Raw genomic sequence first — 55,700 nt, forward strand, 5'->3', positions numbered from 1 at the left:
ACCTCCGGCAGGAAGTCGGGCACCGAGAAGCCGGTGAACCCGGCCAGCTCGCCGGTGGCCCGGACCTCCACGGCGAACAGGCCGAAGCCCCTTGTCTCCCACCCGGCGTCCCAGGCCCGGACCTTGTCGCGCGTCTGCTGTTCATCGAGGACGCTGCCGTCACGGATCCACCGCATGACCTCGGGGTCGGCGTTGACGGCGGCCATGGGCTCGATGTCCTCCTCGCGCCAGCGGCGCAGGACCAAACGGGGAGTCTCCAGCGTGATCATCCGGTCATTCTGGATCAGGGACAGGCAGCCGCGCTCCCCTGCTCTCCGCGACGCGCTTGACCTCCCGCAGGGATGTGGCCAGCTGCCGGGCGAGGTAGTGCAGTTCCCGGTCCGTCAGGCGGTGTTCGGTGAGGAGTTCGGCCGCGTGGTCGATCAGCTCCCCCGCCATCCCGAGCTGCACGCTCTCGATCTGGTCCGCGAGCCGGGACACGTATCCCGTGCCGTCGCCCAGCACATAGCAGGGCTTGCCCCCGTCACCGGTCCAGGGCAGCAGACGCCCGTCCGCCGACGGGTCGTCGTACGTCCGGTCGTTCATGCGTAGGTCTCCACCAGGTCGAGATACGGGCGGACGAGCGGGCTGTCCTCCCCGCGCAGGGGTGCCTCGCCCCTGCGGTACGCCGTGGGAGCGCCGACGTACGGGCACGAGTACGGGGACACGTCCGTGTACGGCGGGGGCGTGACCGGCCTACGGCGCCGACGCGACGGCCTGACCAGCCGGGCCAGGAGACGAACCATGCCGACCTGCTTTCTCACCTGCGGTGACTGCGTTGTGTGCTGATTTCCTCACAGAGTGGGGTCGGATGTGGCTACGCTGCCAGGGGCTGGGGGTTGACATTGCGCCTGTCACCAAGGGAGTTGGCCGGATGAGCGTTGTCCGCAGGCCGAAGACGCCGCGCGAGAAGTACGGGGAGGAGCTGAGGCTGCGTCGCATCGCGGCCGGGCTCACCCAGGAGCAACTGAGCGAGATCGTGGTCTGTTCACCGACGCTGATCAGTCACTGGGAGGCGGGGAGGAGGCTTCCCAAGCCGGATGACGCCCGTCGGATCGACCAGGCGTTGGGGACGGACGGGTTTTTCGAGAGGTGGCTGGAGGATTTGGAGGGCCAGTACTTCGCCCCTCGCTTCGCTGCCGCCCGCGAGCTGGAGCAACACGCGTCGCTGATCCAGTTGTTCGCGCTGACGCTCGTTCCCGGGTTGCTTCAGACACCGAGTTACGCACGGGCCGTGTTCACGGCCTACCACCCCAACTACACAGACGAGGAGCTTGACAGGGAAGTTGTCATTCGAACGAGTCGTGCCGAAATTCTTGAGGGACCGTCAGCTCCTGTCATTTGGACGCTGCTCGACGAGGCCGTGCTTCGCCGCCCGGTGGGTGGCCCTCACACCATGGGGGAACAGCTGGACAAAATCGCCGACATGGCCGAGGCGCGGCGGATTCGGCTTCATGTCCTTCCGTACCGGGTCGGAGCGCACTCGCTCATGACGAGCCTGCTCACTTTGATGAGCTTCGATGATTCCGCTCCAGTGGCGTACGTCGACGCGTTCGAAACCGGGCGACTGATCGATGATCCGTCGGTGGTGAGTTCCTGTCAGACGTCTTACGCTCTGGCGCTGAGCGACGCGTTGTCGCAGCAGGAGTCACTGGCCCTCGTCAGAGCCGCAGCGAAGGAACACGTACATGGTCGGCAGTGAGCGCACCATCCCCGACTCGTCCGCCCTCACCGGCTGGTACAAGTCGAGCTACAGCGACGGCAGCCAATCGGAATGCCTCGAAGTCGCTCGCGGCCACGCTCACGTACCCGTCCGCGACAGCAAAGCCGTCACCGGCCCCGCCGTGCTCTTCTCCCTGAACGGCTGGACCGAGTTCGTAACCGCCGTCAAGAAGGGCCAGCTCCCACCCGCCCAGTAATGAGCGCACCGTTCCAAAACCCGCCCAGCGCGCCGGAGATACTTGTCGAGCGGCTGCGTGAAGCAGGCTATGCAGCAGCCGCGGTGAAAGAGGCCACCGGTGGCGTGGTCGCCGTCGCGGGGCTGGTCACCCTCCAGGACGGCACTCAGGTTTTCGCGAAGACCATACTGGGGCCGGATTCCGACGTGTTCGCAGTCGAGTCCGCCGGCTTGGCCGAGCTGCGCAGCCGTGGAGGGGTGAACACGCCGGACGTGTTGTGCGTCTCTCCCCGGCTGCTCGTGCTCGAAAGAATGCGGCCTCGCCGGGACGACGAGCGCTTCTGGGAACAGCTCGCGCACATGGTCGCGGCCCTGCACACGTCCACCGTCGGCGAGCGGTTCGGCTGGCACCGCGACGGCTGGCTGGGACGCATGCGTCAGGACAACACCCGGGAGACGGACGGCCACGCGTTCTTCGCGGAACGGCGCGTGCTGCGCTGGCTGCCGGAGCCACTGGTCGAGGCCGCGTTCGACCGTGAGGAGCGCCGGGCCCTGGAACGGCTTTGCGCGTCCCTGCCCGAGCTGATCCCGCCCCAGCCCCCCTGTCTGACCCATGGCGACCTGTGGCGGGAGAACATCGTCGCCACCGGCGACGGTGCCCCCGTGCTCATCGACCCCGCGGTGTCCTACACCTGGCCGGAGGTCGACCTCAGCATGCTGTGGTGCTCGCCGCGCCCGGCCGCCGCGGACCGCTTCTTCGCCGCGTATCGGGAGATCGCCGGGCTTCAGGACGGCTGGGAGGCGCGCATGCCGGTCCTGCACCTTCGGGAACTCCTGAGCACGATCGCGCATGGTGACGACGACTGGGGCGCCGCCGAAGCGGTCCGGGAGATCGTGAGACCGTTCCGGAAGGCCCGGTGAACCTGTACGGCCGGAGCGCTAGCGAGCCGTCGCGAGTACGTCCCGGAGTACGTCCGCGAGGGTGACCCGGGCCAGTTCCTGTCTCAGGGTCTGCTCGATGGCCTCGTAGATGCCCTGCATCGTCGGCTGGATGCCTCGGCCCACCACGCATTCCTGGTCCGGGGTGGTGCGGTGCATGGCGAACAGCGGGCCGGGTTCCACCGCCTCGTACACGTCGAGCAGGGTCATCGACTCCAGCTCGCGCGCCAGCGACCAGCCCGCGCCCACGCCCCGCCGGGACTCCACGAGCCCGGCCCTGCGCAGTTCGCCGAGCAGCCGCCTGATCACCACCGGGTTGGTGTTCGCGCTGGTCGCGATCTGCTCGGAGGTGGCGACCTCGTGGCCCTGGCGCTGATAGAGGCCGATCCAGGCCAGCGCGTGGGCGGCGATGGTCAGCCTGCTGTTGGCGCTCATGGGTCCCTCTCTCGGCCGTGACGCTTCATGCTACGACCACGCTGTCGTAACACCTATGGTTGCGACAAGCTGTCGTAACAAATAATGTTGCGACTGCCACGAGGCATCGATCAACGAGGTGAGAAGAATGAGCAAGCCACTCACGGGCAAGGTCGCCCTGGTCACCGGAGGGTCGCGCGGACTGGGGGCCGCGACCGTACGGCTGCTGGCCGAGCAGGGCGCCGACGTCGCCTTCACCTACGTCAGCTCCGAGGAGCGGGCTCGGGCCGTCGTGGACGAGGTGCTCGCCAAGGGGGTCAAGGCCGTCGCCTTCCAGGCCGACCAGGCGGACACGAGCCGGGCGCCGGCGCTGATCGACGACGTGGTCGCGCACTTCGGCGGCCTGGACATCCTCGTCAACAACGCGGCGATCTCGGTGGAGCAGGGCCGCACGGTGGACGACCCGGACGCCGACACCGCCGCGCTGGACCGGATGCACGCCACCAACTACCTCGGCGTGATCGCCGTCATCCGGGCCGCCTCCCGGGTGCTGCGCACGGGCGGCCGCGTCATCACGGTGAGTTCCGGCCTGGGCTCCCGGGTCGGCGCACCCGGCCTCGCCGACTACGCGGCGACCAAGGCCGGGATCGAGCGGTACACCATGGGCGTCGCACGCGACCTCGGGCCCCGGGACATCACGGCCAACGTCGTGGAGGCCGGACTGATGGAGGGCGGCATGCAGCCGCCGGACCCGGAGACCCTCAACGCACTGCTGAACTCGCTGTCCCTGCGACGCATGGGGCACCCCGACGAAATAGCCGCGGCGATCGCCTTCCTGGCGAGCCCCGCCGCGTCGTACGTCACGGGCGCGGTGCTGGACGCCCACGGCGGCTACAACGCCTGAACCTCAGCGGACCGGGCAGCAGCCGTCACCGTTCGGCTCGGCCCGGGCGCTCTTGCCGAGGGTGTCGGCGTCGCCCTTGACGACGTAGACCTCCCAGGGCTCCCGGCCGGGGCCGTGGACCCAGACCTTGTCCTGGAGGGCGTAGCAGCAGGAGGTGTCGTTCTCCTCGAACGCGGCCAGGCCGGCGTCCTTGAGGCGTCCGGCCGCCGCGGTGACCTGGCCGGCGGACTCGACCTCGACGCCGAGATGGTCCAGCCGGGTCTCCTGGCCGGGCTCACCCTCGATGAGGACGAGCTTGAGCGGGGGTTCGGCGATGGCGAAGTTGGCATAGCCCTCGCGCCGCTTGGCCGGTTCGGCGCCGAACAGCTTCGAGTAGAAGGCGATCGACGCCTCCAGGTCACTGACCCGCAGGGCGAGCTGAACTCGGGGCATGACAGTCTCCATCCGCTTGTATTGATGTCCGTCGATGCAACATTGCGCGCTGGATCGAAGACTGTCAACATAGACGTATGTCAAAGCAAGAGCTTGTGATGCTGGAGGGGACCGGCGGGGCCGACGCGTGCTGCCCGGGGCTGCTGACCGCCCCGCTGGACGAGGAACAGGCCGCCGACCTGGCGAGGGTCTTCAAGGCGCTCGGTGATCCGGTCCGGCTGCGGCTGCTGTCGATGATCGCCTCGAAGGCGGGCGGCGAGGTCTGCGTGTGCGACCTGACCCCGGCCTTCGACCTGTCGCAGCCGACCATCTCGCACCACCTCAAGCTGCTGCGGCAGGCCGGTCTGATCGACTGCGAGCGGCGCGGGACGTGGGTGTACTACTGGCTGCTGCCGGAGACGACCGACCGCCTCGCGGGCCTCCTGACCCGCCCCGCCGGCACCCCGCTGCCCGACCGCGGCGAGAGGGCGGGTGCCGGCTCGTGAGCACCGCCGCACCCGAGCGGAGCGTGGCCGGACGGCTGTCGTTCCTCGACCGCTACCTGGCCGTGTGGATCCTCGCCGCCATGGCCGTCGGCCTCGGCCTGGGCCGTCTGGTCCCGGGCCTCGGCGACGCGCTGGCCACCGTGACGGTGAGCGGGGTGTCCCTGCCGATCGCGCTCGGCCTGCTCGTGATGATGTACCCGGTGCTGGCCAAGGTCCGCTACGACCGGCTCGGCACCGTGACGCGGGACCGGCGCCTGCTGCTGCCTTCGCTGCTGCTGAACTGGGTCATCGGCCCGGCCCTCATGTTCGCGCTGGCCTGGCTGTTCCTGGCGGACCTGCCCGAGTACCGCACCGGGCTGATCATCGTCGGTCTCGCCCGCTGCATCGCCATGGTCGTCATCTGGAACGACCTGGCGTGCGGGCACCGGGAAGCGGCTGCCGTCCTGGTCGCGCTCAACTCCGTGTTCCAGGTGATCGCGTTCTCCGCGCTCGGCTGGTTCTACCTCCAGGTCCTGCCCGGCTGGCTCGGCCTGGAACGGACCGGACTCGACGTGAGCGTGTGGGAGATCGCCCGCAGCGTGCTGGTCTTCCTCGGCATCCCGCTCGCGGCCGGCTACCTGACCCGCCGCGTCGGCGAGAAGCTCAAGGGCCGTGCCTGGTACGAGGCGGAGCTGATCCCGCGCATCGGCCCGTTCGCCCTGTACGGCCTGCTGTTCACGATCGTCGTCCTCTTCGCCCTCCAGGGCGACGCCATCACCGGCCGGCCGCTCGACGTGGCCCGCATCGCGCTGCCGCTGCTGGTCTACTTCGCGCTCATGTGGGCGGGGTCCATGCTGCTGGGCAGGGCCGTCGGGCTCGACCACCCGCGGGCCACCACGCTCGCCTTCACCGCCGCGGGCAACAACTTCGAGCTGGCCATCGCCGTCGCCATCGCCACCTTCGGCGCCTCCTCGGGACAGGCCCTGGCCGGCGTCGTCGGACCGCTCATCGAAGTACCCGTACTGATCGGACTGGTCTACGTGGCCCTGTACGCGCGCCGCTACTTCACCGGCCCGGCCGCCCCCGCACCACTGGAAGAGCCCACCCATGCCTGACATGCCCGACACCCCGCGGCAGCCGTCCGTGCTGTTCGTCTGCGTCCACAACGCCGGACGCTCGCAGATGGCCGCCGCCTTCCTCACCCACCTCGCCGGTGACCGCGTACGGGTGCGCTCCGCGGGTTCCGCCCCGGCCGACACGGTCAACCCGGCCGTGGCCGAAGCGCTCGCCGAGGTCGGCATCGACATCTCCGCCGAGGTGCCCAAGGTGCTCACCGTGGAAGCCGTACAGGCTTCCGACGTCGTCATCACCATGGGCTGCGGCGACACCTGCCCCGTCTTCCCCGGCAAGCGCTACCTCGACTGGCGGCTCCCCGACCCGGCCGGCCAGGGCGTCGACGCCGTCCGTCCCATCCGCGACGAGATCGAGGAACGCGTCCGCGCCCTGATCGCCGAGATCGCACCGCCGGCCCGCGCGTGAACGGCACCCTGGACGTCACGCGTCCAGCAGTGCTTCGTCAGGTTCCGGGTCTGGTTCTGCTGGTCGGCAGAGGCCGGCCGCAGGGTGAGGAAAGTGCCTCTGCCGGGCTGCGGTCCGCCCGTCCGCCGAGTGCCGCGGGTGCAGCCGGTCAGCCGCGGTCCTTCGCCTGGCCGTTCTTCGCCAGCCGGGCGATCCGCGCGGCGGCCTGTCCGATCCTCGACGCCTCGACGCGCAGCGACTCGGTGTCGGAGGAGCCCCTCTCCAACCCGTCGGTGACGTCCGAGAGCAGTGCGGCGATGTCCTGGAGGAGGGTGGCCAGGTCCCCGAGCGCGCCGGGAACGTCTCCCTGTTCCAGGCGCTCCTCGGCACTGGCGTAGGGGTCGGCGGGCAGCAGGTCCCGGCGGACGGCCACGGCCGCCCGGGCGTCGGGGGTGCTGTCGAAGGGGATGCACACCGTCCCGAGCTCCAGGCCGGGCTCCATGGCGGCGTCCTCGGTCTCGACGGCCGAGGCCACCCCGACGATGCGTGGGGTGACGGTGAGGAGCTGCTGCTTCAGGCGTTCGTCCGGGTCCCAGCGGACGTGCTCGTCGAGCCAGAGGGGCAGCTCAGGAGGGAGTCGCGCGAGCAGGCTCGCGAGGGCGCCGACGCTGTCGAGCATCGGATGGGCCGCGACGGTGGCGGCCAGGCGCTGCTCTTCACCGGGGGCGGGCGTCTCGCGGGGGCCGGGAGCACGGTCGGTGGGGACCGGCCGGCGGTGGGTGTCGGACATGGGTGTTCCCTCGGATGGGCCGGGCCGGAGTGCGCCCGGCGTCGATGACACCCTAGAAGTGCTTCGTCGGGGCCCGGGCCGGGGTCTGGTCCTGCTGGTCGGCAGAGACCGGCCGCAGGGTGGGGAAGGCCGGGCGGCGGTGACGAGGTGACGTCGTGGTGCCGGCCGCGCCAGGTGCGGACCTTCGAAGTGGTCCGCAGCCTCACGCGCTTCCTCCGGGTGACCCGACGGCCGTCGCTCCGCTCCAGGGACCCAGCGTGTCGGTCATGCCTTTGACAGCCGTTCCGGAGCTTACTGATCGGTCGGGCACTCGTACTGCTGGTGCGGTCCCCAGTGGGTGTAGTCCTCCCCTGGTGTGAGGGTGAAGGCTCCGCACACGAGGACGGGTACGGGGTTCCCCCTGTCGAAGTGGCGGAGGATGATCACCGGCTTGTTCTGGGGATCGGCGTCACCGGGGACGTAGCGGAGTGCTCCGCTCGCTCCTACCCGGTTCATACCGTTGTAGAGGGTGTTCTGGACGAGTTCGCTGGTCACCGTCAGATCGCTGGTGGCCACGGTGGAAGCCGCCTTGGCCATGAGGGTGATCGCGTCCCGGCCCTGGGCGGCGTGGCCGTCGTTGCTCCACAGATCGTTCTTCCAGGCGGCCGCGTATGCCTCGCTGAATTCCCTCGCCGTCTGGGTGCGCCGCTTGTCGCCCACGGGCAGGGCGTGCGCGGTGTGGTAGAGCCGCAGTCTGTCACCGCCGGGGAATTCGCCGGCCAGGGCGGCGTTGGTCAGTTCGTTGCCGCCGAGTACGGTCAGGTGCCGGCTGCTGCAGCCGGTGCCCTGGTTGAACTCCTTGAGGAACGATCTGAAGTCCTCCGCGCGTGCCGCCCAGTACAGCAGGGTCCGGTCGCGCAACTGGGCGCACACGGCTGTGGCGACCTGGGAGATGTCGCCGGTGCTCAGGTCGGGGACCTGCGCCGGGACGGCGGACGCGTTCGTCTGGTAGTAGGCCACGTTGTAGGGGCGGGCGTGGGTGAGCTTCTCGAATTGCGCGCCGAATTGTTCGCCCAGCTCGTTGCTGTACAGGTCGCTGGGGTCCCGTACCACTACCGCGGCCCGCGCCGTGTGGCAGTCGTCGGAGTCGTCCCCGACGACCGCCCCGTACTTGGCGAAGGCGGCCTCCACGGCGGTCTCCCTGCTGTTGACCGGGGAGATGCGATGGACGAACCCGGAGTTGCGGCTGGGAAGCATGGCATTGGCGGTCGAGGTGCTGACGATCACCGGAATCCGCGCCGCGGTCAGCTCGGAGATCGCCTTCCTGCTCTCCGTCCGGCTTTCCGAGAACCCCACCACGCCGATGACGTCCCGGTCCTCGGCAGCCTTCCGGACGATCTGCCGCGCCACATCGGCCGCGTGCTCGAACCGCACGCCCGCGTCCAGCGCGTCGACCTTCAGCCAGACCCCGTGTTTCGGATCGCTCTGGGCAGTCCTGTTCGCCTCCCGCTGACCCAGGGCGATACCGCGAAGCTCCGGAAGTCCCGAGCCGAACCGGGTGTTGCCGCGACTCGCCCCCAGATAGACGACCGTACGCACGTGCCCGGCGGGCGCCTGCTCGTCGACCCACCGGTTCTCCTCGGTGATCATCCGGCGGGCCTGCGCGTACTCCTCGGGTGCGGCAGGGGACGCGGGGACCGGCGGTGCGGACGCCCCCGGGTTCTGGTTCCCGCCGAGACACGGCGTGGAGCTGTGTCCGCGGGAAGGGAGACCTGTCATCACCAGCCAGGCGGTCACAGCCAACGCGGCGGTCAGCGCCGTGAGCTCGACGGCAAGTTCGCCGCCGGCCCGGGCGACCGGCCGGAAATACGGCACCGGCAAGGGAGGCACCGGCGCTCCGGGCACGGGGAGCGCCTCCGACAGGCGTGCCGTCTGCCGCTCGGGCGTGCGCTGCGGCCTCCACTGCGCGGCGACATCGGCCAGGCTCTTCGCGCCATCGCCGACGCCCCGCGTGCCCGCCACCAGGACGACCGATGCGTAGGGAATCACCCCGCAGGCGTCCTCGTACGCCTTCAGGAAACGGTCGAAGACCTCCCGCTGACCGCTGTCGGCGGGAGGTGACAGCAGTACGACACACCGGGTCCTCCGGCGCCGGCGGTAGGGCCGCAGCCGCCCGGGACGGTTGGCGTGCCTCAGATCCGACAGCAGCGCGGCCCACAACGCCCGCTCCATCAGCTCGGCCTTCTCGCGGTCCTCGGCGTCGCGCAGGCGACGGCGCCAGGCGATGGCCGTGTCGAAGAACCGCCCGGCCTCCGGGTGCGCCTCCCTGCCCCGCGCGAAGGCCCACCAGGGAAACCTCTTCGCCTGGCGCAGCAGCCGCCGGTCGCGGCGGAGCGTCCACAGCCACCGGGGCAGGAAGTAGAACAGCGGTACGGGAAGCAGGATGAAGAGGAAGTCCCGCAGTCCCCGGCCGGCGCTGAGGTCCGGCTGCTGTCCCCCGGCCAGCCAGCGCAACGCCATGAAACCCTTGTGACGGTCACACAGCCTTTCGTACGCGTAGTCGCGGAGCCTGATCGCGGCTTCCCTGCCCCCGCCCTGGCCGGCGTCGTGATTCCAGTCGAGCAGGCTCTTCAGCAGCGCGACCTCGGGCAGCCGCAGCCGCCCGACGCCGTCCAGCTCCGCCCTTTCCAGTTGGTGGATCACCTCGTCGCACAGGGTCCGGTCCGGACCGGCGACGAGGTGGTCCGGCTCGATCAGCGCGTGCCGGGCGCCCCTGTGCGCGACGTCGGGACACACGTACGCCGCCAGCTCCCTGATGGCGACGGCCGCGGGGTCCGGATCACCGCCGGCGGCCCGGTCACCGCACAGCACCACCGCGGGTAACGCGCCCTGTCGCTCCATGCGGTGGGTTCGCCGGGGCTCCGGCCGCACTGCGGCCTTGAACGCCTCGACGAACGTCGTTCCCTCTTCAGGCATGGCCCACCAAGTCCCCCGGAAACCAATGGTGTTGGCGGACCATACTCCGTATACACCCCGCGCCCAATCCCCCGGAAGGGTCGTACGGGAGCGGACTTCGTCAGCTCACATGCGCGAGGAAACGCTCCGCCGTCTCCGCCAGCACCTCCCGTCCGTCCCTCGCCCACAACTCCTCGTTGAACAGCTCCACTTCGATGGGCCCGGTGTAACCGGCCGCCTCCACGTAGCCCTTCCATTCGCGCATGTCGATCGCCCCGTCGCCGATCTGGCCGCGGCCGTTGAGGACGCCCTCGGGGAGCGGGGTGGTCCAGTCGGCGAGCTGGAAGGTGTGGATGCGGCCCCCCGCGCCGGCGCGGGCGATCTGGGCGGGGGCCTGGTCGTCCCACCAGATGTGGTACGTGTCGACGGCCACCCCGACCTGGTCCGCCGGGAAGCGTTCGGCCAGGTCCAGGGCCTGGGTGAGGGTGGAGACCACGCAGCGGTCGGCCGCGTACATGGGGTGCAGGGGCTCGATGGCGAGGCGTACGCCGCGGTCGGCCGCGTACGGTGCCAGGACGGCGAGGGCGTCGGCGATGCGTTCGCGGGCGCCGTGCAGGTCCTTGCTGAACAGCGGGAGGCCGCCGGAGACGAGGACCAGGGTGTCCGTGCCGAGCGCGGCGGCCTCCTCGATGGCCGCGTGGTTGTCGCCCAGCGCCTCCATCCGCTCGACCGGTTCGGTCGCCGTGAGGAAGCCGCCCCGGCACAGCGTCGTCACCGTCAGGCCCGCGTCACGGACCAGCTTGGCGGCCGCCTCCACGCCGTACGCCTGGACCGGTTCCCGCCACAGGCCCACGTGGGTGATGCCCAACCGGACGCAGGCGTCGACCAGTTCGGGAAGGGACAGCTGCTTGACCGTCATCTGGTTGACGGAGAAGCGGGCGAGGTCGGGGTTCATCGGGTCACTCCGTACAGCGACAGCAGGGTCCTCATGCGTTCCTCGGCCAGTTTGGGGTCGGGGAACAGGCCCAGGGTGTCGGCGAGTTCGTAGGCGCGGGCCAGGTGCGTGAGGGAGCGGGCCGACTGGAGGCCGCCGACCATCGCGAAGTGGTCCTGGTGGCCCGCGAGCCAGGCGAGGAGGACCACTCCCGTCTTGTAGAAGCGGGTCGGTGGCCGGAACAGGTGGCGGGACAGCTCCACCGTGGGATCCAGCAGGGCGCGGAAGCCCTGGACGTCACCGGTGTCCAGGACCCGTACCGCCCGCGCCGCCAGCGGGCCGAGCGGGTCGAAGATGCCGAGCAGGGCGTGGCTGAAGCCCTGCTCGTCGCCCGCGATCAGCTCGGGGTAGTGGAAGTCGTCCCCGGTGTAGCAGCGCACGCCCTGCGGCAGGCGGCGCCGGAGGGCGACCTCGCGGCCGGCGTCCAGCAGGGAGATCTTCACGCCGTCGACCTTGTCCGGGTGGGCGGCGATGACCTCCAGGAAGGTGCCGGTGGCCGTGTCCAGGTCGGACGAGCCCCAGTAGCCCTCCAGGGCCGGGTCGAACATCGGGCCCAGCCAGTGCAGGATCACCGGCTCGGCGGCCTGGCGCAGCAGATGGCCGTAGATCTCCAGGTAGTCCTCGGGGCCGCGGGCGGCGGCGGCCAGGGCGCGGGAGGCCATGACGATGGCCTGGGCGCCCGCCTCCTCGACCACGGCGAGCTGCTCCTCGTAGGCCGCGCGGATCTCGGCGAGGTTGCCGGCGGGCAGCTGGTCGGTGCCGACGCCGCAGGCGATCCGGCCGCCCACGGCACGGGCCTCCGCCGCGCTGCGCCGGATCAGTTCGGCCGCGCCCGCCCAGTCCAGGCCCATGCCGCGCTGGGCGGTGTCCATCGCCTCGGCGACACCGAGCCCGTGGGACCACAGGTGGCGGCGGAAGGCGAGGGTGGCGTCCCAGTCGACGGCGGCGGGCGAGTCGGGCGTGACGTCGGCGAAGGGGTCGGCGACGACGTGGGCCGCCGAGAAGACCGTACGGGAGGTGAAGGGGGTGCCGGGCGTGAAGGCGAGCGGCTCGGTGCGGGGCTCGTAGGCGCGCAGGGTGCCGTCGGCGGCGGGGAGGTGGAGGGTCACAGCGAGATCTCCGGGACGTCGACGCGGCGGCCCTCGGCGGAGGACCTGAGGCCCAGTTCGGCGAGCTGGACACCGCGGGCGCCGGCCAGCAGGTCCCAGTGGTAGGGGGCGTCGGCGTAGACGTGCTTGAGGAACAGCTCCCACTGGGCCTTGAACCCGTTGTCGAACTCGGTGTTGTCGGGCACCTCCTGCCACTGGTCGCGGAAGACCTCGGTGGCGGGGATGTCCGGGTTCCACACCGGCTTCGGGGTGGCGCTGCGGTGCTGGACGCGGCAGCTGCGCAGACCGGCCACGGCCGACCCCTCCGTGCCGTCGACCTGGAACTCCACCAGTTCGTCACGGTGGACGCGCACGGCCCACGAGGAGTTGATCTGGGCGACGGCGCCGCCCTCCAGCTCGAAGATGCCGTACGCGGCGTCGTCGGCGGTGGCGTCGTAGGGCTTGCCCTGCTCGTCCCAGCGCTGCGGGATGTGCGTGGTGGCCAGCGCCTGGACGGACGTCACCCGGCCGAACAGCTCGTGCAGCACGTACTCCCAGTGCGGGAACATGTCGACGACGATGCCGCCGCCGTCCTGGGCGCGGTAGTTCCAGGAGGGACGCTGGGCGGGCTGCCAGTCGCCCTCGAAGACCCAGTAGCCGAACTCGCCGCGCACGGAGAGGATCCGGCCGAAGAAGCCGCCGTCGATGAGGCGCTTCAGCTTCAGCAGGCCCGGCAGGAAGATCTTGTCCTGGACGACACCGTGCTTGACGCCCTTGTCGTGGGCGAGGCGGGCCAGCCCGAGCGCGCCGTCCAGGCCGGTGGCGGTGGGCTTCTCGGTGTAGATGTGCTTGCCGGCCGCGATCGCCTTGGCGATGGCCTCCTCGCGGGCGGAGGTGACCTGTGCGTCGAAGTAGATGTCGACGGACGGGTCCGCGAGGACGGCGTCGAGGTCGGTGGAGACGTGGTCGAGGCCGTGCCGGCCGGCGATCTCCCGCAGGGCGTGCTCGCGGCGGCCGAGCAGGATCGGTTCGGGCCACAGCACGGTGCCGTCGCCGAGGTCGAGTCCGCCCTGCTCGCGCAGGGCGAGGATGGACCGGACGAGGTGCTGTCGGTAGCCCATGCGCCCGGTCACGCCGTTCATGGCGATTCGCACCGTCTTGCGTGTCACGTGAGTCCCTTTCGTGGGCCGGTGTAGCAAGCGCTTTCTACAAGGTGAGAAGCTAGCCTCTGGACGTGGTCTGTACAAGACCGCGGCCGGGTGGCCCCTGTACAAGACCGCGGCCGGGTGGTCTCCGTACAGGGCCGCTGCCCGGCCGAGTTGTTCGAGGGGGCGAACAAGCGGGGTGCCCGGGCCGTAAGGTCTGCTCGGAACCAGGACACCGACCTGGTTGTCTACGAGGGCGTACGACACGACGCGTGACCGGAGGACGACGAGATGACCGTGACCCTGGCGGACGTGGCGGCCCGCGCCCAGGTCTCCCCCGCGACGGTGTCGCGCGTACTGAACGGCAACTACCCGGTCGCCGCCGCCACCCGGGAGCGGGTGCTGCGGGCGGTCGACGAACTGGACTACGTCCTCAACGGCCCGGCCAGCGCGCTCGCCGCGGCCACCTCCGACCTGGTCGGCATCCTCGTCAACGACATCGCCGACCCCTTCTTCGGGATCATGGCGAGCGCGATCCAGGGCGAGATCGGCGGGCCGGGCGGGCGCGCCGGCGGGGAACGGCTGGCGGTCGTCTGCAACACCGGCGGGTCGCCCGAGCGGGAGCTGACCTATCTGACGCTGCTCCAGCGGCAGCGGGCCGCGGCCGTGGTGCTGACCGGCGGGGCCGTGGAGGACGCGCCGCACGCGGCGGCGGTCGCGGCGAAGCTGCGCAAGCTCGCGGACGCCGGGACCCGGGTGGTGCTGTGCGGGCGCCCGCCGGCGCCGGACACCGACGCCGTCGCGCTCACCTTCGACAACCGGGGCGGCGCCCGCGCGCTGACCGCCCATCTGCTCGGCCTCGGCCACCGCCGGCTGGGCTACATCGCCGGGCCCGTGGAGCGTACGACCACCCGGCACCGCCTGGAGGGTCACCGGGCCGCGCTCGCGGCGGCGGGCGTCGAGGAGGACCCGCGCTGGACGGTGTACGGCCGCTACGACCGCCGGTCCGGCCACGAGGCCACGCTGGAGCTGCTGCGCCGGGATCCGTCCCTGACGGCGATCGTCGCCGCGAACGACTCCGTCGCCCTCGGCGCGTGCGCCGCGCTGCGCGAGTCCGGGCTGCGCATCCCCGAGGACGTCTCGGTGGCCGGCTTCGACGACCTTCCCTTCAGCATCGACGCGGTCCCCTCCCTGACGACGGTCCGCCTGCCCCTCGCGGAGGCGGGCGCCCGCGCGGGCCGCGTCGCCATGGGCCGCGAGGAGCCCCCGCCGGGCGGGATCGCCTCGGTGCGGGGGGAGTTGATGGTGCGGGGGTCCACGGGGGTGCCTCGGGTGTCTTGAGGGTGGTGCGTGGTCTCCGGGGGCGCCGGTGCACGGTCCCGGTGGGTCCGGTGCATGACCCCCGTCGGCAGCGGGTACGCAGCGGTCTCATGAAGCTGGCGTTCTCCACTCTCGGTGTTCCCGGGCTGCCCCTCCCGGACGTCCTCTCGCTCGCGACCGCGCACGGCTACCACGGGGTCGAACTGCGGGCCCACCCGGAGGAACCGGTGCATCCCGGGCTGACCCCCGCCGAACGCGCCGAGGCCGCCGCCCTGTTCCGGGCCGCCGGGGTGGAGGTGGTGGGGCTGGCCGGGTACGCCCGGGTGGCCGCGGCCGGCGAGGACGGGCCCGTACTGGCGGAGATCCGGGAGCTGGTGCGGCTGGCCCACGACCTGGGCGCGCCCTTCGTACGGGTCTTTCCCGGCGCCGGCCCGGACGTACCCCGTGAGGAGGCGGACGCGATCGCCGCGCGACGGCTCGGAGCCGCCGCCGAGGACGCCGCCGCGCTCGGCGTCCGGATCCTGCTGGAGACACACGACTCGCACCGCACCGGTGCCGACGCGATCCGGATCCTCGGCCCGGTCGGACACCGCCATGCCGGCGCGCTGTGGGACGTGCTGCACACCTGGCTGGGCGGCGAGCAGCCGGACGACAGCTACGCGGCCCTCGCCCCGCACCTCGGCTATGTCCAGGTCAAGGATGTCGCCTCGGCCGAGGACACCACCCCGCTGCCGCTCGGCGCCGGGGCGGTGCCGCTCGCCGAGTGCGTGGACGTGCTCACCCGGCGGGACTGGGACGGCTGGCTGTGCTGGGAGTACGAGAAGCGCTGGTACGAGAAGGCGGCGCCGCTCGAGGAACTGCTGGGCGAGGGGCGGGAGTACCTGGCGCGGCTGCTCGGGGAAGCCGCCTGAGTGCCTGTCCCCGGGGCACCCTCGGCATGATCGGCCGACCCGTTCGGCCACTCCACGGCGGGAGAGTTCACGCGCGTCGGTGCCACGTTCGCCGTCCTCGCCCTGACGGGCGCCGCACCCCCACCACCGCCGGCGCGGCCGCCGCCGACGAGGACAGAACGTCCATGCGATCGGCCTTCCGCGGGGATATTCGCTGGCGGGTGCCAGGGGGTGCGGTTACCCTCCCCCGGTGATATCGCCGCCCGGGCCCCGCGCCCGCCACCGCTCATGAGCCTCTCCGGCTCCCTGCTCGACATCCGGCCGCTGCGCACCTCCCCCGTCTTCCGACGGCTGCTGATCGGGCGGACCGTGTCCCTGCTCGGCGGGTTCATGACCATGGTGACGGTCATGTACCAGGTGTGGGACCGCACCCACAGCACCACCTGGACCGGCGCCGTCGGGCTCGCGCAGGCGCTGCCGCTGGTGGGGTTCGGGCTGTTCGCCGGAGCCTGGGCGGACCGGGCCGACCGGCGGCGGGTGTACCTCGCGGCCACCGTCGGCCAGGCGGTCTGCTCCCTCGCGCTCGCGGTGCAGGGCTTCACCGGGCACGTGCCGGTGGCCGGGGTGCTGCTGCTGGTCGCGGTGCAGTCGGCGTTCGGCGCGCTCGGCGCCCCGGCCGCCGGGGTGTTCCTGCCCCGCCTGCTGCCGAAGGACCAGGTGGCCGCCGGGCTCGCGCTGCAACAGGTCACCGGGCAGTCGATGATGCTGCTCGGGCCCGCGCTGGCCGGGGTGCTGCTCGGCTGGTTCGGCATCGGCCTGTGCTATCTGCTGGACGCCCTGAGCTTCGGCCTCGCCTTCTACGGCGCCTTCGGGCTGCCCCCGCTGCCGCCCGAGGGGACGCCCGCCCGGCCGGGGTTGCGCGGCGCGCTGGACGGGCTGCGGTTCCTGGCCGGGCACCGGGTGGTGCGCGGGGCGCTGATCACCGACCTGGCCGCCACCGTGCTGTCGTTCCCGGTGAGCCTGTTCCCGCTGGTCAACGCCGAGCGGTTCGGCGACGACCCGCGCACCCTCGGGCTGTTCCTGTCGGCGCTGGCGGTGGGCGGGGTCGCGGCGACCGCGCTGTCCGGCCCGCTGACCCGGCTCGCCAGGCCGGGCCCGGTGATGCTGTGCGCGTCCGGCGGGTGGGGCGCGGCCCTGGTCCTGTTCGGGCTGTCCACCAGCCCTTGGGCAGGCCTGGCGCTGCTGGTGCTGGCCGGGGCGGCGGACGCGACGGCGGTGGTCGCCCGGTCCACGATCGTGCAGACCCGCACCCCGGACGCGCTGCTCGGCCGGGTCACCGCGGCCGAGCAGATCGTCGGCCAGGCCGGCCCGAGCCTGGGCAACGTACGCGGCGGCCTCCTGGCCGGCTGGACCTCCGGCGTGACCGCGCTGGTGGCCGGCGGGGCACTGTGCGTACTGGCGGTGGCCGCGGTCGCCACGACCACCCCCGAACTACGCGACCGGAAGCCGCCCGCCACGGAGCCGGCCGTGTCGTGAGCGGACCGGCGAGACCGGCCAGGGCCGGAACGGCATCGGCGGAGACCCCGGACGGCCCCACGTCAAGCCCAGGCGCGCCCCGCCGCGCTTCTAGCCGGCCGTAACGTGAGCCGCACGGTCCGGTGCAAGCGCCGTGCCGCTCCACGGCGAAGTGCGCCACACCCACGTAAAGCGCCGACGCAGTGCGCACAACCCGGCCGAAAACCCGGCCACACCCCCACCGCGCAAGCGAAAGGCCCCCGCCACGGAGCCGGCCCTACCGTGACCGATCCGGCGAGGCCCGGCCACGGCCGCAACAGCGTCGACGGAGCTGCCGGGCGACCCGCCGAGAACCCGGGCACGCCCCCTACCCAGCCGGCCGTACCGTGAGCCGCACGGTCCGGTGCAAGCGCCGTGCCGCTCCACGGCGAAGTGCGCCACACCCACGTAAAGCGCCGACGCAGTGCGCACAACCCGGCCGAAAACCCGGCCACACCCCCACCGCGCAAACGAAAGGCCCCCGCCACGGAGCCGGCCCTACCGTGACCGGCCCGGCGAGGCCCGGCCACGGCCGCAGCAGCGTCGGCGGAGCTGCCGGGCGACCCGCCGAGAACCCGGGCACGCCCCCTACCCAGCCGGCCGTACCGTGAGCGGCACCGTTTCGTTCAGGCACCAGGACAGCATGGCCGGCCAGGGGCCGTAGCCGGCGTCCAGGTCGAGGTGGGCGGCGCCCGGGAGGATGTCGGCGGGGATGCCGAGCGGCTCGGCGAAGAGCGTGGCCGCGCCCTCGGGGCAGTAGGGGTCGTCGTCGCCCGCGACCAGCCGGGCCGGTCCGGGCAGGGTGAAGTCGAGCGGGGGCGGGGCGAAGGCGGCCACCTCCGGGTGCCGGGCGAGGACCGACCCGGACGGCGGGGCGACGAGCAGCACCCGGTCGGCGTGCCCCAGTTGGCCCATGCCCCGGGCGGCGGCGTGCAGCCACAGCAGGGCGGAGGCGCTGTGGGCCACCACGACCCGCTCCCCGGTGCCTTCCGGCTCCTCCAGGTGCCGGCCCAGTTCGCCGAGCCAGACGTCCAGGTCGGGGTCGTCGGGGTCGGGCAGGCCCGGGTACGTGACGTGGTGGCCGAGGGCGGTGAGCCGGTCGGCGAGCCAGTGCTGCCAGTGGGCCTTCGGACGGTGGTTCTGCCAGCCGTGCAGGATGAGAAAGGAGCGCGGGGTCGTCATGGCGCCGATCCTCACTCCGCCAACCACCCAGGTCCAGTTAATGTTTGTGCGTGGAACAGGTAAGCGGGGGCTTCACGGTCGATCTACGGCGGCTGACCGTGCTCCGGGAGCTGGAGCGCCGCGGCAGCCTGGCCCGGACCGCCGAGGCGCTGCATCTGACCCCGTCGGCGGTGTCCCAGCAACTCGCGGCACTGGCCCGGGAGGTGGGCGTGCCGCTGACGGAGCGGGACGGTCGCGGGGTGCGGCTGACCGGCCAGGCGCGGGTGCTGCTGGCCCACGCCGAGCTGATCGCCGCCCAGCTGGAGCGGGCCCGCGCCGACCTGGCGGCCTATGGCGAGGGCGGGCGGGGGCAGGTGCGGATCGGCTGCTTCGGCAGCGGCATCCTGGGGCTGCTGCCGCCGGTGCTGCGCGCGCTGGCCGAGCGGCTGCCACGGGTCCGGGTGGACGTGACGGAGGGCGAGCCACCGGATGTGTTCACGGCGCTGGACGCGGGCCGGCTGGACGTGGTGGTGGCCGTCGACTTCGCCGCCGCTCCCCCGCACACCGACCGCCGCTACACCCGCACCGACCTGCTCACCGACGTCCTGGACCTGGCCCTGCCCGTGGACCATCCGCTGGCCGCCCGCGACCGGGTCCCGCTGCGCGAACTGGCCTGCGAGCCCTGGGTGGTGGGCGCGGCGGGCAGTTGCTGCGGCGCGGTGGCCCGCGCGGTGTGCGCGGCGGCGGGCTTCACCCCCGACATCCGGCACGCGGTGAACGACTGGGGCGCGCTGCTCGCCCTGGTGGAGGCGGGCGCGGGCGTGGCGCTGGTGCCCCGGCTGGTGCGTCCGCTGTACGCGGACCGGCGCCTGGCGGTGGTGCCGGTGGCGGGCCGGCCGCCGTCCCGGAACGTGTTCGCGGCGCTCCGGGCGGGGGCCGAAGGGGATCCGGTGCTGGCGGCCGTACGCGAGCAGCTGCTGGCCGCGGCCGGCTGACGGGCCGTTCCAGGGGCCGGACGCGGCGCGGGAATCCCCGGCCGGCGGTCCCTTCCTGGTTACTGTGCAGTCCCTTGACGGAAAGAAACTTCCCGGATATTGGTGACTCCTCGGAAGTTTCCTTCAGCGGTTCTCCTCTGGAAGGAGCGCACGTGCCCGACACCAGCACGGGAAGCGACACCGGTACGGGAAGCACGCGAAGAGACACCGCACGGCCGTCCCGGCGCGCCGTCCTCGCCGCGACCGCGGGCGTCACCGCCGCGCTGACGGTCCCGACGGCCGCCGGCGCCGCCGACACCGACCGCCGGCTGCGCGCCCTGATCTCCCGCATGACGCTGGAGGAGAAGGTCGGCCAGCTGTTCGTGACGCGGGTCTACGGCCACTCCGCCACCGCCCCCGACCAGGCCGACATCGACACCAACCTGAAGGAACTCGGCGTCCGCACCGCCGCCGAGCTGATCGCGAAGTACCGGGTCGGCGGCATCATCTACTTCGCCTGGGCGCACAACACCCGTGACCCGCACCAGATCGCCGCCCTGTCCGACGGCATCCAGCGGGTCTCGCTGGACCAGCCGCGCGGGCTGCCCGTGCTCATCGCCACCGACCAGGAGCACGGCGCGGTGTGCCGGATCGGCAAGCCCGCCACCCTGCTGCCCGGCGCGATGGCGATCGGCGCGGGCCGCTCCCGCTCCGACGCGCGGGCCCTCGGCCGGATCTCCGGCGCCGAGCTGCGCGCGATGGGCGTCCACCAGGACTACGCCCCCGACGCCGACGTGAACGTCAACCCGGCCAACCCGGTCATCGGGGTCCGCTCCTTCGGCGCCGACCCGGACGCGGTCGCCGCGCTGGTCGCCGCCGAGGTGAAGGGTTATCAGTCGGCCGGGGTGGCGGCGACCGCCAAGCACTTCCCGGGTCACGGGGACACCTCCGTGGACAGCCACTACGGCTTTCCGGTCATCACGCACAGCCGTGAGCTGTGGGAGCGGCTGGACGCCGTGCCGTTCCGGGCCGCTATCCGGGCGGGCGTCGACTCGGTCATGACCGGGCACATCCAGTTCCCGGCCCTGGACGGCTCCGGCGACCCGGCCACCCTGTCCCGGCCGGTGCTGACCGGCATCCTGCGCGAGGAGCTCGGCTACGACGGGGTCGTGATCACCGACTCGCTGGGCATGCAGGGCGTGCGCACCAAGTACGGCGACGACCGGGTGCCGGTGCTGGCCCTGAAGGCGGGCGTGGACCAGCTGCTCAACCCGCCGTCGCTGGACGTGGCGTGGAACGCGGTGCTGACGGCCGTACGGAACGGCGAGCTGACCGAGGAGCGGCTCGATGAATCGATCCTGCGCATTCTGCGGCTGAAGGCCCGGCGCGGGGTGCTCGACCACCCGTGGGCCCGCCCGGACCGGATCGGCCGCACGGTGGGCACGAAGGCCCATCTGGCCGCCGCCGACCGCATCGCCGAGCGCACCACCACCCTGCTGGTCAACGAGGGCGGCACGCTGCCCTTCGACCCCCGCCGGGAACAGCGGGTCCTGGTCGTCGGCGCCGATCCGGCCTCCCCGTCCGGCACCACCGGCCCGCCCACCGGCGTGCTGGCCGCCGCCCTCACCGAACTGGGCTTCGCCGCGACCGCCCTGTCCACCGGCACCGCGCCCTCCGCCGCGACCGTCGACAAGGCGGTCACCGCCGCCGGGAACGCGGACGCGGTGGTCGTGGCCACGTACAACGTGACGGCGGGCAGCTCCCAGCGCACCCTGGTGGACCGCCTGCTGGCCACCGGCAGACCGGTGGCCGTGGTGGCGGTCCGCAACCCGTACGACATCGCGCAGCTCCCCGCCGTCCGGGCGTGCCTCGCCACGTACTGCTGGACGGACGTCGAACTGCGCGCCGCCGCACGGGTCCTGGCCGGGCGGGTGGCACCGCGCGGGCGGCTGCCCGTGCCGGTGCGGCGGGCGGACGACCCGGCACGGGAGCTGTACCCGATCGGGCACGGGCTGACGTACTAGGCCACCCGGGGCCGCAGCGCGGGCTCCCGCTCCACCTCCCGTACGTCCAGCCGCGCGTCGTACCGGGCCAGCGGCCTGGCCTGGTCGACGGTGGCCCGCGGGAGGCCCGCCCAGGCCAGGATGCGGGCGGTGGCCAGGCTCTTCTCGTCGGGGACCAGGCCCGCCACGTTGGCGCCGTGGTTCATGCCGGGGGCGGTGAACACGTAGGAGTCACGGGCGCCCGCGCCGGGCCGGAAGCGCTCCGAGCCCCACGGGTCGTTCTGGCCGTAGACGAAGAGCATGTGCGTGGCGTGGTGCCGCACCCAGGTGTCCACGTCCCGCATCGCCCACGGCTGGAACCGCATCGGGATGGAGCGCGGCACGTAGTTCCGGGGCGGCTGGTAGCCGTAGCGGATCAGGTGCCGGTCGATGCCGGGGAAGTGGATGGTGGGGGCGCCCAGCTGGGTGCCGGCCTGGTAGTAGTACGGGGTGTACGGGTCCAGTCCCTGGTCGGTGTAGGCGTCGAAGCCGGAGATGGTGTCGAGCGAGGTCCACAGCGCGTCGTCGTCCGCCGTGGCCGCCGGGATCGTGTCGCAGTCCTCGAGCAGGCTGTACTGCCAGAAGCCCCAGGCGTAGTCCAGGACGACCGCCTCGTAGGCCCGGTCCAGGCCGCCGATGGTGTCGAAGGTGTAGCCCTTGGCGGCGGCGTACTCGGCGTACTTCTTCTCCATGCGCTCGCGGCGCACCAGCGCCTCTCGCTGGACGGCGGTCAGCTTCTCCCGGCACTCCTTGGTGCCGACGCGGGCGAAGAAGCGGTCGTAGGCGGAGTCCTCGTCGTTGACGACGTCGTTGGGCGCGACATAGGCGACGACGCCGTCCATGTCACCCGGGTAGAACCGCTCGTAATAGGTGGCCGTCATGCCGCCCTTGGAGGCGCCGGTGGCCAGCCAGTTGGCGGGGTAGAGGGCCTTCAGTGCCCGGAACACGCGGTGCTGGTCGCTCGCGGCCTGCCAGATGTCGAGCTTGGACCAGTCGGCCGGGGCTGGGCGCGAGGGGGTGAAGAACCGGTACTCCAGGGAGACCTGGTTGCCGTCCACGATCTGGGTGGGCTCGCGGCGCGAGGGCTTGGTGGAGACGCCGTAGCCGCCGGTGTAGAAGACGGTGGGCCGGCTCACGTCCTTGTGCAGCACAGTGATCCGCTGTTGGAAGGTGCCCCGGTCCGGGTGGCGGTGGTCGACCGGCTGGGTGAAGTTCAGGACGAAGTAGCGGTAGCCGGGGTACGGCTTCTCCTCGATCAGGCTCATGCCGGGTATCGACAGGAGCCGGTCCTTGATGTCGGTGGGCTCATCACCGGCGGCGGTGGCCGCCCCGGCCGCCGTGCTCAGTGTGCCGATGAGCACCGTGAGCGCGAGCAGCCATCTGAGCGCCTTGCGCATGCGCACTCTCCCCTGTGAGACAGATGTGCGCCGGAAACTATCCCAGCAAGTGCCGCCTCACCAGAGGACGTTCGTCCGGTCGGCGGGCCGCCCCGCTCAGCGGGTCAGCACAGGATCCAGCCGGAGCTGACCGAGGAGCGGCCCACCGCGCCCTTGATCCACACGCAGCGGTGTCCGGCGTGCACGGTCACCGGGCCGGCGAGGCGGGTGTAGCGGCCGGCGTCGACGACCGGCCGGTTGCCGCGCGCCTGCACGCTGACCGACATGGTGCGGGCGGGGCCGGGGGTGCGCGGGACGGTGACGGCGCAGACGTAGCCGTCGCGCTTGTAGACGTGGGTGATGCCGGTCTTGAACGGCAGGGTCCGCACCTCGCGCCCGGCGCAGCCGCCGGTCGCGGCCTGCGCGGTCCCGGTCGCCGTCAGCGCGAGCGCGCCGGACGCGGCCAGCACGGCCGCGCCGAGGGCAAACCGCCGGCGTATCGCACCACTGTCCACTTCGTCCTCCCCGTACCCGGTCACACTCCCCCGTCTCCGTACTGATGTACGGACGCACGCGTATGCCGGATGGTTGCACGACCGTCAGCCAAACGATTCGGCGGGGGTCTCAGCGGGCCGCGCCGACCGGCTCCTCCGGCTCGGACCGGCCGACGAAGGTCCGCCACAGCTCGGCGTACCGGCCGCCGCGGGCCAGCAGCTCCTCGTGGGTGCCGTCCTCGGCGACCCGGCCGTGGTCCATCACCACGACCCGGTCGGCGCGGGCCGCGGTGGTCAGCCGGTGCGCCACCACCAGCGTGGTACGACGGCCCGCCAGCCGGTCGGTGGCCTGGTTGACCTGGGCCTCGGTGGCCAGGTCCAGGGCGGCCGTCGCCTCGTCCAGCAGCAGGATGTCCGGGTCGACCAGCTCGGCGCGGGCCAGGGCGATCAGCTGGCGCTGGCCCGCCGAGAGGTTCCGGCCGCGCTCGGCCACCCGGTGCAGATAGCCGCCCGGCAGCCGGGCGATCATCTCGTGCGCGCCGACCGCCCGGGCCGCCGCCTCCACCTCGGCGTCGGTGGCGTCGGGCCGGCCGTAGGCGATGGCGTCGCGGACGGTGCCCGGGAAGAGGTACGCCTCCTGCGGCACCACGCCGAGCCGGTGCCGGTACGAGGTGAGGTCCAGGGTGCGCAGATCCGTGCCGTCGACCGTGACCCGGCCGGCGGTCGGGTCGTAGAACCGCGCGACCAGCTTGACCAGGGTCGACTTTCCGGCGCCCGTCTCGCCGACGAAGGCGACCGTCTGCCCGGCCGGGATCGTCAGGTCGATGCCGGTGAGGGCCTCCTCCTCGTCGCCGTAGGCGAACCGGACCCCCTCGAAGGCGATGTCGCCGCGCAGCGAGAGCACCTCCAGCGGGGCCTTCGCGGTCTTGGTGGACGTCGGCTCGCGCAGCAGTTCCTGGATGCGGCCCAGCGAGACCGTGGCCTGCTGGTAGCCGTCGAAGACCTGGGAGAGCTGCTGGACGGGCGCGAAGAACAGGTCGATGTAGAGCAGGTAGGCCACCAGGGCGCCGGTGGTCAGCGTGGCCGCCTCCACCCGGCCCGCGCCCGCGATCAGCACGGCCGCCGCCGCGACCGACGACAGCAGCTGCACGAACGGGAAGTAGACCGATATCAGCCACTGGCCGCGGATGCGGGCGCCGCGGTACTCGGCGCTGCGCTCGGTGAACCGCCGGCCGCCGTCCCGCTCCCGCCGGAAGGCCTGCACGATCCGCAGTCCGGACACCGTCTCCTGGAGGTCGGCGTTGACCGCCGAGACGCGCTCGCGGGCCAGCTCGTACGCCTTCACGCTGGCCCGGCGGAAGAAGAAGGTCGCCACGGCCAGCGGGGGCAGGGTGGCGAAGACGACCAGGGCCAGCCGCACGTCGAGGACCAGCAGGGCGACCATGATGCCGAAGAAGGTGACGACCGAGACGAACGCGGTGACCAGGCCCGTCTGGAGGAAGGTCGACAGGGCGTCGACGTCCGTGGTCATCCGCGTCATGATGCGGCCGGTCAGCTCGCGCTCGTAGTAGTCCAGGCCGAGCCGCTGGAGCTGCGCGAAGATCTTCAGCCGCAGGGTGTAGAGCACCCGCTCGCCGGTGCGGCCGGTCATCCGGGTCTCGGCGATCTGCGCGGCCCACTGCACCAGCACGGTCAGCAGGGCGAGCAGGGACGCCGACCACACCGCGCCGATCGCCATCCGGGTCACGCCGGAGTCGATGCCGTGCCGGATCAGCACCGGCAGCAGCAGGCCCGCGCCCGCGTCCACGGCGACCAGCGCCAGGCTGACCAGCAGCGGCGGCCAGAAGCCGCGCAGCAGGCGGCGCAGCCCGTAGGACTCCTCGGGCAGCGTCGCGCGGCCCTCGTCGATGTCCGGGGTGTCGGTGGCCGGGGGCAGCGCCTCGACCTGGGCGAGCAGCTCCGGGGTGGCCGGGGAGCCGGACAGCGCCTGGTCCTTCGGTTCGCGGTCGCCGGTCCACAGCCGGGGGGTCACACCCCGCTCGGCGTCGAACTCGGCGTCCAGCTCGTCGCGGACGGAGGTGTCCTCGGCGGGCGTGGCGGGGCGGGCGTGGCCCGGGGAGACGCCGCCCAGTTCGTCCGGGTCGGTGAGCAGCCGGCGGTAGAGGGCCGAGCGCTCCTGGAGTTCGTCGTGGGTGCCGAGGTCGGCGAGCCGGCCGCCGTCCAGGACGGCGATGCGGTCGGCGAGGTTCAGGGTGGAGCGGCGGTGGGCGATGAGCAGGGTGGTGCGGCCCCGCATCACCTGGCTCAGCGCCTCGTGGATCTCGTGCTCCACACGGGCGTCGACGGCCGAGGTGGCGTCGTCCAGCACCAGCAGGCGGGGGTCGGTGAGCAGGGCGCGGGCGAGCGCGAGGCGCTGGCGCTGGCCGCCGGAGAGGGTCAGTCCGTGTTCGCCGACCTTGGTGTCGTAGCCGTCCGGCAGCTCGCTGATGAAACGGTCCGCCTGGGCGGCGCGGGCGGCGGCCTCGATCTCCTCGTCGGTGGCGTCCGGGCGGCCGTAGGCGATGTTGTTGCGGACGGTGTCGGAGAAGAGAAACGAATCTTCCGGGACGAGTCCGATCGCGGCCCGCAGCGAGTCCAGGGTCAGCTCGCGCACGTCGTGGCCGCCGATCAGGACGGCCCCCCGGTGGACGTCGTAGAAGCGCGGCAGGAGCAGCGAGAGGGTGGACTTGCCCGAGCCCGAGGAGCCGACGACGGCGAGGGTCTCGCCGGGCCGGATCTCCAGGCTGATCCCGTCCAGCACCGGGCGCTTCTCGTCGTAGCCGAAGGTCACGTCGTCGAACTCGACGGTCGCGGGCGCGTCGGCGGGCAGTTCCTTGGTGCCGTCCTTCAGGGCCGGCTCGGTGTCGATCAGCTCCAGCACGCGCTCGGTGCCGGCCCGGGCCTGCTGGCCGACCGTGAGGACCATGGCGAGCATCCGGACCGGGCCGACCAGCTGGGCCAGGTAGGTGGAGAAGGCCACGAAGGTGCCGAGGGTGATGTGGCCGTGCACGGCGAGCCAGCCGCCGAGGGCCAGCATGGCGACCTGGCCGAGCGCGGGGACGGCCTGGAGGGCCGGGGTGTACCGGCTGTTCAGGCGGATCGTGCGCAGCCGGCCCGCGAACAGCCGGCGGCCGACCTCGCGGAGCTTGTTGGTCTCCTGCTCCTCCTGCCCGAAGCCCTTCACCACGCGCACCCCGCTGACCGCGCCGTCGACCACGCCGGCCACGGCGGCGGCCTGCGCCTGGGCGTACCAGGTGGCCGGGTGCAGCCGGGTGCGGCTGCGCCGGGCGATCCAGCCGAGGGCGGGGGCGACGGCGAGGGCGACCAGGGTGAGCGGCAACGACAGCCACGCCATGATCACCAGGGAGATCAGGAAGAGCAGGACGTTCCCGATGGTCATCGGGAGCATGAAGAGCAGGCCCTGGATCAGCTGGAGGTCGCTGGTGGCGCGGCCGATGACCTGCCCGGTGGACAGCTCGTCCTGACGGCGGCCGTCCAGCCCGGTGATGGTGCCGTACATCTCGGTCCGCAGGTCGTGCTGGACGTCCAGGGCGAGCCGGCCGCCGTAGTAGCGGCGGATGTAGGTGAGGACGTAGACGAGGACGGCGGCGCCTATGAGGGCGCCGGCCCAGGGGGCCATGGCGCGGCTGTGGTCGCCGATCACGTCGTCGATGATCACCTTGGTGATCAGCGGGACGACGGCCATCACCGCCATGCCGGCGAGGGAGGAGCCGAGAGCCAGGACGACGTCCTTCGGATACCGCCAGGCGTATCCCGCCAGCCGTCGTGCCCATCCCCGTTGCGCTGCCACGCCGGTGCCTTCCGTTCGCCCTGCTTTACCGCAAGGCGTCAACGCCGGAAGATGCGGATTTCATCCCTCCGCAACAATTGCCGGCGCGACACGATCCGCCTTCCGGCGGGTATGTGCCCGGGGCATACCGGTGCCGGTCGGCGGGGATGCTCCCCGTAGCGGGCGGACGCGACGACGCGCTCGCCGCATGCCTCTGTTCCCCCGCTTCACGCGAGTCCCGCGCGCACACGAGCCCGGCGGAGTGACCTACGTCATATGCCACGTCTCGCATTCCCCTTAGTATGCGCCAGAGCATCTTATGCTTATGCATAATACCTGCATGCGGGTATTACCCGCTCTAGGAGGCGTCGTGCGAATACCTCGCTTCGAACGGGAAGTCGTGGCCGAGGGACTGACCGACGGGTACTGGATCGAGGCACTGGACCTCGACGGAAGCGGCCGGCCCGGACTGCTGACCTCAGGGCTCGCCGAAGGCGTGGTCCGCTGGTACGAGAACCCGGGGGCGCAGCGGTCCTCCTGGAAGCCGCACACCATCGCGGAACTGAGCCAGCCGGTGGCGTTCGCCGCGGCGGACCTCACCGGGACCGGCAGCCTCGACCTGGTCGTCTGCCACGACTACGGCGAGAGCATGTACGCGCACAAACCGGACGACGGCACCATCTCGTGGCTGCGCAACCCCGGCGATCCGCGCGGCTCGGGCCCGTGGGAGCGCCGCCGCATCGGCGGCCTGGTATCGGCGCACCGCCTGCGGGTGGGGCACTTCACCCGCGCCGACCGGCTCCAGCTGCTGGCCCTTCCGGTGGTCGGCGGAGCAGGCGGCCGGGCCGGGCTGGCACAGCCGGCGCGGGTGACGGTCTTCGACGTGCCGGAGGACCCCTTGAGCGCCGCCGACTGGCGGGTCAGCGCGGTCGACGACGCCTCCTTCACCGTCCTGCACGACTACACGGTCCAGGGCACCGACGCCGCGGGACGGCAGCGGCTGGCCGTGGCGAGCGCCGAGGGGCTGAGCGACTACGCCTGGGACGACGCCCGCGGCACCTGGTCGGCGCGCCGGTTCGGGCTCGGCGAGCAGGGGCAGCGGGAGGCCACCGGCTTCGGCGGCAGCAGCAGTGTCGCGCTGGGCACCAGCCACGGATCACGGTTCGCGGCCGCCGTCGAGCCCTTCCACGGCAACACGGTCGCCGCGTACACGCGGACCGCCGGCGCGGACACCTGGCAGCGCACCGTGCTCGACGTCTACGGCGACCCGAACGAGGCCGGCGAAGGGCCCGGACACCATGTCGTCGCCGCGGACTTCGACGGAGACGGCGACGACGAGTTCCTGGTCGCCCTGCGCGGCCCGGCCCCCTGGCAGGGGGTCTACTACTACAAGGCGGTCGACGCCGCCGCCGGCCTGTGGGTCAAACAGCGCGTCTCCGAGGACTCCGCGGCCCGTATCGCCGTCGCCGACTTCAACGGCGACGGACGGCCCGACTTCGCCACCATCGGCTACTACACCCCCGGGTACTTCCTGGCGAAGGACCCGGTGGTGGCCGTGTTCCACAACCTCGGCAGCTGAGCGACGCCCTCGGCTCTTCCGGCGTTCGAGATCTTCCTTGCGCATCGAGACTTCCGACACGAAGGAGTACGCATGACGCGGGCGCTGTACTTATACGGCGGCTGGCCGGGCCACAAGCCCTACGAGGTCGCGGAGTGGGCCCTGGCGGAGATGAGGGACCTGGGGCTGAGCGTCGACACGATCAACGACCCGTACCGGCTGGAGGAGGACCTGACCGGCTACGACCTGATCGTCATCGGCTGGACCCAGGCGCACACCACCGAGACCCTGACCCCGCGCCAGGAGGACAGCCTCCTGCACGCCGTGGAGAACGGCACCGGGGTCGCGGGCTGGCACGGCATGGCGGCATCGTTCCGGGCGAGCCTGCGCTACAACCACCTCGTCGGCGGCAACTGTGTCTCCCACCCGGGCGGCGAGGGCGTCGAGGTCCCGTACAAGGTCACCATCACCGACCCCGCGCACGAGGTGACCGCCTCCGTGTCGGACTTCGAGGTCGCCTCCGAGCAGTACTACATGCATGTGGATCCCGCCAACCACGTCCTGGCGGAGACGGTGTTCAGCGGCGAGCACCTGCCCTGGATCGAGGGCCAGCGGATGCCCGTGGCGTGGGTCCGGCGCTGGGGCGCGGGCCGGGTCTTCTACTGCTCCGTCGGCCACTACCTGAAGGACCTGACCCAGCCGGACGCCACCCGGCTGGTGCGACAGGGGATCGGCTGGGCCGCCCGCCGGGGCCCGCAGCGTTGAGGCAGTCATCACCGGGACACGAGTGCGGCAGGGGGAATCGTGGACGCGTTGTTTCAGGCGCAGTTACTCGGAGAGTTCCGGTTCTTCGTGCGGGGGTGTCTCCTCGACATCCCCGCGCAGAGACAGCGGGGGCTGCTGGCCGTGCTCCTCGCCGACTGTCCGAGAGCCGTCTCCGCGCGGCGCCTGGCCGAGTACCTGTGGGACGGCAGCCGGCCCAGCAACGAGCGGGCGGCCCTGCACATCCACATGACCCGGTTACGCCGTCTGCTGGTGCGGGCGGACTGCCGGCTGGGCTCCGCCATCCGCACCGGGCAGGGGTCGTACCGGATCGACTGCGACGGGCTGAGCACCGACCTGGCCGCCTACCGGGAAGCGACCCGCGTCGCGATGGAGGCGCGGCACAGCGGTGACCTGGCCGCCGAGCGCCGCCACCTGGAGCAGGCGCTCGCCCTGTGGCGGGGCGAGCTGCTGGAGGACGTGCCCCTCGCCGGGGCCTACGACGAGAAACGGCTCCAGCTCCGGGACGGCCACCTGTGGGTGATGGAGCGCGTCAACGAAGTGCGGATCGCGATGGGCGACTCGCTGCTCGCGGTGCCGGAGCTGCGCCGGCTGGCCATGGCGGATCCGCTGCGGGAAAGCACCTGGTACCTGCTGATGAGAGCGCTGCTGGAGGCCGGGCGCAGCGCGGAGGCGGTGGCCGCCTTCCACACGGCGCGGGACGTGTTCGTGAGCGAGCTGGGCGTGGAGCCCGGGGTGCGGCTCCGGGAGCTCTTCCACGAACTGCTCGCCGCCTGACCGGCACCGTACGGATTCGACGAAGGAGAGAACATGCCCGTGCCCCGAGGAATGGATGCCGTGCTGACGGCCGGCGGCGTCCTGTTCGACCTGGACGGCGTCCTGGTGGACTCGTCCCCGGTGATCGACCGTGTCTGGCGTGCCTGGGCGGCGCGCCATGACATCCCCTGGGAACAGGTCGTTCCCCTGTTACCCGGCCGCCGGGCGGTGGAGACGGTGGCCCTGCTCGCCCCGCATCTCGACGCCGGAGAGGAGGGCGCCGAGCTGGAACGGGTGCAGACCGCCGACCTGGAGGGCATCTCCGCCTGCCGGGGGGCGGTCGAGCTGACCGAACAGCTCGCCGGTTTCCCCTGGGCCATCGTGACCTCCGGGAGCCGGGCCACGGCCACCACCCGGCTGCGGGCCATCGGCATCCGGCTGCCCGAGGTCCTGGTCACCGCGGACGACGTGACCGAGGGCAAGCCCAGCCCGGAGGGCTATCTCCAGGCCGCCCGGCGGCTGGGGCTGGCGCCGGAGCGGTGCCTGGTGGTGGAGGACGCCGAAGCGGGGGTACGGGCCGCGCGGGCCGCCGGCGCCCGCGTGGCCGGCGTCGCGGGCGCGGGCCTGGGCGCCGCGGCGGACCTGGTCGACGTGACGATCACCAGCCCGGCCGACCTGCTCGGCCGCATCGGTCGGGCCCACGACCCGCTTCCCGGCTGATCCGCCCGGGCCGGGAGCTCCCTGCGGCCAGCGGGCTCACCGGGGCGGCTGCCCCAGGGAAAACCGCTGGCGAGGGCGCTTCCGGTGGGGCCGCCTCCGGGAGGGCCGCTCCTGACGACGCCGCGAGCCCGCCCTGGGACCACCGGGCACGGCCGGAAGCCCGGCGTGGACCCACACACCAGGAGCGCCGGTGAGGCGCCGGTGGTCACCGCGGCCGCCCGCTCGTGTCCAAGCCGCCGGCCGGGCGCGGCGCGAGCACAGCCGAGGCCGGCGCGCGTCCCGGCCGGCGCGGGGTGCGGGCGGACAGGGCCCGCGGGGGCGCGTCCCGGACCGGCACCACACGCGTCGGGATCGTGTGCGTCCGCTTGTCCGGCCCCGGTGGCGCTGTCAGGCGCGGGGTCTGGGCTGGGCCGCCTTCGCCAGCCATGCCGCGGCCGGGGCGAGGTCCTCGTCCTGGGCCGCCTCGGCCAGCGCGGCCTCGAGGGTCTGGACGTAGACGACGCGGGCCTCCTCCACGCACGCCCGCCCCTTGTCCGTGATCTGCGTGTAGACGCCCCGCCGGTCGTGGGGGCACAGGTACCGCTCGGTCAGGCCGAGCTTCTCCAGTCTGCCGACGAGCCGGCTCAGGGAGCTCTGGTTGAGGGGAATGGAGTCGGCCAGGAACTGCTGGCGCAGATGGCCGTCGTCGTCCGAGTACGCCAGCGCGGACAGGGTCGCGAACTCGGAGACCGACAGGCCGTGCTCCGCCTGCAGGGCCTTGGCCAAGGCGTCCTCGATCCGCGCCATCAGAATTCGCATCGTCTGCCAGCGCTGCTCAAGGGCAGTGGGCAGCTCGATGACGGGACTCACCTGACCGACGAGCGGCACGCCAGGCTCCTCTCCTCCGCAATGGTGCTGGCCTTCTCACAGTACATTGGCCGCATCCGCATGTCATGTATAAGCAATCATTGCACCGCCGTAATATGCACGTACATACTACTGCCTGCCCCACCCTCCTCAGCACGCAGAAGGACGGACATCCATGCCCATCGCTCTCCTCGCGCTCGCCTTAAGCGCGTTCGGCATCGGCACGACAGAGTTCGTGATCATGGGCCTGCTGCCCAACGTCGCCGACGACCTCGACGTCAGCATCACCTCGGCGGGCCTGCTCGTCACCGGCTACGCGCTCGGCGTCGTCGTCGGCGCCCCGGTCCTCACGGCGGTCCTCGGACGGCTGCCCCGCAAGAAGACGATCCTCATCCTCAGCGGCATCTTCCTCGTCGGAAACCTGCTGTGCGCCGTGGCCCCCGCCTACGGCATCCTGATGGTGGCCCGGTTCGTCACCGCCTGCGCCCACGGCGCCTTCTTCGGTATCGCCTCGGTCGTCGCCGCCGAACTGGTCACCAAGGACAAGCAGGCCAGCGCCATCGCCATGGTGTTCACCGGCTCCACCGTCGCCAACGTGCTCGGCGTGCCCCTCGGCACCTTCCTCGGGCAGCACTTCGGCTGGCGCTCCACCTTCTGGGCCGTGACCGCCATCGCCCTCATCGCCACCATCGGCATCGCCGTCCTCGTGCCGAACATCCGGCAGGACAACCCGCCGAGCTTCCGCGCCGAGATGCGGGTCCTCAAGCGGCGCCAGGTGCTGCTCGCCCTGCTCATCACCGTCTTCGGCTACGGCGGTGTCTTCACCCTCTTCACCTACATCACGCCGCTGCTCACCGACGTGACCGGGTTCGCCGAGTCCACCGTGAGCTGGCTGCTGGTCCTGTTCGGCACCGGCCTGTTCGTCGGCAACCTGGTGGCCGGCAAGGCCGCCGACCGCCGGCTGATGCCCACGGTGTACGTGGTGCTGCTCGCGCTGAGCGCCGTCCTGTTCGCCTTCAGCTTCACCAGCCACGACAAGACCGCGGCCGCCGTCTCCGTCCTGCTGCTCGGTGCCACGGCCTTCGGCACCGTACCGCCCCTGCAGATGCGCATCCTCGCCAAGGCCAGCGACGCTCCCGCCGTCGCCAGCGCCTTCAACATCTCCGCCTTCAACGTGGCCAACGCCGGCGGCTCCTTCATCGGCGGCCGGGTGATCGACACCGGCCACTCCATGACCGCCCTCGGCCCCGTGGCCGCGGTCATCTCCCTGATCGGCCTGGGCATCGCCGCCTACTCCGGCTGGCTCGACACCCACGGCAAGCCCAGCGACCGGGACATCGCGGACCAGCCCGCGGCCACCGCGGACCGCGCCGTCGAGGGCGCCGCCCCCTCCCCGGCGGAGGCGTGATGACCGACGCCCCCCAGCCCGCGGCCACGGCCCGCCCCGACGCGCTCGGCCGGCTGGTCCCCGTCCCCGGCCGCCTCACCCTCGGCGTGGAACTGCCCCTGGACAACGACTGGTCGCGGGAGGGCACCCGGCGGGCCCGGGCGGACGGCCGGCCGTCCGGCGTGCCCGACCTGAGCCGCCACCGCGAACTGGCCGCGCTCGCCGACCGGCTGGGCTTCACCGCGCTGTGGATGCGCGACGTACCGCTGTGGGACCCGGGGTTCGGCGACGCCGGCCAGGTCTACGACCCGTTCCCCTACCTCGGCTATCTCGCCGCCGCCACCGAGCGCATCCTGCTGGGCACGGCCGCCGTCGCCCTGCCCCTGCGGCACCCGCTGCACATCGCCAAGATGGCCGCGACCGTCGACCGGCTCAGCGGCGGACGGCTGCTGCTCGGCATCGCCTCCGGCGACCGGCCCGTGGAGTACCCGGCCTTCGGCCTGGACCACGCCGGGCGCGGCCAGGCGGTCCGCGACGCCGTCCACGTACTGAGGGAGGCGTGGGCGGACGCCGGGCAGGGCGATCCGCACCGGCTGCTCGTGCTGCCCGCGCCGGCCCAGCGGACCGTCCCGCTGCTCATGGCCGGCCACGGCCGGCAGACCCCGGAGTGGCTGGCCGAGCACGTCGACGGGCACTTCACCTATCACCGGCCGCCGGCGGAGATGCGCCCGGTCGCGGACCACTGGCACGCCCTGTGCGGGCCCGGCCGGCCGCGGCCCCTGCTGACCACCATGCTGGTCGACCTGGCGGACGACCCGGACGCCTCCGCGCAGCCCTTCCGGTTCGGCGCGCGCCTGGGGCGCCACGCCCTGGTCGACTACCTGAAAGGGCTGGAGAAGACCCGGGTGGCGCATGTCGCCCTGAACTTCCGCAAGAGCCGGCGGCCGGTCGACGACGTGCTGACGGAGATCGCCGAGCACGTACTGCCGGAGTTTCCCGGGCCCGGCCCTGTGTGAAGCGTCCCAGCGAGGAGAAAGCGAGGTACTCCACCGTGGCCGATGACGAACTCTCCACCTCCGCGTGGCGGGAGCTGCAGTCACTGTGCGCGCAGGTGGACAGAGCCCTGGCCGCAGAGCTGCACCGCTTCCAGCTGTCCGTGCAGGAGTACCAGGCACTGGATCACCTCCATACGCACCGGGGACGTGCCGTGCGGGTGCAGGACTTCGCCGGCGCGGTGCGTCTCAGCCACAGTGGGGCCACCCGGCTGATCACGCGGCTGGAGCGGCGGGAACTGGTCGCCCGCCGGCTGTGTGCCACCGACCGGCGCGGGATCGAGGTGGAACTCACCACCGCCGGTGCGGAGTTGCTCGGCCGGTTACAGCCGGTCCGCGCCGCCCTGGCCGGTGCCCTCAGCGACGCGGGCGCCCGTCTGGCCGACAGCGCCCTGGCCTGTGTACTGCGCACGGCCAGGGCGGACGGCGGCCCGCGCACCCCGCACCAGGCCCCGCAACCCACCGCGGCACTGCGCCCCGACCGCGTCTGACGGCCGGGGCGCGTCCGGCGGCCGGGCCGCTCGACCGCGCGGGCGACTCCCCACCCCGGGAGCCGCCCCGCGCCGGTTCGTGCCCCGTCGTTTCCGCCTCGCCCCGCCGGGCCGGACGAAGGTTTCGGCCACGAAAGAAACACGAAGTCCCCAGGAAAGAGGTGTCATCGAGGGTTTCTCCTGACCGGCACTGTGCGGCACCGCACAGTCTCCCCGTTCACGGAGGACCCACACGTGACCAACTTGACGCATTCCGCCGACATCGCCGTGCCCTCCCGTCTCGGCGTGGGACCGATGTCGAAGAACGCCGTGGACGCGGCGATCCAGGTGGCGTACCGGCGCAAGCGCCGCCTGATGCTGATCCCCAGCCGCCGCCAGGTGGAGGCCGCCGAGCAGGGCGGCGGCTATGTGGAGGGCTGGACGACCGAGACGTTCGCCGAGTACGTCCGGTCCCGGGACCCCGAGGGCCTGATCCTGCTGTGCCGGGATCACGGCGGGCCCTACCAGAACCCGCAGGAGAGACATCAGCGCTACTCCATCGAGCAGGCGATGAAGTCCGCGGCCGAGTCCTACGCCGAGGACATCCGTCAGGGCTTCGACCTGCTGCACGTCGACACGTCCGTCGACCTCGACGGCGTCGCCTCCCTGGAGGACGCGATCGACCGGGCGGTGGAACTGTACGGCCAGTCCGTGGAGACCGCGCGCTCGCTGGGCCGCGCCACCCTGTTCGAGATCGGCTTCGAGGACCAGGGCAGCGACACCAACGACCCCGAGGAGTTCGAGGAGCAGGTCACCACGGCCCTGGAGCGGCTGAAGGGCGCCGGGCTGCCGCTGCCGACCTTCATCGTCGCGCAGACGGCCACGAAGGTGATGGAGACGCGCAACGTCGGCGCGCTGACCATCGCGCCGTTCGCGGTCGCCTCGGCGGTGCGCTCCCTGGTCGCCGTCACCCGGCGGCACGGCATCGCGCTCAAGGCCCACAACTGCGACTACCTCAGCCGCGACCAGCTGCGCTTCCTCAACGCGGCCGGGGTGGACGCGCTCAACGTGGCGCCCGAGTTCGGGGTCGTCGAGACCCGCGCCTTCCTGGCCCTGCTGGAAGAGCTGAACCTGCCGGTGCAGCGCGAACGCTTCCTCGAGGCGGCCTACGACAGCGGCTCCTGGGCGAAGTGGATGCACCCGCAGACCACGGCGAGCGACACCGACCGGGCGATCATCGCCGGTCACTACACCTTCGCCACCGAGGGCTTCCAGGCGCTGAAGGAGGTCGCCGGCCACTTCGCCGCGAAGAAGGGCATCGATGTCGACGCCCGGCTGCGCGACGCGGTGGACCGTGCCATCGACCACTACGCCGACGCGCTGCCCGACGGCGTCCTGGCCGGCCCGGAGACCGCGGTCGCCGTCTGACCCGCGCCCCCTCGCTTCCCCCGAGACGGTCCGTCCGTCACCCCCACCGGCCGCAGGGCCATACACCGAACGAGGTTGCAGCTCATGGCTGTTCAGAACGCAACGGTCCCCGACGACGAGAACCCGCCGGCCCCCGACGCGGGCGCCGTGGAGGACGCCCTGCTCGGCGAACTGGCCGAGCGGATCGGCGGCGCCCTCACCGAAGAGCTCACCGAGGGCGGCTCGCCGGCCCGCCTGGTCAAACTCGCCCTGCCGGGCGGCGGTTTCCAGGTCGTCAAGCTCCTGGTCGACATACCGGGCGCCGTCGACGGCCACGACCTGGACTCCTTCCGGGTCAAGATCCGGCAGATCGAGAAGATCCGCGCGGAGATCCCCGAACTGCGCGAGGTGTACACCGAGCTGTCCGACGAGTTCCACGGGGACAACTGGTCGGCGTACACCATGCCGTTCTACGCGAACCAGGACATCGCCGCCCCGCTGCGGGCGGGCGAGGACGTGGAGAAGCGGTACGCGCCCCAGCTGCGCCGCATCCTGTCGGACCTGGTCGGGCAGGGTTATCTGCGCAGCAGCGAGGAGACGGCGCCGGGACACATCGCCGAGGTGCACGCCGACCGGCTCATCCGGCGCTTCTGGCTGCTGCAGAAGTACCTGCCGGGCGCGCTGGTCGACGCGGAGACGATCACCGTGAACGGCGTCGTCTGCCGCAACCCGCTGCGGCTGGCGCAGACCCTGGTGGACCAGCCCGGCCTGACGGCCGGCGTCGATCCGGCCCGCCTGTACTACCCGGTCCACGGCGACCTCAACACCCGCAACATCCTCGTACTGGACGACGCCGCCGTGAGCGCCGGCCGGGGCGGGTACCGCATCATCGACCCGCGCGGCACCCTCGGGCACTGGGACCCCGCCTACGACCTGTCCAAGATCCTGTTCAGTTTCACGGTGTGGGACGCCGGTCTGCGCAAGGGCTTCCGGCTGACCCAGGACGCCGGGGAGTGGCAGGTGGCCATCGAGGGCGGCACCTACCCCGCCTACCGGGCAGCGGCCCACGGCCTGCTGGGGCTGCTGCGCGGCCTGCCCGAGTTCCAGCGGCTCACCGCGGACGACCCCGGCTGGGAGAGCCGCTACCTGCTCGGACACGCCTTCCACCTGCTCGCCGAGGCCGCCTGCCGGCTGTCCGACATCAAGAAGCGCACGGGTGAGGACACCGCCGACCAGCTGGACCCGGTCGACCTCGCGAAGGGGCACTACCTCTACGGGGTGCTCTTCCTGGAGGACGCCGTGCGCCAGCTGGAGGCCGAGGGCCGCGTCGACCACGACGCCGCGCTGTCGCTGCTGGGCTGACCCCGGGCCCGGCCAGGGCGCGCCCCGGGCCGGCGGGTGGCGGTCCGCCCGGAGGGACGGCGGCTCCCGGGCGGACCGCGCGCAACCCGAGAAGGCCGCACCACCAGCCGCGGGAAGGAAGAACGAGGTCGAAGTGATCCGCCTGTTCCTGGTCCGGCACGGGGAGAACCCGGCCAACGTCCACCACATCCTGTCCTTCCGGCGAGCGGACTTCCGGCTGACGTCGCGCGGGATCCGGCAGGCCGAGGCCCTCGCGCCCCTGCTGCGCCGGCCCGGCCGCGGGCCGGACACCGCATGGTGGTCCTCCCCGCTGCGCCGGGCCCGGCACACGGCCGAGGTACTGGCCCCGCCCGGGACCGGCATCCGGGTCCTCGAGGGGCTCAGGGAACTCGACGTCGGCGAACTCGACGGCTCCGGCCGCCCCGACGACCGCGATGCCTACGAGAAGGTGATCGCCGCCTGGCGGCTGGGCGAGGACACCGCGCGCTTCCCCGGCGGTGAGAGCCTCGCGGAGGCGGTCGAGCGGTTCGAGACGTCCCTGCGCGCCGTCACGGACGACCGGGCGGAGGGCTCGGCGGCCGTCGTGGTCGGGCACGGGGGCCTGTTCACCGAGGCCCTCACCGTCCTGCTGCCGCCCGCCGACCGGGCCCTGTTCGAGCAGGCCCACCGGCCCCGCTGGCTCAACTGCGAGGCGGCGGAACTCACGGCCCGTACGGACCGGGACGGCCGGCTGCGCCTGCGCTGGGCGGGCTGGCTGTCCGCGGCCCGGCCCTCGCCGTAGGAGCGGGGCCGGCCCTCAGGTCCGTACGCGCAGGAAGTAGAACCGTGTCGTCTGGGCCGGGTTCTGGTTGTCGTCGCTGACCAGGAGGACCTTCAGGCGGCCCTTGGTGTCGCGGCCGGTGACCGTCATGCCCTCGATGTTGTCCAGCAGCGGGTTGGGCTGGGGCTGCCTGGCCGTGGCGCCGAGCGACGGGCAGGCCGCGATGTCGGCGAGCAGGGTCTTCTTCACCAGCCGGACGCCGCTCTGGCCCGTCAGGTTCTCGACGCCCGCCGTGTCGGTGGCGTGGCGGGGGTCGGCGAGGTAGAGGCGGACGGTGTTGCCGACGCCCGCGGTGAAGCCCCGCTCCAGGACCAGCAGTCGGCCGTCGGGGGTGGCCTGGACCTCGGGGACGCCGAGGCCGGGGTCGGTGCGGTAGGCGTACTGGGCGGCGGGCGCGAAGCGGTCCCGGTGGCGCCGCCAGGTCTGGAAGCGGACGATCCCGGCGGTGTCGCCGGCCGTCGCGTACTCCATGGAGGCCAGCAGGGTGCGGCCGCCGGGCAGCAGGGTCAGGCCCTCGAAGGTCTGGTTGGCGGTGGCCCGGCCGGCCGGGGCGACCCGGAGGGCGGCGGGCACCGGGAGCCGGTCGAGGAGGCGGCCGTCGGGGCCGTAGCGGCGGACGGACGGCTCGGTCTCGGAGGAGACCAGCCGGGTGCCGTCGCGGTCGACGACCAGGCCCTCGGAGTCGAGGTCGGCGCCCTTCTCGTCGGCGAGGCGGACGACTCCCTTGGGCCGGAGGGTACGGGCGTCCAGCCGGAACAGCGACGAACGGTCCCCGAGGGCCGCGAGCGAGCCGTCCCGGTCCACGGCGAGGGCGGAGAGGTTGCCGGTGTACGTGCCTTCGTACGTCGTCTTGTCGAGCACGTCGGAGAAGCGGTCGAGGACGACGTACGGCGAACAGGCGTGGCGGTCCGGCGTGTGGGCGGCGGCGGGCCCGGCGGCGGTCAGGGAGGTGACCGTCGCCAGGCCGGCGGCGAGGCCGGCGAATACGGTTCTCAGGCGCATGGCCGTCACCGTAGGGCCGGCCGGTGACGTGCGGGAAGCCGCCTCGTGAAGGGTCAGCCCTGCGGCGGGACGGCGACGAACGCCTCGCGCGGCTGGCTGGTCGGCGTGAAACGGGTGACCCCGGCCTTGGTCGGCACCAGGTCCTTGTGGATGGCCTTGGCGACGTTCTGGATGGTGGTCACGCCGTAGTTCATCGTGCTGTTGTCCTGCGTCAGCACGGTGATCATGTAGTCGTGGCCGGCGCCCTTGAAGGTGCCCAGGCTGTGCACGCGCCAGCCGTGCGTGGAGCGCTGCAGCCAGCCGTTCTTGACGTGCACGGAGACGGAGGACGGCGCGCCGGCCGGGGTGCCCCAGCGCTGCGAGGAGACGACCTGCCCCATCAGCTTCTGGATGTAGTCGCGGGAGTTGTCGCTCAGCACGCTGTTCTTGGCGGTGATGAGCTGGAGCAGCTTCTGCTCGTCGTTGACGTTCTCCTGGGTCAGGCCCCAGTAACCGCCCGTGCCCGGCACGGTCTTGGTCATGCCGGCGGCCTTCAGGAAGCCCTTGATCTTCGTCATGCCGAGCTGCTTCCAGAGCTTGCTGGTCGCGTTGTTGTCGGACTTGGTGATCATGGCCTTGGCGAGCGACTGCTCGGTGCTCGTCAGGTACCGGTTGTGCTTCTTGGCGTCCCACAGCAGCGTGGCGAGCACGGTGACCTTGACGGTGCTGGCCGAGTCGTAGGCGCTGGTGGCCCGCAGGGTGCAGGTGGTCTTGGTGCTGCGGTCGTAGAGGCCGACGGCGACGGTGCCCTTGCGGCCCGACAGGGCGGCCGTGATGTCCTTCTTCAGCTTGGCGGCGAGGCCCGCCTTGGCCGACGTGCAGGTCACGGTGGGCGTGGCCGCGGCGGCCGGGGTGGCGGCGGTGACGGCGGGTATGAGCAGCGCGGCACTGACGACGGCCGCGAGCGCGCCGGCCCGGCCGGTGGTCCGGTGAGTCATGGAAAAAGTCCCCTTGAAGGTCCGGGCGTCCCCCTGAACGCCCTTGAGCGCACTTGTGCGCCGCCCTAGTGGACTCGCCAGAACTGCCGACGGTTGCACGTACGTTCGGAAGAGCGGGGTTCCTTACCGTTTTGGTCCTACTAGTCCCACTTCTTCCCCCACATCGGGGAAGGGGCCGTGACCGCCGGGCGTGTCAGGAAAGCCTGCCCTCACCATGACGATGCCCGGCGCACCGTCCTGCCGGCCACCCCAACTCCCCTGCCTGGAGAGCCCCATGAAGCAGCTCCGCTCCTGGACGCTGGCCGCCGCCCTCGCCCTGACCGCCGTACTCCTGCCCGCCCAGACCGCGACGGCCAAGGCCGCCCCGCCCGCCTGCCACGACGGCTCCGTCTGCTTCTGGAGCGGTGAGAACTTCGGCGGCTCCTCCTGGGAGTGGACGTCCCGCAGCGGCTACCGCGACATGCCGTCATTCCTCCACGACCACGTGGGCTCGTTCGTCTCCTCCACCCGCGCGTGTTTCATCAACTGGGGCCCGGTGGAGAAGCGGGACGTCTTCAACGGCGACTGGCGCTCCCGCTACCTGAGCGACTTCGGCGGCCGCATCGACGGCGTGGGCCCGGGCGGCTGCTGACCCACGCCGTCCGCGCACCGACTCCGAGGCCCGAGGAGGCAGCTGCCCCCTCAGGCCTCGAAGTCGTACTCCAGCACATAGGCCGACGAGTCCAGCACCATCTCATTGACCTCGACCGCGAGCCCTTCGGCGTCGAAGGCCGTACGCGCGACCAACACGACCGGCACACCCGCCGGCAACGCCAGCCGCTCGGCCTCCTCCGCACCCGGCATCCGCGACCGGACCTCCTCCCGGAACCGCACGGGCCCGCGCCCCAACTCCGCGAGCCGCGCATACGTGCCACCCGGCCCGGTATCCGGCCGAGTGACCGCCGTACCCGCGACAAGGGCGGCCGACAGATAGGACGTGGACAGCAGCACCGGCTTGCCGTCGAGCACGAACCGCCGCCGCCGGACACAGACGTCCGCGCCCTCGCCGAGCCCCAGCACCGCCGCGACGGCAGCGGGCGCCGCTTCCTCGGCCACCTCGACGGAGTCGACCACCAGTTCCCGGTCCCCGATATCGGCGGACCAGATCGAACGCCCCTCACCCCACCGCTCCCGCGCGAGCCGCTCGATGCCCCGGCGGCGGATGGGCCTGAAGTCGCGGACGAACACCCCGGCGCCCTTGCGGGCCTCCGCGATACCCTCCGCCTGGAGCACGCCCAGCGCCTGCCGTGCCGTCATGCGGGCGACACCGTGCTCGGCCATCAGGTCGTTCTCACCGGGCAACCGGTCCCCCGGCCCGTACCGGCCGGCCTCCACCGCCGCGCGAAGCTCCGCCGCGATCCGCTGGTACTTGGGCTGCCGCCCCGCCTCCCGGCCGCTCATCCAGACCTCTCCTCCGATCATCTCTAGACATCCTAGGCGTCAGAGGTCTCTCAGCCCCAGTCAGACGGCGTCCGCATTCAGCCATCCAGCGTCACTTCTCTAGAGATGTATTGCGGCGAGCCTCCGCCAACGCTTTACTTCTCACATCTCTAGAGATGTAGCCCATCCTCGCCTGTGGCCTGATCACCTCGGAGGCCCCCCGTGCCAGACAACGGCACCCAACGATCGCCCGGATGCCCCGGCATGACGGAAGTCCAATGGCGCCTGCCCCACGGCCCGCGCAGTGCCGGACGCGCCCGTGCCTTACTCCGCGCGCAGCTCACTGAATGGAAGATCGACGGCGAAGTCGCCGACAACGCTGAGCTGTTGCTCGCGGAACTGATGAGCAACGCCGTCCGGCACGCCCGGAGGCCGGCCGGCCGGGAGATCGGCGTGCGCATCGCCCGGTACGACGGCCGGCTGCGCGTGGAGGTCGCCGACGCCAACCACTCCCGGCCGCTGCCGCAGAAGGCGGCGGCCGACGACGAACAGGGCCGTGGGCTCTCCATCGTCCAAGCCCTCGCGCACCGGTGGGGCTGCTGCCCCCGGCGGCACGGCATCGGGAAGGCGGTCTGGGCCGAGCTGCTGCTGCCCCTCGCTCAGCCCAAGTGAGTCGGTGCGAACATCCGCAGTACCGCCGGGAGTACGACCACCGACGGGCCCGGGGTGTTCAGGGCCCTGGTCAAGTCGTCTTGGAGGGTTTCCGGAATTGTGTGCAGCCCCGTCACGCCGAAGGATTCCGCCAGGGCCACGTAGTCGGGGCGGTGGAGTTCCGTGGCTGTGGGTTGGCCGAAGGCGTCCGTCATGTACTCGCGGAGGATGCCGTAGCCGCCGTCGTCGATGATCAGCCAGGTGACGGGGAGGTCGTACTGCTTGGCCGTGGCCAGTTCGGCGATCGAGTACAGGGCTCCGCCGTCGCCGGAGACCGCCAGGACCGGGCGGGTCGGGTCGGCCGCCGCCGCGCCGAGGGCCGCCGGGAAGCCGTAGCCGAGGCCGCCCGCGCCCTGGGCGGAGTGCATCAGGTTCGGGCCCTGCGCGTCGAACGCCGACCAGGCCCAGTACGCCAGGATCGTCATGTCCCAGAAGGACGGGGAGTCGGCGGGGAGGGCCTGGCGGACGGACGACAGGATCTGCTGTTCCAGGGTCAGGTTCTGCCCGGCTATGCGGGCCGCCACCTTTGCCAGCAGCTCGCGTACGCGCTCCCGTGCCGATGCGTCCGGGCGGTCCTCCACCGTCTCCAGCAGGGCCTGGAGGGCCAGGCGGGCGTCCGCGTGGATGCCCACGGCCGGGTGGTTGGACTCCAGCTTGCCGAGGTCGGCCTCGATCTGGATCACCCGGCCCCGGGGCCTGAACGTGTGGTAGTTCGAGGACAGTTCGCCCAGGCCGGAGCCGATCACCAGCAGGACGTCCGCTTCCTCGAGGAAGTCCGTGGTGTGGCGGTCCTCCAGCCAGGACTGGAGGGAGAGCGGGTGGTTCCAGGGGAACGCGCCCTTGCCGCCGAACGTCGTCACCACCGGCGCGTTCAGCCTCTCCGCCAGCAGCCGCAGCTTCCCCGAGGCGTCCGACCGTACGACCCCGCCGCCCGCGATGATCACCGGGCGCTCGGCGTGGGACAGCAAGTGCGCTGCCAGCGCGGTCAGTTCGGGGCGCGGGGGCAGGTCGTCCGGGGTGGCGTCCGGCGCCGTCACCACCGGCAGGGAGGTCTCCGCCAGCAGCACGTCCTGCGGGATCTCCACCCACACCGGGCCGTGCGGTGCCGTCAGCGCCGACTTCCAGGCCGCCGCGATCGCCGACGGGATCTGGGACTGGCTGCGGACCGTGTGAACCGACTTCACCACGTCCCGGAACGACGCCGGCTGGTCGGGGAGTTCATGGAGGTAGCCCTTGCGGGCCCCGCCCAGGCCCGCGACCGGGATCTGGCTGCCGATCCCCAGCACCGGCGCGCTGGCCGCCGCCGCCTCCTGGAGCGCGGCCAGCGACATCAGCGCCCCCGGCCCCGTCGAGAGCAGCAGCGGGGCCGCCTCGCCCGTGACCCTGCCGTACGCGTCGGCCGCGAAGCCCGCGTTGTTCTCCACCCGCAGGCCGACGTAGCGCAGCGAGGAACGGCGCAGCGCGTCGAACATGCCGAGGGCGTGCTGGCCGGGCAGACCGAAGACGGTCGTCGCGCCGAGCCCGGCCAGCGTCTCCACGACCAGGTCTCCGCCGTTGCGCCCCGGGGGCGGGTTCAGGGCGGCGGTGATCTGCGCCGGCGTCGGGCGGAGTACCAGGTCGTGGTCGTGGGTCACTTCGCTTCAGCGTCCTTCCGGGCCGCGGCGATCTGGCGGCTCATGATCGTGGTCAGTTCGTAGGCGGTGTGGGAGGCCGCGACCGAGGTGATCTCGGCGTGGTCGTACGCCGGGGCGACCTCGACCACGTCCGCCGAGACCAGGTTGCACGACGCCAGGCCGCGCAGGATCTCCAGCAGCTCGCGGGAGGTCATGCCGCCCGCCTCGGGGGTGCCGGTGCCGGGCGCGTGCGCCGGGTCCAGGCAGTCGATGTCGATGGAGATGTACAGCGGCCGGTCGCCGATGCGCTGGCGCAGCTGGTCGGCGATCTCGTCGGCGCCCCGGCGGTAGACGTCCGCCGAGGTGACGATGCCGAAGCCCATCTTCTCGTCGTCGGTGAGGTCCTGCTTGCCGTACAGCGGGCCGCGGGTGCCGACGTGGGAGAGGGCCGAGGTGTCGAGGATGCCCTCCTCCACCGCGCGCCGGAACGGGGTGCCGTGGGTGTACTCGGCGCCGAAGTAGGTGTCCCAGGTGTCCAGGTGGGCGTCGAAGTGCAGCAGGGCCACCGGGCCGTGCTTCTTCGCCACCGAGCGCAGCAGCGGCAGCGCGATGGTGTGGTCGCCGCCGAGGGTCATCAGGCGGGCGCCGGTGCCGAGCAGGTCGTCGGCGGCGGCCTCGATAGTCTCCACGGCCTCGTTGATGTTGAACGGGTTCACCGCGATGTCGCCGCCGTCGGCGACCTGCGCCAGGGCGAACGGGGAGGCGTCCTGCGCCGGGTTGTACGGGCGCAGCAGCCGGGACGCCTCGCGGATGGCGTTGCCGCCGAAGCGGGCGCCGGGCCGGTACGAGACACCGGAGTCGAACGGCACGCCCACCACGGCGACATCGGCGGTGCCGACCTCGTCCAGGCGGGGCAGCCGGGCGAAGGTCGCGGGGCCGGCGTACCGCGGGATGCGGGAGGAGTCGACGGGGCCGCGGGGCGTCTCGTTGCTGCTCATACTGAAATGCCTTCTTTCTTGCGCTTCATCGCGCATGTACTGCTTTCCCATGACTCTACTGGTGAGCCGGGACCGTTTCGGACGACAGTTCGGAGGGCCGCCCGGCGAGCCGCTCGCGCCAGACGGCGAGGACGGCCTCGTCGGTGGGCCGGGTGGCCAGGGAGACGGCGACGTAGGCCGCGAGGGAGGCCAGCAGGCCGTAGTAGACGGGTTCGTTGGCGAGGATGCCGTAGCCGGCCATCAGGCCGATGACGGACAGGCCGCCGACGGCGACGGAGGCCAGCGCCCCCTGGGCGGTGCCGCGCTTCCACAGCAGGCCGCCGAGGATGGGCACCAGCAGGCCGCCGACGAGCAGGTTGTAGGCCACGGTGAGCGCCTCGACCACGTCGTTCAGCGCGATGGCGGTGCCGATGACGGCGAGGCCCATGACGAGGATGAAGGCGCGGTTGCCGGCGACCTCGTCGTGCTCCTCCTGGTCCCCGGAGCGCTTGGCGAGGCCGCGCAGCCGGGACCAGATGTCGTTGTTGGCGACCGTGGCGCAGGCGATCAGGGCGCCGGAGGAGGTCGACATCACGGCGGCCAGGGCGGCGGCCAGCACCAGGCCGCGCACGCCGACGGGGAGTTCGTCCTTGACGATGGTGGCGAAGGCGTCGTCGGGGCTGCCCAGGTCCGGGTAGAGCACCTTGGCGGCGGTGCCGATCACCGCGCCGGCGAGGGCGTAGGCCAGACAGTAGGTCCCGGCCACCGTGCCGCCCCAGCGGGCGGTGCGGTCGCTGCGGGCGGTGAACACGCGCTGCCAGATGTCCTGGCCGATCAGCATGCCGAACGTGTAGATCAGCACGTACGTGAAGATGGTCTCGCCGCCGACGCCCAGCGGGTCGAAGTAGGAGGTCGGCAGCTCGGCCTTCATCTCGGCGAAGCCGCCCGCCTTGACCACCGCGACGGGCAGCAGCAGGAGCAGCACGCCGATCGTCTTGACGACGAACTGCACCATGTCGGTCAGGGTGATGGACCACATCCCGCCGAGGGTGGAGTACGCCACGACGATCGCGCCGCCGAGGACGATCGCGACCGTGCGGTTCACGTCGAACAGCACGTCGAAGATGGTGGCGTAGGCGATGGTGGAGGTCACCGCGAGCATCAGGGTGTACGCCCACATGACCACGCCGGAGATCACGCCCGCCCGTCCGCCGTAGCGCAGGTCCAGCATCTCGGAGACGGTGTAGACCTTCAGGCGGGCGATGCGCGCGGAGAAGAACACGGACAGGGCGAGGAGTCCGAGGCCGATGGTGAAGACCATCCAGGCGCCGGACAGGCCGTACTGGTAGCCCAGCCCCACGCCGCCGATGGTGGACGCGCCGCCGAGCACGATCGCCGCCATGGTGCCGGAGTACATGGCCGGGCCCAGGCGGCGGCCCGCCACCAGGAACTCGCTCTTGGACTTGGCGCGGCGCATGCCCCACCAGCCCATCGCCAGCATGCCGGCGAGATAGACGACGATCACTGTGTAGTCGACGGCCATGGGGCGGCCCTCCTTCGCGCACTGTCCGGTGGCGTGTCGTGCAGATCCTTCGGTGTCGGCAGCGGCTCGCGGGGACATCCGCCCGTACCCGCGGCTGCCGTGCTCACCTGACAGTAGGTGGCCGGAAAGCGACTGCGAAGTGTACGTTTCATACAGAGGAACGGGGCGGGATGGAAGGTACGCACACCATGCCCGAGACGATCACCCCGGCCCCCGCCGTCCCGCCGACCCCGCCGGTGCCGCTCCAGGCGCTGCTGGCCCGGGAGGACCTCGCCCTGCGGCAGATCGCCGGGCCCGCGGACCCCGGGACCGTGATCCACGGCGCGCACACCTCGGAGATGACCGACCCCTCCCCCTACCTGCTGGGCGGCGAGCTGCTGCTCACCGCCGGGGTGCACGTCCCGAAGGAGGCGGAACCGGAGGGCTACTTCGCCGGCTACGTCTCCCGGATCGTGGCGGGCGGCGGCGCGGCGCTCGGCTTCGGGGTGGCCCCCGTGCACGACACGGTCCCGCCCGCCCTGGTCGCCGCCTGCGAGCAGCAGGGCCTGCCGCTGCTGGAGGTCCCGCCGCACACCACGTTCTCCGCCGTGGCCCGCGCGGTCTGGCAGCTGATGGCACAGGCCCGGCTGGCCGAGCTGCGCCGCGTCACCGAGGCCCAGCAGAGCCTCGCGGCGGCCGCCGCCCGCCCCGACCCCATCCCCTCGGTCCTGCGCCGGCTGTCCCAGCACCTGTCCGGCCGGGCGGTCCTCTACGGCCCGGACGGCACGGAGGTCGCGGGGGCGGGGCGGGAGACACCGCCGGAGGTCCGGGCGGCCCTGGCCGGGCTGGCCGGCGTGGTCAGACCGGCCTCCCACCCGGCGAAGGCCCCCGCGCACCCCGCCTCCGCCACCGACACCCACGGCGGTGTGCACCTCGCGGTCTACGCGCTCGGGGCCGGGGAGGGGTTCGTGCTCGGGGTGGCCGGCCGGCGGCGGGAGGCCGGGGACCACACCATCGCCTCGGTGGCCGCCGTCCTGCTGGCGCTGCTGACCGGGGAGCACCACAGCGGGGCCGGCGCGGCCCGGTCCTCCGCGCTGGTGCGGCTGCTGCTCGGCGCCCCGCCCGAGGAGGTGGCCCCGCTGCTCGGCGCCGGCCGCCGGCTCGTCGTGCACGCCCGGCCGGAGGCCCAGGCCCCGGACCCGGTCGCCGCCTCCGCGCTGGGCGCCGCCCTGGGCTCGCCGCTGGTCGACCTCGCCGGCGAGACCGTACGGGTGCTGGTGCCCGCCGACCGGGTACCGCAGCCGCAGCCCGGCTGGACCCTCGGGGTGAGCGCCCCGGCCGAACCCCGGGAGTGGCCGGCCGCCGACACCCAGGCCGCCCGCGCCCTGGCCCGGGCCCGCGCCACCCGCGTCCCGCTGCTGCGGCACGCCGCCCGGCCGGCGCTCGCGGACCTGGTGCCGGCGGCGGACGCCGAGACGCACGCCCGTACCCTGCTCGCCCCCCTCGCCGGGCAGCCCGCGCTCGCCGAGACCCTGCGCGCCTGGCTGTCGCTGCACGGCAGTTGGGACCGTACGGCGGTGGCGCTGGGCGTGCACCGCAACACCGTGCGGCAGCGCGTCGCCCGCTGCGCGGCCCTGCTGGACACCGACCTGGACGACCCGGACGTGCGCATGGAGCTGTGGTTCGCCCTGCGCCGGGGCTGACCGTCCCGGTGCGTGACCCCCGTCCCAGCGGCCGATATCTCCGGGACCGGCGCCGTGCGCTGCCCCACAATGGGAGCCATGCCGATATCCGGGACACCCAGCCGCGCCCAGCTCGTCGACCATCTGGTGCGCACCCGCATCGCGGGGGACGTCGCCACGCCCCGCGAGAACAACCTCTCCCACTACCGTCAGCTCGCCAACGGTGTCCGCGACTTCTGGCTCGGCCTGGAGCTGGGCGACCGCTGGACGGACGAGCAGGACGTGCTCGCGGTGATGGCCGAGCGGGTCGGTGTCAACGACGACCCGGAGTACCGGTTCGGGCAGGACACCATCGACCCCGAACTGACCGTGGACGCGCTGGACCGGATGGCGGCGCGGCTGCGCAAGGCGGCCGAGGGACGCCAGCGGGTGCTGTTCGCGACCGGGCACCCGGGCGGGCTGCTGGACGTGCACCGGGCCACGGCCGCCGCGCTGCGCGCCGCGGGCTGCGAGATCGTGGTCATCCCGGACGGGCTGAGCACGGACGAGGGGTACGTCATGCAGTTCGCGGACGTGGCCGTGCTGGAGCACGGGGCGACGCTGTGGCACACCCACTCCGGGCAGCCGATGCGGGCCATCCTGACCGGACTCGAGCGGGCGGGGCGTCCGCTGCCCGACCTGGTGGTGGCCGACCACGGCTGGGCGGGGTACGCGGGGCAGCACGGCGTGGACTCCGTCGGGTACGCCGACTGCAACGACCCGGCACTCTTCCTCGCCGAGTCGGAGGGCACCGTGCAGGTGGTGGTCCCGCTGGACGACCATGTGGTCAGCCCCCGTTACTACGACCCGATGACGGCGTATCTGCTGGCCGGAGCGGGACTGGCCTGACGGCTCGTCAACCCCGGTCGCCTGGTCGACTCCGGTCGCGGAAACGACGCGCGGCCCCGCTGACGGGGCCGCACTCGGTGTTCGGTTGTCAGACCGGATCAGTGACCGCCACCACCGCCTCCGTGGCCGCCGCCACCGCCGCCGCCGTGGCCACCGCCACCGCCGCCGTGGCCGCCGCCACCGCCGTGACCGCCACCGTCGCCGTGACCGCCGCCACCACCGTGGTCACCACCGCCGTAGCCGCCGTGGTCGCCGCCGTAGCCACCGTCGTGGTCGCCGTAGCCACCGCCGTGGTCGCCGCGGCCGTAGTCGTCGTCATCGTCGTCCCACCAGCCGCCGCCGTGGTCATCGTCGTAACGGCTGTAGGAACTGTCGCTGCCGTAGTCCGAGGCGGAGGCCGTCGCGGCCGTGCCGAACGCGGCTCCGCCCGCCAGCAGCAGACCGGAGGCGGACAACGCGACAAGACGCCTCGTGCGCTGTGATCGCATGGGAATACCTTCCATCTCCATCGTCTCTCGCGGTCCCCCGGAGGGAAGCGCGAGGTGGATGGCCGTCGCCGCGGATGATGAGGAAGATGCGGCGCGGTCTTCAGGTGTCACCGCAGCAGAGAATGAACGAAATGGCGTTCGCTGCGGCCCTTCACCCAGAGAGCCTAATCGGACATACGTCACAAGTCATCTCGAGAAGCACATTAGTCACGGCTGTCTCGGAACGCGGACCACGCCCTCCTGGATGACGGTGATGGCGAGCCGTCCGTCCTGCGTGTATATGCGGGCCTGACCGAGGCCGCGGCCGCCGGACGACGTCGGTGACTCCTGGTCGTACAGCAGCCATTCGTCCGCCCGGAAGGGCCGGTGGAACCACATCGCGTGGTCCAGGGACGCCCCGACGACGTCACCGACGGCCCAGCCGCCGCGCCCGTGGGCGAGCAGCACGGAGTCGAGCAGGGTCATGTCGGAGACGTAGGTGGCGAGGACGACGTGCTGCAACGGGTCGTCGCCGTCCAGCTTGCCGTTGACGCGGAACCACACCTGGGAGTGCGGCTCGCGCGGCTCGCCGTAGCGCCCGTACGGCGGCTCGTCCACGTATCTGAGGTCGACCGCCTCGCGGGCCCGGAGGAACCTCTCTACGACCTCGGGGGCGAGGTGGGCGTAGCCGCCCAGCCGCTCCTGGGAGGTGGGCAGGGTGGCCGGGTCGGGCGCGGCGGGCATGGGCGCCTGGTGCTCCAGGCCGTCCTCGTACGTCTGGAAGGACGCGGAGAGGTGGAAGACCGGCCTGCCGTGCTGGACGGCGACCACGCGGCGGGTGGTGAAGGACCGGCCGTCGCGGATGCGGTCCACGGTGTAGACGATCGGCGCGCCCGGGTCGCCGGGGCGCAGGAAGTACGCGTGCAGGGAGTGGGCGGGCCGGTCGGCGGGGACCGTGCGCCCGGCGGCGACCAGCGCCTGCGCCGCGACCTGCCCGCCGAAGACGCGCGGGACGACGGCGGGGCGGGACTCGCCGCGGAAGATGTCCTCCTCGATCCGCTCCAGGTGGAGCAGATCGAGGAGGTCCTGGAGTGCCTTGCTCATGGCGTGCAGGTATACCGCCCGGGGCCGGGCGTCCTCAGAGACCCATGTCCTTGGCGATGATCGTCTTCATGATCTCGCTGGTGCCGCCGTAGATGCGGTTGACGCGGTTGTCCGCGTACAGGCGGGCGATCGGGTACTCGTTCATGTAGCCGTAGCCGCCGTGCAGCTGGAGGCAGCGGTCGATGACGCGGTGCGCGACCTCGGTGCAGAACAGCTTGGCGGAGGCGGCCTCGGCGGGGGTCAGCTCGCCGGCGTCCAGCGCCTCCAGCGCGCGGTCGGCGACGGCCTCGGCGGCGTCCACCTCGGCCTGGCAGGCGGCCAGCTCGAACTTGGTGTTCTGGAAGTGCGCGACCGGCTTGCCGAAGACGGTGCGCTCCTGCACGTACTGCTTGGCGAACCGGACGGCGGCCTTGGCCTGGGCGTAGGCGCCGAAGGCGATGCCCCAGCGCTCGGAGGCCAGGTTGTGGCCGAGGTAGTAGAAGCCCTTGTTCTCCTCGCCGAGCAGGTCCTCGACGGGCACCTTGACGTCCACGAAGGCCAGCTCGGCGGTGTCGGAGGTGCGCAGGCCCAGCTTGTCCAGCTTGCGGCCGATGGAGTAGCCCTCGGACTTGGTGTCCACGGCGAACAGGGAGATGCCGTGGCGGCGGTCCTCGGCGGTGGGCGCGGAGGTGCGGGCGCAGACGATCACCTTGTCGGCGTGGACGCCGCCGGTGATGAAGGTCTTTGCGCCGTTGAGGACGTAGTGCGTGCCGTCCTCGCTCAGCTTGGCGGTGGTCTTCATGCCCGCGAGGTCGGAACCGGTGCCCGGCTCCGTCATCGCGATGGCCCACATCTCCTCGCCGGTGACGAACTTCGGCAGGTAGCGCTTCTTCTGGTCCTCGGTGGCGAGCATCTTGATGTAGGGCAGGGCGAGCAGCACGTGCACGCCGGAGCCGCCGAACTGCACGCCCGCGCGCGCGGTCTCCTCGTAGAGGACGGCCTCGAACTTGTGGGTCTCCAGGCCCGCGCCGCCGAACTCCTCGGGCACGCTGATGCCGAAGATGCCCAGCTCGCCGAGCTTGTAGTAGAAGTCGCGCGGCGCCTGGCCGGCGGCGAACCACTCGTCGTAGACCGGGACGACCTCGGCCTCGATGAAGGCGCGAAGGGTCTCCCGGAACGCCTCGTGATCCTCGTTGAACACCGTACGGCGCACGCCGCCACCTCCACGTACCTCGGCATGACTTCGAGCATGTCTAAGCGCTTGCTCACTCACCGTACCGGCGAGTACGGAAGCCCGTCCAGGGGGGTTGCGCCGTAATACTCGTCACGCCCGCGACGAGGGCCCCGAGGCCCGGCAGGGGCACAGCCGACAGGCGGCGTCCTTCGAGTACTCGGCGCCGCGGGCGCAGGACAAGGACGGCAGGCGACAGGCAGTCCACCGGGGGCCGCAGACAGCGAGCAGGGACGGCCTGCGGCGCCCACCCGGGCAGCCCCGGACAGGCTCCGCGAAACTCCCCGTCGGGCGGCGATGGCAGCCCCGCGGCCACACATCTCCCCCGGGACCGCCCCATCCGCCCGCACCACCCCACGAGGCCCGGCGGACGATCTCCGAACGGCCGAGGGCCCCTCAGGGGAGGCAGCCGTACGGCGGCTACTCCCGCCCCGCCGCCTCGAACGCCCCCCGCGCCATCCGGTGCAGCAGGTCCGCCGTCGTCCCCCGGCCGGGGAGCGTGCCGGCGCGGCCGAGGTGGGGGGTGGAGTTCAGCAGGCCGAAGACGGAGTGGACGGCCGAGCGGGCGGCCGGTTCGGTCAGGCCCGGGTAGACCTCGCGGACCACCTGCACCCACAGCTCCACGTACTGCCGCTGGAACTGGCGCACCAGCTTGCGGTCGCTGTCGCGCAGCCGGTCCAGCTCGCGGTCGTGCAGGGTGATCAGCGGGCGGTCGTCCAGGGCGAAGTCGATGTGGCCCTCGATCAGGGAGTCCAGCACCCGGGTCGCGGGGGTCCCGTCGGCCTCCGCCAGCCGGCGCCGGGCACCGGTGAGCAGCTGTCCGCTGATGCCGACCAGCAGCTCGGCCAGCATGGCGTCCTTGCCCGGGAAGTGCCGGTACAGGCCGGGGCCGCTGATGCCGACGGCGGCGCCTATCTCGTCGACACCGACGCCGTGGAAGCCGCGTTCGGCGAAGAGCCGGGCGGCCTCCTTGAGGATCTGCTCACGGCGGGTGGGGGCGTCGGTTCTGCTGGCCATGCCGACAATTCTAGACAGCGACGTTAGCGGTCGTTAACCTGAGGGAAATGGTTAACGCTCATTAACAGGTTCGGACACCGGTGAGGGGACCGCAGGATGCAGGAGGCACCGGAGCTTCACAGCGCGGCCGATCCCGCGTCGGAGGGCTGGCGGGCCAATGAGAGGGCCCATCTCCAGCTCGTGGAGGAGCTGCGCGGCAAGCTCGCCGCGGCGGCCCTCGGCGGCGGCGAGAAGGCCCGGGCGCGGCACACCGCGCGCGGCAAGCTGCTGCCCAGGGACAGGGTGGACACACTGCTCGACCCGGGCTCGCCCTTCCTGGAGCTGGCGCCGCTCGCGGCCGACGGGATGTACGACGGGCAGGCCCCGGCCGCCGGCGTGATCGCCGGCATCGGGCGGGTCAGCGGCCGCGAGTGCGTGATCGTGGCGAACGACGCCACGGTCAAGGGCGGCACGTACTACCCGATGACGGTCAAGAAACACCTGCGCGCGCAGGAGGTGGCCCTGGACAACCGGCTGCCGTGCGTCTATCTGGTCGACTCCGGCGGGGCCTTCCTGCCGATGCAGGACGAGGTCTTCCCCGACCGGGACCACTTCGGCCGGATCTTCTACAACCAGGCCCGCATGTCCGGCGCGGGCATCCCGCAGATCGCGGCCGTCATGGGCTCCTGCACGGCGGGCGGGGCGTACGTCCCGGCGATGAGCGACGAGGCCGTGATCGTGCGGAACCAGGGCACGATCTTCCTCGGCGGGCCGCCCCTGGTGAAGGCGGCCACCGGCGAGGTCGTCACCGCCGAGGAGCTGGGCGGCGGCGAGGTGCACTCCCGGATCTCCGGCGTCACCGACCACCTCGCCGAGGACGACGCGCACGCGCTGAGGATCGTCCGGGACATCGTGGCCACGCTCCCCGCCCGGGGGCCCCTGCCCTGGGAGGTCCGGCCGTCCGTCGAACCCAAGGTGGACCCCTACGGGCTCTACGGCGCCGTCCCGGTCGACTCCCGTACCCCCTACGACGTCCGCGAGATCATCGCGCGCGTGGTCGACGGCTCCCGGTTCGCCGAGTTCAAGGCGGAGTTCGGGCAGACCCTGGTCACCGGGTTCGCGCGGATCCACGGCCACCCGGTGGGGATCGTCGCCAACAACGGCATCCTGTTCTCCGAGTCCGCCCAGAAGGGCGCCCACTTCATCGAGCTGTGCGACCAGCGCGGCATCCCGCTGGTGTTCCTCCAGAACATCTCGGGCTTCATGGTGGGCAGGGACTACGAGGCGGGGGGCATCGCCAAGCACGGCGCCAAGATGGTCACGGCGGTGGCCTGCACCCGCGTGCCCAAGCTGACGGTGGTGGTCGGCGGCTCCTACGGCGCGGGCAACTACTCGATGTGCGGCCGGGCCTACTCCCCCCGCTTCCTGTGGATGTGGCCCAACGCCAAGATCTCCGTGATGGGCGGCGAGCAGGCCGCGTCCGTGCTGGCGACCGTCAAGCGGGACCAGCTGGAGGGACGCGGCGAGGAGTGGCCCGCCGAGGAAGAAGAGGCGTTCAAGGCGCCCATCCGCGCCCAGTACGAGCGCCAGGGCAACGCCTACTACGCCACCGCCCGGCTCTGGGACGACGGCGTGATCGACCCGCTGGACACCCGTCAGGTCCTCGGTCTGGCCCTGACGGCCTGCGCCAACGCGCCTCTGGGAGACCCCCAGTTCGGCGTCTTCCGGATGTGAGGAGGGGAACCGTGTTCGACACAGTGCTGGTGGCCAACCGGGGCGAGATCGCCGTACGCGTGATCCGTACGCTGCGCGCCCTGGGCGTGCGCTCGGTGGCGGTCTTCTCCGACGCCGACGCCGACGCGCGGCACGTACGGGAGGCCGACACGGCGGTCCGGATCGGTCCGGCGCCGGCCGCCGAGAGCTATCTGTCGGTGGAGCGGCTGCTGGAGGCCGCCGCCCGCACCGGCGCCCAGGCCGTCCACCCCGGGTACGGCTTCCTCGCCGAGAACGCGGCCTTCGCGCGGGCGTGCGAGGAGGCCGGGCTGGTCTTCATCGGCCCGCCGGCGGACGCGATCGCGCTGATGGGCGACAAGATCCGGGCCAAGGAGACGGTCGAGGCGGCCGGGGTGCCGGTGGTGCCCGGCGGACGCGACCCGGAGCTGGCCGAGGCGGCCCGCGCCCTGGGCGCGCCCGTGCTGCTGAAGCCGTCGGCCGGCGGTGGCGGCAAGGGCATGCGCCTGGTGCGGGACCTGACCGTGCTGGACGAGGAGATCGCCGCCGCCCGCCGGGAGGCCCGCACCTCCTTCGGCGACGACACGCTGCTGGTGGAGCGGTGGATCGACCGGCCCCGGCACATCGAGATCCAGGTGCTGGCCGACGGCCACGGGAACGTGCTGCACCTCGGCGAGCGCGAGTGCTCCCTCCAGCGGCGCCACCAGAAGGTCGTCGAGGAGGCGCCGAGCGTGCTCCTCGACGAGGCGACCCGGGCCGCGATGGGCGAGGCGGCCGTGCAGGCGGCCCGCTCGTGCGGGTACCGGGGCGCGGGCACGGTGGAGTTCATCGTCCCAGGCGGCGACCCGTCGCAGTACTACTTCATGGAGATGAACACCCGCCTCCAGGTGGAGCACCCGGTCACCGAACTGGTGACCGGTCTGGACCTGGTGGAGTGGCAGCTGCGGGTCGCGGCCGGCGAACGGCTGCCCTTCGCCCAGTCGGACATCACGCTCACCGGGCACGCGGTGGAGGCCCGGATCTGCGCCGAGGACCCCGCGCG

General features: G+C 72.3%; 53 protein-coding genes (2 of these 53 only partly in view). 28 read left to right on the top strand and 25 right to left on the bottom strand.

The window, feature by feature from the left end:
* The 3 genes in view from HB370_RS15360 to HB370_RS15370 are tightly spaced (at most 4 nt apart) and all read right to left on the bottom strand, a layout consistent with a single transcriptional unit that may run on beyond the window.
* On the bottom strand, positions 1–269 hold the 5' portion of the coding sequence (locus HB370_RS15360) for a GNAT family N-acetyltransferase (protein ID WP_078637514.1). Its footprint begins 271 nt before the window's first position; 269 of the gene's 540 nt are visible here — the first part of the coding sequence; the start codon lies at positions 267–269; its stop codon lies beyond the left edge, outside the window.
* 4 nt (positions 270–273) lie between these two features.
* Positions 274–585, bottom strand: a complete 312-nt coding sequence (locus HB370_RS15365) for a hypothetical protein (protein WP_030782266.1) — start codon at positions 583–585, stop codon at positions 274–276.
* Entirely contained in the window at positions 582–785 is a 204-nt protein-coding gene (locus HB370_RS15370; RefSeq protein WP_157855566.1) for a hypothetical protein, read from the bottom strand. Before HB370_RS15370 ends, HB370_RS15365 begins: the two co-directional genes overlap by 4 nt.
* 128 nt (positions 786–913) lie before the next feature.
* Between HB370_RS15370 and HB370_RS15375 the strand changes: the two genes are divergently transcribed.
* The 3 genes from HB370_RS15375 to HB370_RS15385 are packed head-to-tail and all read left to right on the top strand — an operon-like array spanning position 914 to position 2,857.
* Positions 914–1,741, top strand: a complete 828-nt coding sequence (locus tag HB370_RS15375; RefSeq protein ID WP_030782272.1) for a helix-turn-helix transcriptional regulator — start codon at positions 914–916, stop codon at positions 1,739–1,741.
* Positions 1,728–1,958, top strand: coding sequence for a DUF397 domain-containing protein (locus tag HB370_RS15380; RefSeq protein ID WP_030782276.1), 231 nt, complete (start codon positions 1,728–1,730; stop codon positions 1,956–1,958). The genes HB370_RS15375 and HB370_RS15380 overlap by 14 nt, the downstream gene beginning before the upstream one ends.
* Positions 1,958–2,857: a fructosamine kinase family protein gene (locus HB370_RS15385; RefSeq protein WP_030782280.1), complete on the top strand. Its 900-nt coding sequence runs from the start codon at positions 1,958–1,960 to the stop codon at positions 2,855–2,857. Before HB370_RS15380 ends, HB370_RS15385 begins: the two co-directional genes overlap by 1 nt.
* Before the next feature lie 18 nt (positions 2,858–2,875).
* On the opposite strand, the gene HB370_RS15390 is transcribed toward HB370_RS15385, so the two are convergent.
* Positions 2,876–3,310 (bottom strand): Rrf2 family transcriptional regulator, encoded by a 435-nt coding sequence (locus HB370_RS15390; RefSeq protein ID WP_030782282.1) that lies wholly within the window; start codon positions 3,308–3,310, stop codon positions 2,876–2,878.
* Positions 3,311–3,437: 127 nt separating this feature from the next.
* Here HB370_RS15390 and HB370_RS15395 point away from each other — a divergent pair, with 127 nt between their 5' ends.
* Positions 3,438–4,193 (top strand): SDR family oxidoreductase, encoded by a 756-nt coding sequence (locus tag HB370_RS15395; protein WP_030782284.1) that lies wholly within the window; start codon positions 3,438–3,440, stop codon positions 4,191–4,193.
* A 3-nt stretch (positions 4,194–4,196) separates the two neighbouring features.
* On the opposite strand, the gene HB370_RS15400 is transcribed toward HB370_RS15395, so the two are convergent.
* A complete protein-coding gene (locus tag HB370_RS15400; protein ID WP_037701559.1) occupies positions 4,197–4,625 on the bottom strand; it encodes an ArsI/CadI family heavy metal resistance metalloenzyme in 429 nt (142 codons plus the stop codon).
* Between the two features lie 77 nt (positions 4,626–4,702).
* Here HB370_RS15400 and HB370_RS15405 point away from each other — a divergent pair, with 77 nt between their 5' ends.
* Genes HB370_RS15405 through HB370_RS15415 form a run of 3 tightly spaced genes read left to right on the top strand, consistent with a single transcriptional unit; the run spans position 4,703 to position 6,628 of the window.
* Complete coding sequence (locus HB370_RS15405; protein ID WP_030782288.1) at positions 4,703–5,110, top strand: metalloregulator ArsR/SmtB family transcription factor; 408 nt, start codon at positions 4,703–4,705, stop codon at positions 5,108–5,110.
* Entirely contained in the window at positions 5,107–6,204 is a 1,098-nt protein-coding gene (gene arsB, locus HB370_RS15410) for an ACR3 family arsenite efflux transporter (RefSeq protein WP_030782290.1), read from the top strand. The genes HB370_RS15405 and arsB overlap by 4 nt, the downstream gene beginning before the upstream one ends.
* Position 6,205: 1 nt before the next feature.
* Complete coding sequence (locus tag HB370_RS15415; RefSeq protein ID WP_030782292.1) at positions 6,206–6,628, top strand: arsenate reductase ArsC; 423 nt, start codon at positions 6,206–6,208, stop codon at positions 6,626–6,628.
* 148 nt (positions 6,629–6,776) lie between these two features.
* On the opposite strand, the gene HB370_RS15420 is transcribed toward HB370_RS15415, so the two are convergent.
* The 5 genes from HB370_RS15420 to HB370_RS15440 all read right to left on the bottom strand — a co-directional run bounded on the left by HB370_RS15420 (position 6,777) and on the right by HB370_RS15440 (position 13,582).
* A complete protein-coding gene (locus HB370_RS15420) occupies positions 6,777–7,397 on the bottom strand; it encodes a hypothetical protein (RefSeq protein ID WP_051815647.1) in 621 nt (206 codons plus the stop codon).
* A gap of 291 nt (positions 7,398–7,688) precedes the next feature.
* Positions 7,689–10,352, bottom strand: coding sequence for a hypothetical protein (locus tag HB370_RS15425; RefSeq protein ID WP_157855567.1), 2,664 nt, complete (start codon positions 10,350–10,352; stop codon positions 7,689–7,691).
* Between the two features lie 100 nt (positions 10,353–10,452).
* Positions 10,453–11,286, bottom strand: a complete 834-nt coding sequence (locus HB370_RS15430; protein ID WP_030782300.1) for a sugar phosphate isomerase/epimerase family protein — start codon at positions 11,284–11,286, stop codon at positions 10,453–10,455.
* Entirely contained in the window at positions 11,283–12,434 is a 1,152-nt protein-coding gene (locus HB370_RS15435; RefSeq protein ID WP_030782304.1) for a dihydrodipicolinate synthase family protein, read from the bottom strand. Before HB370_RS15435 ends, HB370_RS15430 begins: the two co-directional genes overlap by 4 nt.
* Positions 12,431–13,582: a Gfo/Idh/MocA family oxidoreductase gene (locus HB370_RS15440; RefSeq protein ID WP_030782309.1), complete on the bottom strand. Its 1,152-nt coding sequence runs from the start codon at positions 13,580–13,582 to the stop codon at positions 12,431–12,433. The genes HB370_RS15435 and HB370_RS15440 overlap by 4 nt, the downstream gene beginning before the upstream one ends.
* 267 nt (positions 13,583–13,849) lie before the next feature.
* On the opposite strand from HB370_RS15440, the gene HB370_RS15445 reads away from it, so the two are divergent.
* From HB370_RS15445 to HB370_RS15455, 3 genes are all read left to right on the top strand, one after another.
* A complete protein-coding gene (locus HB370_RS15445; RefSeq protein WP_030782314.1) occupies positions 13,850–14,899 on the top strand; it encodes a LacI family DNA-binding transcriptional regulator in 1,050 nt (349 codons plus the stop codon).
* 89 nt (positions 14,900–14,988) lie between these two features.
* On the top strand, positions 14,989–15,789 hold the full coding sequence (locus HB370_RS15450; protein WP_030782316.1) for a sugar phosphate isomerase/epimerase family protein: 801 nt from the start codon (positions 14,989–14,991) through the stop codon (positions 15,787–15,789).
* Positions 15,790–16,056: 267 nt separating this feature from the next.
* Positions 16,057–17,304, top strand: coding sequence for an MFS transporter (locus tag HB370_RS15455; protein ID WP_030782319.1), 1,248 nt, complete (start codon positions 16,057–16,059; stop codon positions 17,302–17,304).
* Between the two features lie 606 nt (positions 17,305–17,910).
* On the opposite strand, the gene HB370_RS15460 is transcribed toward HB370_RS15455, so the two are convergent.
* Positions 17,911–18,504, bottom strand: a complete 594-nt coding sequence (locus HB370_RS15460) for an alpha/beta hydrolase (protein ID WP_030782321.1) — start codon at positions 18,502–18,504, stop codon at positions 17,911–17,913.
* A gap of 50 nt (positions 18,505–18,554) precedes the next feature.
* Between HB370_RS15460 and HB370_RS15465 the strand changes: the two genes are divergently transcribed.
* Positions 18,555–19,478, top strand: a complete 924-nt coding sequence (locus tag HB370_RS15465; RefSeq protein ID WP_030782325.1) for a LysR family transcriptional regulator — start codon at positions 18,555–18,557, stop codon at positions 19,476–19,478.
* A 152-nt stretch (positions 19,479–19,630) separates the two neighbouring features.
* Entirely contained in the window at positions 19,631–21,481 is a 1,851-nt protein-coding gene (locus tag HB370_RS15470; protein WP_030782328.1) for a glycoside hydrolase family 3 protein, read from the top strand.
* On the opposite strand, the gene HB370_RS15475 is transcribed toward HB370_RS15470, so the two are convergent.
* From HB370_RS15475 to HB370_RS15485, 3 genes are all read right to left on the bottom strand, one after another.
* A complete protein-coding gene (locus HB370_RS15475) occupies positions 21,478–22,896 on the bottom strand; it encodes a S28 family serine protease (RefSeq protein WP_030782331.1) in 1,419 nt (472 codons plus the stop codon). The genes HB370_RS15470 and HB370_RS15475 overlap by 4 nt on opposite strands.
* Positions 22,897–23,000: 104 nt before the next feature.
* Positions 23,001–23,390, bottom strand: a complete 390-nt coding sequence (locus tag HB370_RS15480; RefSeq protein ID WP_030782334.1) for a hypothetical protein — start codon at positions 23,388–23,390, stop codon at positions 23,001–23,003.
* 109 nt (positions 23,391–23,499) lie between these two features.
* Positions 23,500–27,219, bottom strand: coding sequence for an ABC transporter ATP-binding protein (locus HB370_RS15485; protein ID WP_030782336.1), 3,720 nt, complete (start codon positions 27,217–27,219; stop codon positions 23,500–23,502).
* Between the two features lie 349 nt (positions 27,220–27,568).
* Here HB370_RS15485 and HB370_RS15490 point away from each other — a divergent pair, with 349 nt between their 5' ends.
* The 4 genes from HB370_RS15490 (at position 27,569) to HB370_RS15505 (ending at position 31,015) form a co-directional block, all read left to right on the top strand.
* Positions 27,569–28,777: a VCBS repeat-containing protein gene (locus tag HB370_RS15490; protein WP_244405533.1), complete on the top strand. Its 1,209-nt coding sequence runs from the start codon at positions 27,569–27,571 to the stop codon at positions 28,775–28,777.
* Positions 28,778–28,849: 72 nt separating this feature from the next.
* Complete coding sequence (locus tag HB370_RS15495; protein ID WP_030782342.1) at positions 28,850–29,521, top strand: ThuA domain-containing protein; 672 nt, start codon at positions 28,850–28,852, stop codon at positions 29,519–29,521.
* A gap of 39 nt (positions 29,522–29,560) precedes the next feature.
* Entirely contained in the window at positions 29,561–30,316 is a 756-nt protein-coding gene (locus HB370_RS15500; RefSeq protein ID WP_078637516.1) for an AfsR/SARP family transcriptional regulator, read from the top strand.
* Positions 30,317–30,349: 33 nt separating this feature from the next.
* On the top strand, positions 30,350–31,015 hold the full coding sequence (locus HB370_RS15505) for an HAD-IA family hydrolase (RefSeq protein ID WP_208974399.1): 666 nt from the start codon (positions 30,350–30,352) through the stop codon (positions 31,013–31,015).
* Positions 31,016–31,402: 387 nt separating this feature from the next.
* Here the strand turns inward: HB370_RS15505 and HB370_RS15510 are convergent, their stop codons facing one another.
* Positions 31,403–31,882, bottom strand: coding sequence for a MarR family transcriptional regulator (locus tag HB370_RS15510; protein WP_244405534.1), 480 nt, complete (start codon positions 31,880–31,882; stop codon positions 31,403–31,405).
* Between the two features lie 154 nt (positions 31,883–32,036).
* Between HB370_RS15510 and HB370_RS15515 the strand changes: the two genes are divergently transcribed.
* From HB370_RS15515 to HB370_RS15540, 6 genes are all read left to right on the top strand, one after another.
* Positions 32,037–33,269 (top strand): MFS transporter, encoded by a 1,233-nt coding sequence (locus HB370_RS15515; protein ID WP_051815651.1) that lies wholly within the window; start codon positions 32,037–32,039, stop codon positions 33,267–33,269.
* Positions 33,269–34,264 carry an LLM class oxidoreductase gene (locus tag HB370_RS15520; protein WP_030782357.1) on the top strand — a complete coding sequence of 332 codons (996 nt, stop codon included), beginning with the start codon at positions 33,269–33,271 and terminating at the stop codon, positions 34,262–34,264. The genes HB370_RS15515 and HB370_RS15520 overlap by 1 nt, the downstream gene beginning before the upstream one ends.
* A 35-nt stretch (positions 34,265–34,299) precedes the next feature.
* Positions 34,300–34,791: a MarR family transcriptional regulator gene (locus tag HB370_RS15525; RefSeq protein ID WP_157855568.1), complete on the top strand. Its 492-nt coding sequence runs from the start codon at positions 34,300–34,302 to the stop codon at positions 34,789–34,791.
* A 234-nt stretch (positions 34,792–35,025) separates the two neighbouring features.
* Positions 35,026–36,198 carry a class II D-tagatose-bisphosphate aldolase, non-catalytic subunit gene (locus tag HB370_RS15530; protein ID WP_244405535.1) on the top strand — a complete coding sequence of 391 codons (1,173 nt, stop codon included), beginning with the start codon at positions 35,026–35,028 and terminating at the stop codon, positions 36,196–36,198.
* An 84-nt stretch (positions 36,199–36,282) separates the two neighbouring features.
* Positions 36,283–37,539 (top strand): hypothetical protein, encoded by a 1,257-nt coding sequence (locus tag HB370_RS15535; protein ID WP_030782364.1) that lies wholly within the window; start codon positions 36,283–36,285, stop codon positions 37,537–37,539.
* Between the two features lie 133 nt (positions 37,540–37,672).
* Positions 37,673–38,320: a histidine phosphatase family protein gene (locus tag HB370_RS15540; protein WP_051815655.1), complete on the top strand. Its 648-nt coding sequence runs from the start codon at positions 37,673–37,675 to the stop codon at positions 38,318–38,320.
* A 15-nt stretch (positions 38,321–38,335) separates the two neighbouring features.
* Here HB370_RS15540 and HB370_RS15545 read toward each other — a convergent pair whose 3' ends face one another.
* Complete coding sequence (locus tag HB370_RS15545; protein ID WP_030782369.1) at positions 38,336–39,361, bottom strand: esterase-like activity of phytase family protein; 1,026 nt, start codon at positions 39,359–39,361, stop codon at positions 38,336–38,338.
* Between the two features lie 53 nt (positions 39,362–39,414).
* The gene (locus HB370_RS15550; protein ID WP_030782372.1) at positions 39,415–40,338 is read right to left on the bottom strand and encodes a serine hydrolase; all 924 of its coding nucleotides are present in this window, start codon (positions 40,336–40,338) and stop codon (positions 39,415–39,417) included.
* 274 nt (positions 40,339–40,612) lie between these two features.
* On the opposite strand from HB370_RS15550, the gene HB370_RS15555 reads away from it, so the two are divergent.
* Positions 40,613–40,969, top strand: a complete 357-nt coding sequence (locus tag HB370_RS15555) for a peptidase inhibitor family I36 protein (protein ID WP_030782375.1) — start codon at positions 40,613–40,615, stop codon at positions 40,967–40,969.
* Positions 40,970–41,019: 50 nt separating this feature from the next.
* Here the strand turns inward: HB370_RS15555 and HB370_RS15560 are convergent, their stop codons facing one another.
* Positions 41,020–41,778 carry a GntR family transcriptional regulator gene (locus HB370_RS15560; RefSeq protein WP_030782378.1) on the bottom strand — a complete coding sequence of 253 codons (759 nt, stop codon included), beginning with the start codon at positions 41,776–41,778 and terminating at the stop codon, positions 41,020–41,022.
* A gap of 243 nt (positions 41,779–42,021) precedes the next feature.
* On the opposite strand from HB370_RS15560, the gene HB370_RS15565 reads away from it, so the two are divergent.
* Positions 42,022–42,429, top strand: a complete 408-nt coding sequence (locus HB370_RS15565; protein WP_030782381.1) for an ATP-binding protein — start codon at positions 42,022–42,024, stop codon at positions 42,427–42,429.
* On the opposite strand, the gene HB370_RS15570 is transcribed toward HB370_RS15565, so the two are convergent.
* The 3 genes from HB370_RS15570 to HB370_RS15580 are packed head-to-tail and all read right to left on the bottom strand — an operon-like array spanning position 42,417 to position 46,601.
* A complete protein-coding gene (locus HB370_RS15570; protein ID WP_030782384.1) occupies positions 42,417–44,102 on the bottom strand; it encodes a thiamine pyrophosphate-binding protein in 1,686 nt (561 codons plus the stop codon). The genes HB370_RS15565 and HB370_RS15570 overlap by 13 nt on opposite strands.
* On the bottom strand, positions 44,099–45,079 hold the full coding sequence (speB, locus tag HB370_RS15575) for an agmatinase (RefSeq protein WP_030782388.1): 981 nt from the start codon (positions 45,077–45,079) through the stop codon (positions 44,099–44,101). The genes HB370_RS15570 and speB overlap by 4 nt, the downstream gene beginning before the upstream one ends.
* A 55-nt stretch (positions 45,080–45,134) precedes the next feature.
* A complete protein-coding gene (locus tag HB370_RS15580; protein ID WP_030782390.1) occupies positions 45,135–46,601 on the bottom strand; it encodes a sodium:solute symporter in 1,467 nt (488 codons plus the stop codon).
* Between the two features lie 170 nt (positions 46,602–46,771).
* Between HB370_RS15580 and HB370_RS15585 the strand changes: the two genes are divergently transcribed.
* Both HB370_RS15585 and HB370_RS15590 read left to right on the top strand, forming a co-directional pair.
* Positions 46,772–48,283 carry a PucR family transcriptional regulator gene (locus tag HB370_RS15585; protein ID WP_030782393.1) on the top strand — a complete coding sequence of 504 codons (1,512 nt, stop codon included), beginning with the start codon at positions 46,772–46,774 and terminating at the stop codon, positions 48,281–48,283.
* 78 nt (positions 48,284–48,361) lie between these two features.
* A complete protein-coding gene (locus tag HB370_RS15590; protein ID WP_030782396.1) occupies positions 48,362–49,150 on the top strand; it encodes a phosphatase in 789 nt (262 codons plus the stop codon).
* A gap of 98 nt (positions 49,151–49,248) precedes the next feature.
* Here HB370_RS15590 and HB370_RS15595 read toward each other — a convergent pair whose 3' ends face one another.
* The 4 genes from HB370_RS15595 to HB370_RS15610 form a co-directional block, all read right to left on the bottom strand.
* Entirely contained in the window at positions 49,249–49,638 is a 390-nt protein-coding gene (locus tag HB370_RS15595) for a hypothetical protein (protein WP_157855569.1), read from the bottom strand.
* Between the two features lie 207 nt (positions 49,639–49,845).
* Positions 49,846–50,721, bottom strand: a complete 876-nt coding sequence (locus HB370_RS15600; RefSeq protein ID WP_030782402.1) for an acyl-CoA thioesterase II — start codon at positions 50,719–50,721, stop codon at positions 49,846–49,848.
* A 34-nt stretch (positions 50,722–50,755) separates the two neighbouring features.
* Positions 50,756–51,913 carry an acyl-CoA dehydrogenase family protein gene (locus HB370_RS15605; RefSeq protein WP_030782404.1) on the bottom strand — a complete coding sequence of 386 codons (1,158 nt, stop codon included), beginning with the start codon at positions 51,911–51,913 and terminating at the stop codon, positions 50,756–50,758.
* A 438-nt stretch (positions 51,914–52,351) separates the two neighbouring features.
* Positions 52,352–52,948 (bottom strand): TetR/AcrR family transcriptional regulator, encoded by a 597-nt coding sequence (locus HB370_RS15610; protein WP_030782406.1) that lies wholly within the window; start codon positions 52,946–52,948, stop codon positions 52,352–52,354.
* 96 nt (positions 52,949–53,044) lie between these two features.
* On the opposite strand from HB370_RS15610, the gene HB370_RS15615 reads away from it, so the two are divergent.
* Complete coding sequence (locus tag HB370_RS15615; RefSeq protein ID WP_030782408.1) at positions 53,045–54,661, top strand: carboxyl transferase domain-containing protein; 1,617 nt, start codon at positions 53,045–53,047, stop codon at positions 54,659–54,661.
* Between the two features lie 11 nt (positions 54,662–54,672).
* Positions 54,673–55,700, top strand: the 5' portion of a protein-coding gene (locus HB370_RS15620; RefSeq protein WP_030782409.1) for an acetyl/propionyl/methylcrotonyl-CoA carboxylase subunit alpha. 889 nt of this gene lie beyond the right edge of the window; only the first 1,028 of its 1,917 coding nucleotides appear in the window; its start codon is at positions 54,673–54,675; its stop codon lies beyond the right edge, outside the window.

Origin of the sequence: Streptomyces sp. DSM 40868 (assembly GCF_011820545.1) — a bacterium.
Taxonomy (GTDB): domain Bacteria; phylum Actinomycetota; class Actinomycetes; order Streptomycetales; family Streptomycetaceae; genus Streptomyces; species Streptomyces eurythermus.

Bases quoted from the DNA above. Each gene is read 5' to 3' on its own strand.
- HB370_RS15515 (WP_051815651.1), top strand. From the start codon at position 32,037: ATGCCCATCGCTCTCCTCGCGCTCGCCTTAAGCGCGTTCGGCATCGGC.
- HB370_RS15415 (WP_030782292.1), top strand. From the start codon at position 6,206: ATGCCCGACACCCCGCGGCAGCCGTCCGTGCTGTTCGTCTGCGTCCAC.
- HB370_RS15425 (WP_157855567.1), bottom strand. From the start codon at position 10,352: ATGCCTGAAGAGGGAACGACGTTCGTCGAGGCGTTCAAGGCCGCAGTG.
- HB370_RS15495 (WP_030782342.1), top strand. From the start codon at position 28,850: ATGACGCGGGCGCTGTACTTATACGGCGGCTGGCCGGGCCACAAGCCC.
- HB370_RS15520 (WP_030782357.1), top strand. From the start codon at position 33,269: ATGACCGACGCCCCCCAGCCCGCGGCCACGGCCCGCCCCGACGCGCTC.
- HB370_RS15555 (WP_030782375.1), top strand. From the start codon at position 40,613: ATGAAGCAGCTCCGCTCCTGGACGCTGGCCGCCGCCCTCGCCCTGACC.
- HB370_RS15445 (WP_030782314.1), top strand. From the start codon at position 13,850: ATGACCGTGACCCTGGCGGACGTGGCGGCCCGCGCCCAGGTCTCCCCC.
- HB370_RS15405 (WP_030782288.1), top strand. From the start codon at position 4,703: ATGTCAAAGCAAGAGCTTGTGATGCTGGAGGGGACCGGCGGGGCCGAC.
- HB370_RS15460 (WP_030782321.1), bottom strand. From the start codon at position 18,504: ATGACGACCCCGCGCTCCTTTCTCATCCTGCACGGCTGGCAGAACCAC.
- HB370_RS15385 (WP_030782280.1), top strand. From the start codon at position 1,958: ATGAGCGCACCGTTCCAAAACCCGCCCAGCGCGCCGGAGATACTTGTC.
- HB370_RS15560 (WP_030782378.1), bottom strand. From the start codon at position 41,778: ATGAGCGGCCGGGAGGCGGGGCGGCAGCCCAAGTACCAGCGGATCGCG.
- HB370_RS15550 (WP_030782372.1), bottom strand. From the start codon at position 40,338: ATGACTCACCGGACCACCGGCCGGGCCGGCGCGCTCGCGGCCGTCGTC.
- HB370_RS15590 (WP_030782396.1), top strand. From the start codon at position 48,362: ATGCCGATATCCGGGACACCCAGCCGCGCCCAGCTCGTCGACCATCTG.
- HB370_RS15400 (WP_037701559.1), bottom strand. From the start codon at position 4,625: ATGCCCCGAGTTCAGCTCGCCCTGCGGGTCAGTGACCTGGAGGCGTCG.
- HB370_RS15395 (WP_030782284.1), top strand. From the start codon at position 3,438: ATGAGCAAGCCACTCACGGGCAAGGTCGCCCTGGTCACCGGAGGGTCG.
- HB370_RS15455 (WP_030782319.1), top strand. From the start codon at position 16,057: ATGAGCCTCTCCGGCTCCCTGCTCGACATCCGGCCGCTGCGCACCTCC.
- HB370_RS15430 (WP_030782300.1), bottom strand. From the start codon at position 11,286: ATGAACCCCGACCTCGCCCGCTTCTCCGTCAACCAGATGACGGTCAAG.
- HB370_RS15505 (WP_208974399.1), top strand. From the start codon at position 30,350: ATGCCCGTGCCCCGAGGAATGGATGCCGTGCTGACGGCCGGCGGCGTC.
- HB370_RS15585 (WP_030782393.1), top strand. From the start codon at position 46,772: ATGGAAGGTACGCACACCATGCCCGAGACGATCACCCCGGCCCCCGCC.
- HB370_RS15580 (WP_030782390.1), bottom strand. From the start codon at position 46,601: ATGGCCGTCGACTACACAGTGATCGTCGTCTATCTCGCCGGCATGCTG.
- HB370_RS15450 (WP_030782316.1), top strand. From the start codon at position 14,989: ATGAAGCTGGCGTTCTCCACTCTCGGTGTTCCCGGGCTGCCCCTCCCG.
- HB370_RS15475 (WP_030782331.1), bottom strand. From the start codon at position 22,896: ATGCGCAAGGCGCTCAGATGGCTGCTCGCGCTCACGGTGCTCATCGGC.
- HB370_RS15565 (WP_030782381.1), top strand. From the start codon at position 42,022: ATGACGGAAGTCCAATGGCGCCTGCCCCACGGCCCGCGCAGTGCCGGA.
- HB370_RS15375 (WP_030782272.1), top strand. From the start codon at position 914: ATGAGCGTTGTCCGCAGGCCGAAGACGCCGCGCGAGAAGTACGGGGAG.
- HB370_RS15535 (WP_030782364.1), top strand. From the start codon at position 36,283: ATGGCTGTTCAGAACGCAACGGTCCCCGACGACGAGAACCCGCCGGCC.
- HB370_RS15380 (WP_030782276.1), top strand. From the start codon at position 1,728: ATGGTCGGCAGTGAGCGCACCATCCCCGACTCGTCCGCCCTCACCGGC.
- HB370_RS15545 (WP_030782369.1), bottom strand. From the start codon at position 39,361: ATGCGCCTGAGAACCGTATTCGCCGGCCTCGCCGCCGGCCTGGCGACG.
- HB370_RS15600 (WP_030782402.1), bottom strand. From the start codon at position 50,721: ATGAGCAAGGCACTCCAGGACCTCCTCGATCTGCTCCACCTGGAGCGG.
- HB370_RS15610 (WP_030782406.1), bottom strand. From the start codon at position 52,948: ATGGCCAGCAGAACCGACGCCCCCACCCGCCGTGAGCAGATCCTCAAG.
- speB (WP_030782388.1), bottom strand. From the start codon at position 45,079: ATGAGCAGCAACGAGACGCCCCGCGGCCCCGTCGACTCCTCCCGCATC.
- HB370_RS15420 (WP_051815647.1), bottom strand. From the start codon at position 7,397: ATGTCCGACACCCACCGCCGGCCGGTCCCCACCGACCGTGCTCCCGGC.
- HB370_RS15615 (WP_030782408.1), top strand. From the start codon at position 53,045: ATGCAGGAGGCACCGGAGCTTCACAGCGCGGCCGATCCCGCGTCGGAG.
- HB370_RS15390 (WP_030782282.1), bottom strand. From the start codon at position 3,310: ATGAGCGCCAACAGCAGGCTGACCATCGCCGCCCACGCGCTGGCCTGG.
- HB370_RS15365 (WP_030782266.1), bottom strand. From the start codon at position 585: ATGAACGACCGGACGTACGACGACCCGTCGGCGGACGGGCGTCTGCTG.
- HB370_RS15370 (WP_157855566.1), bottom strand. From the start codon at position 785: ATGGTTCGTCTCCTGGCCCGGCTGGTCAGGCCGTCGCGTCGGCGCCGT.
- HB370_RS15595 (WP_157855569.1), bottom strand. From the start codon at position 49,638: ATGCGATCACAGCGCACGAGGCGTCTTGTCGCGTTGTCCGCCTCCGGT.